The 56,917-nt window shown below is 73.2% G+C and carries 53 protein-coding genes (2 of these 53 cut by a window edge); 30 read left to right on the forward strand and 23 right to left on the reverse strand.

Features of this window, described 5'->3' with window-relative positions; translation table 11 throughout:
• Both prcB and prcA read left to right on the forward strand, forming a co-directional pair.
• On the forward strand, positions 1–605 hold the 3' portion of the coding sequence (gene prcB / locus BT341_RS26370) for a proteasome subunit beta (protein WP_072478834.1). 250 nt of this gene lie to the left of the window's left edge; 605 of the gene's 855 nt are visible here — the last part of the coding sequence; its start codon lies beyond the left edge, outside the window; it ends in the stop codon at positions 603–605.
• 52 nt (positions 606–657) lie between these two features.
• A complete protein-coding gene (gene prcA, locus BT341_RS26375) occupies positions 658–1,458 on the forward strand; it encodes a proteasome subunit alpha (protein ID WP_072478835.1) in 801 nt (266 codons plus the stop codon).
• A 12-nt stretch (positions 1,459–1,470) separates the two neighbouring features.
• On the opposite strand, the gene BT341_RS26380 is transcribed toward prcA, so the two are convergent.
• The 3 genes from BT341_RS26380 to BT341_RS26390 all read right to left on the reverse strand — a co-directional run bounded on the left by BT341_RS26380 (position 1,471) and on the right by BT341_RS26390 (position 5,086).
• Complete coding sequence (locus BT341_RS26380; protein WP_245805107.1) at positions 1,471–2,091, reverse strand: methyltransferase domain-containing protein; 621 nt, start codon at positions 2,089–2,091, stop codon at positions 1,471–1,473.
• A gap of 189 nt (positions 2,092–2,280) precedes the next feature.
• Entirely contained in the window at positions 2,281–3,501 is a 1,221-nt protein-coding gene (locus tag BT341_RS26385; protein WP_072478836.1) for an alpha/beta hydrolase, read from the reverse strand.
• A 103-nt stretch (positions 3,502–3,604) separates the two neighbouring features.
• A complete protein-coding gene (locus tag BT341_RS26390) occupies positions 3,605–5,086 on the reverse strand; it encodes a bifunctional phosphatase PAP2/diacylglycerol kinase family protein (RefSeq protein ID WP_084743000.1) in 1,482 nt (493 codons plus the stop codon).
• Positions 5,087–5,229: 143 nt separating this feature from the next.
• Between BT341_RS26390 and pafA the strand changes: the two genes are divergently transcribed.
• Together pafA and BT341_RS26400 are read left to right on the forward strand one after the other, a co-directional pair.
• Positions 5,230–6,588: a Pup--protein ligase gene (pafA, locus tag BT341_RS26395; RefSeq protein ID WP_072478837.1), complete on the forward strand. Its 1,359-nt coding sequence runs from the start codon at positions 5,230–5,232 to the stop codon at positions 6,586–6,588.
• Between the two features lie 61 nt (positions 6,589–6,649).
• Positions 6,650–7,675, forward strand: a complete 1,026-nt coding sequence (locus BT341_RS26400; protein WP_072478838.1) for a WD40/YVTN/BNR-like repeat-containing protein — start codon at positions 6,650–6,652, stop codon at positions 7,673–7,675.
• On the opposite strand, the gene BT341_RS26405 is transcribed toward BT341_RS26400, so the two are convergent.
• Both BT341_RS26405 and BT341_RS26410 read right to left on the reverse strand, forming a co-directional pair.
• Positions 7,672–8,370, reverse strand: a complete 699-nt coding sequence (locus BT341_RS26405; RefSeq protein ID WP_072478839.1) for an SDR family oxidoreductase — start codon at positions 8,368–8,370, stop codon at positions 7,672–7,674. The genes BT341_RS26400 and BT341_RS26405 overlap by 4 nt on opposite strands.
• A gap of 125 nt (positions 8,371–8,495) precedes the next feature.
• Positions 8,496–9,413 carry an NADP-dependent oxidoreductase gene (locus BT341_RS26410; RefSeq protein ID WP_072478840.1) on the reverse strand — a complete coding sequence of 306 codons (918 nt, stop codon included), beginning with the start codon at positions 9,411–9,413 and terminating at the stop codon, positions 8,496–8,498.
• A 108-nt stretch (positions 9,414–9,521) separates the two neighbouring features.
• Between BT341_RS26410 and BT341_RS26415 the strand changes: the two genes are divergently transcribed.
• The 7 genes from BT341_RS26415 (at position 9,522) to BT341_RS26445 (ending at position 14,441) form a co-directional block, all read left to right on the forward strand.
• A complete protein-coding gene (locus BT341_RS26415) occupies positions 9,522–9,953 on the forward strand; it encodes a winged helix-turn-helix transcriptional regulator (RefSeq protein ID WP_072478841.1) in 432 nt (143 codons plus the stop codon).
• Between the two features lie 10 nt (positions 9,954–9,963).
• Entirely contained in the window at positions 9,964–10,947 is a 984-nt protein-coding gene (locus BT341_RS26420; protein WP_072478842.1) for a helix-turn-helix transcriptional regulator, read from the forward strand.
• A complete protein-coding gene (locus BT341_RS26425; protein ID WP_072478843.1) occupies positions 10,944–11,924 on the forward strand; it encodes a helix-turn-helix transcriptional regulator in 981 nt (326 codons plus the stop codon). Before BT341_RS26420 ends, BT341_RS26425 begins: the two co-directional genes overlap by 4 nt.
• Positions 11,925–11,934: 10 nt before the next feature.
• Positions 11,935–12,147 (forward strand): bacteriophage holin, encoded by a 213-nt coding sequence (locus BT341_RS26430; RefSeq protein WP_072478844.1) that lies wholly within the window; start codon positions 11,935–11,937, stop codon positions 12,145–12,147.
• A 61-nt stretch (positions 12,148–12,208) separates the two neighbouring features.
• Entirely contained in the window at positions 12,209–12,499 is a 291-nt protein-coding gene (tatA, locus tag BT341_RS26435; RefSeq protein ID WP_245805108.1) for a Sec-independent protein translocase subunit TatA, read from the forward strand.
• Positions 12,500–12,588: 89 nt separating this feature from the next.
• Positions 12,589–13,560, forward strand: coding sequence for a twin-arginine translocase subunit TatC (gene tatC, locus BT341_RS26440; protein ID WP_072478846.1), 972 nt, complete (start codon positions 12,589–12,591; stop codon positions 13,558–13,560).
• A complete protein-coding gene (locus BT341_RS26445) occupies positions 13,560–14,441 on the forward strand; it encodes a diacylglycerol/lipid kinase family protein (protein ID WP_072478847.1) in 882 nt (293 codons plus the stop codon). The genes tatC and BT341_RS26445 overlap by 1 nt, the downstream gene beginning before the upstream one ends.
• Here the strand turns inward: BT341_RS26445 and BT341_RS26450 are convergent.
• Positions 14,438–15,013 (reverse strand): hypothetical protein, encoded by a 576-nt coding sequence (locus tag BT341_RS26450; protein ID WP_072482188.1) that lies wholly within the window; start codon positions 15,011–15,013, stop codon positions 14,438–14,440. The genes BT341_RS26445 and BT341_RS26450 overlap by 4 nt on opposite strands.
• A 241-nt stretch (positions 15,014–15,254) precedes the next feature.
• Between BT341_RS26450 and BT341_RS26455 the strand changes: the two genes are divergently transcribed.
• The 4 genes from BT341_RS26455 to BT341_RS26470 all read left to right on the forward strand — a co-directional run bounded on the left by BT341_RS26455 (position 15,255) and on the right by BT341_RS26470 (position 21,495).
• Entirely contained in the window at positions 15,255–18,032 is a 2,778-nt protein-coding gene (locus tag BT341_RS26455) for a DEAD/DEAH box helicase (RefSeq protein WP_072478848.1), read from the forward strand.
• A gap of 160 nt (positions 18,033–18,192) precedes the next feature.
• Complete coding sequence (locus tag BT341_RS26460; protein ID WP_072478849.1) at positions 18,193–18,948, forward strand: DUF4333 domain-containing protein; 756 nt, start codon at positions 18,193–18,195, stop codon at positions 18,946–18,948.
• 74 nt (positions 18,949–19,022) lie between these two features.
• The gene (locus BT341_RS26465; RefSeq protein WP_072482189.1) at positions 19,023–20,225 is read left to right on the forward strand and encodes a GNAT family N-acetyltransferase; all 1,203 of its coding nucleotides are present in this window, start codon (positions 19,023–19,025) and stop codon (positions 20,223–20,225) included.
• 52 nt (positions 20,226–20,277) lie between these two features.
• A complete protein-coding gene (locus BT341_RS26470; RefSeq protein ID WP_072482190.1) occupies positions 20,278–21,495 on the forward strand; it encodes a GNAT family N-acetyltransferase in 1,218 nt (405 codons plus the stop codon).
• On the opposite strand, the gene BT341_RS26475 is transcribed toward BT341_RS26470, so the two are convergent.
• Positions 21,492–22,439, reverse strand: a complete 948-nt coding sequence (locus BT341_RS26475; protein ID WP_072482191.1) for a 5'-3' exonuclease — start codon at positions 22,437–22,439, stop codon at positions 21,492–21,494. The two genes, BT341_RS26470 and BT341_RS26475, sit on opposite strands and share 4 nt — an antisense overlap.
• 817 nt (positions 22,440–23,256) lie before the next feature.
• Between BT341_RS26475 and BT341_RS26480 the strand changes: the two genes are divergently transcribed.
• From BT341_RS26480 to BT341_RS26495, 4 genes are read left to right on the forward strand one after another with little or no spacing between them, the layout of a single operon-like run.
• Positions 23,257–24,399: a M24 family metallopeptidase gene (locus BT341_RS26480; RefSeq protein ID WP_072478850.1), complete on the forward strand. Its 1,143-nt coding sequence runs from the start codon at positions 23,257–23,259 to the stop codon at positions 24,397–24,399.
• Positions 24,396–24,851: an Lrp/AsnC family transcriptional regulator gene (locus BT341_RS26485; RefSeq protein WP_072478851.1), complete on the forward strand. Its 456-nt coding sequence runs from the start codon at positions 24,396–24,398 to the stop codon at positions 24,849–24,851. The genes BT341_RS26480 and BT341_RS26485 overlap by 4 nt, the downstream gene beginning before the upstream one ends.
• Positions 24,852–24,897: 46 nt before the next feature.
• On the forward strand, positions 24,898–25,122 hold the full coding sequence (locus BT341_RS26490; protein ID WP_072478852.1) for a hypothetical protein: 225 nt from the start codon (positions 24,898–24,900) through the stop codon (positions 25,120–25,122).
• Entirely contained in the window at positions 25,109–25,408 is a 300-nt protein-coding gene (locus BT341_RS26495) for a hypothetical protein (RefSeq protein WP_020638237.1), read from the forward strand. Before BT341_RS26490 ends, BT341_RS26495 begins: the two co-directional genes overlap by 14 nt.
• An 82-nt stretch (positions 25,409–25,490) precedes the next feature.
• On the opposite strand, the gene BT341_RS26500 is transcribed toward BT341_RS26495, so the two are convergent.
• The 3 genes from BT341_RS26500 to BT341_RS26510 form a co-directional block, all read right to left on the reverse strand.
• The gene (locus tag BT341_RS26500) at positions 25,491–26,570 is read right to left on the reverse strand and encodes a GDSL-type esterase/lipase family protein (protein ID WP_177328898.1); all 1,080 of its coding nucleotides are present in this window, start codon (positions 26,568–26,570) and stop codon (positions 25,491–25,493) included.
• 40 nt (positions 26,571–26,610) lie between these two features.
• Entirely contained in the window at positions 26,611–27,795 is a 1,185-nt protein-coding gene (locus BT341_RS26505) for a cytochrome P450 (RefSeq protein ID WP_072478854.1), read from the reverse strand.
• Positions 27,796–27,990: 195 nt separating this feature from the next.
• A complete protein-coding gene (locus BT341_RS26510; RefSeq protein ID WP_072478855.1) occupies positions 27,991–28,893 on the reverse strand; it encodes a LysR family transcriptional regulator in 903 nt (300 codons plus the stop codon).
• Between the two features lie 98 nt (positions 28,894–28,991).
• Here BT341_RS26510 and BT341_RS26515 point away from each other — a divergent pair, with 98 nt between their 5' ends.
• On the forward strand, positions 28,992–29,831 hold the full coding sequence (locus BT341_RS26515; protein WP_072478856.1) for an oxidoreductase: 840 nt from the start codon (positions 28,992–28,994) through the stop codon (positions 29,829–29,831).
• On the opposite strand, the gene BT341_RS26520 is transcribed toward BT341_RS26515, so the two are convergent.
• The 4 genes from BT341_RS26520 to BT341_RS26535 form a co-directional block, all read right to left on the reverse strand.
• The gene (locus BT341_RS26520; RefSeq protein ID WP_072478857.1) at positions 29,828–30,181 is read right to left on the reverse strand and encodes a VOC family protein; all 354 of its coding nucleotides are present in this window, start codon (positions 30,179–30,181) and stop codon (positions 29,828–29,830) included. The two genes, BT341_RS26515 and BT341_RS26520, sit on opposite strands and share 4 nt — an antisense overlap.
• A 116-nt stretch (positions 30,182–30,297) precedes the next feature.
• A complete protein-coding gene (locus BT341_RS26525) occupies positions 30,298–30,966 on the reverse strand; it encodes an ABC transporter ATP-binding protein (RefSeq protein WP_072478858.1) in 669 nt (222 codons plus the stop codon).
• On the reverse strand, positions 30,963–31,655 hold the full coding sequence (locus BT341_RS26530; RefSeq protein ID WP_072478859.1) for an ABC transporter ATP-binding protein: 693 nt from the start codon (positions 31,653–31,655) through the stop codon (positions 30,963–30,965). The genes BT341_RS26525 and BT341_RS26530 overlap by 4 nt, the downstream gene beginning before the upstream one ends.
• The gene (locus BT341_RS26535) at positions 31,648–34,230 is read right to left on the reverse strand and encodes an ABC transporter permease (RefSeq protein ID WP_072478860.1); all 2,583 of its coding nucleotides are present in this window, start codon (positions 34,228–34,230) and stop codon (positions 31,648–31,650) included. The genes BT341_RS26530 and BT341_RS26535 overlap by 8 nt, the downstream gene beginning before the upstream one ends.
• Positions 34,231–34,516: 286 nt before the next feature.
• Between BT341_RS26535 and BT341_RS26540 the strand changes: the two genes are divergently transcribed.
• Both BT341_RS26540 and BT341_RS26545 read left to right on the forward strand, forming a co-directional pair.
• Complete coding sequence (locus BT341_RS26540) at positions 34,517–36,232, forward strand: glycosyl hydrolase family 18 protein (protein ID WP_084743002.1); 1,716 nt, start codon at positions 34,517–34,519, stop codon at positions 36,230–36,232.
• Between the two features lie 101 nt (positions 36,233–36,333).
• The gene (locus tag BT341_RS26545) at positions 36,334–36,867 is read left to right on the forward strand and encodes a carboxymuconolactone decarboxylase family protein (RefSeq protein ID WP_072478862.1); all 534 of its coding nucleotides are present in this window, start codon (positions 36,334–36,336) and stop codon (positions 36,865–36,867) included.
• On the opposite strand, the gene BT341_RS26550 is transcribed toward BT341_RS26545, so the two are convergent.
• From BT341_RS26550 to BT341_RS26570, 5 genes are all read right to left on the reverse strand, one after another.
• Positions 36,868–37,803, reverse strand: coding sequence for a quinone oxidoreductase family protein (locus tag BT341_RS26550; protein WP_245805110.1), 936 nt, complete (start codon positions 37,801–37,803; stop codon positions 36,868–36,870). It lies immediately after the preceding gene.
• A gap of 6 nt (positions 37,804–37,809) precedes the next feature.
• Entirely contained in the window at positions 37,810–38,670 is an 861-nt protein-coding gene (locus BT341_RS26555; protein ID WP_072478863.1) for a dioxygenase family protein, read from the reverse strand.
• Between the two features lie 11 nt (positions 38,671–38,681).
• The gene (locus BT341_RS26560; RefSeq protein ID WP_072478864.1) at positions 38,682–39,476 is read right to left on the reverse strand and encodes a citryl-CoA lyase; all 795 of its coding nucleotides are present in this window, start codon (positions 39,474–39,476) and stop codon (positions 38,682–38,684) included.
• The gene (locus tag BT341_RS26565) at positions 39,469–40,629 is read right to left on the reverse strand and encodes a CaiB/BaiF CoA transferase family protein (RefSeq protein WP_072478865.1); all 1,161 of its coding nucleotides are present in this window, start codon (positions 40,627–40,629) and stop codon (positions 39,469–39,471) included. Before BT341_RS26565 ends, BT341_RS26560 begins: the two co-directional genes overlap by 8 nt.
• 67 nt (positions 40,630–40,696) lie before the next feature.
• The gene (locus tag BT341_RS26570) at positions 40,697–41,506 is read right to left on the reverse strand and encodes an IclR family transcriptional regulator domain-containing protein (RefSeq protein ID WP_072478866.1); all 810 of its coding nucleotides are present in this window, start codon (positions 41,504–41,506) and stop codon (positions 40,697–40,699) included.
• Positions 41,507–41,639: 133 nt separating this feature from the next.
• Here BT341_RS26570 and BT341_RS26575 point away from each other — a divergent pair, with 133 nt between their 5' ends.
• From BT341_RS26575 to BT341_RS26595, 5 genes are all read left to right on the forward strand, one after another.
• Positions 41,640–43,061 (forward strand): amidohydrolase family protein, encoded by a 1,422-nt coding sequence (locus tag BT341_RS26575; RefSeq protein WP_072478867.1) that lies wholly within the window; start codon positions 41,640–41,642, stop codon positions 43,059–43,061.
• 15 nt (positions 43,062–43,076) lie between these two features.
• The gene (locus BT341_RS26580) at positions 43,077–43,568 is read left to right on the forward strand and encodes a hypothetical protein (protein ID WP_072478868.1); all 492 of its coding nucleotides are present in this window, start codon (positions 43,077–43,079) and stop codon (positions 43,566–43,568) included.
• Between the two features lie 9 nt (positions 43,569–43,577).
• Positions 43,578–44,708: an epoxide hydrolase family protein gene (locus tag BT341_RS26585; RefSeq protein ID WP_072478869.1), complete on the forward strand. Its 1,131-nt coding sequence runs from the start codon at positions 43,578–43,580 to the stop codon at positions 44,706–44,708.
• A gap of 73 nt (positions 44,709–44,781) precedes the next feature.
• Complete coding sequence (locus BT341_RS26590) at positions 44,782–45,504, forward strand: hypothetical protein (protein ID WP_245805111.1); 723 nt, start codon at positions 44,782–44,784, stop codon at positions 45,502–45,504.
• 66 nt (positions 45,505–45,570) lie between these two features.
• Positions 45,571–46,404, forward strand: a complete 834-nt coding sequence (locus BT341_RS26595; protein WP_072478870.1) for a leishmanolysin-related zinc metalloendopeptidase — start codon at positions 45,571–45,573, stop codon at positions 46,402–46,404.
• A gap of 50 nt (positions 46,405–46,454) precedes the next feature.
• On the opposite strand, the gene BT341_RS26600 is transcribed toward BT341_RS26595, so the two are convergent.
• From BT341_RS26600 to BT341_RS26615, 4 genes are read right to left on the reverse strand one after another with little or no spacing between them, the layout of a single operon-like run.
• Positions 46,455–46,856, reverse strand: coding sequence for a DUF6294 family protein (locus BT341_RS26600; protein WP_072478871.1), 402 nt, complete (start codon positions 46,854–46,856; stop codon positions 46,455–46,457).
• A 58-nt stretch (positions 46,857–46,914) separates the two neighbouring features.
• Positions 46,915–48,747 (reverse strand): RiPP maturation radical SAM C-methyltransferase, encoded by a 1,833-nt coding sequence (locus BT341_RS26605; protein ID WP_072478872.1) that lies wholly within the window; start codon positions 48,745–48,747, stop codon positions 46,915–46,917.
• Positions 48,748–48,755: 8 nt separating this feature from the next.
• On the reverse strand, positions 48,756–49,040 hold the full coding sequence (locus BT341_RS26610) for a hypothetical protein (protein WP_072478873.1): 285 nt from the start codon (positions 49,038–49,040) through the stop codon (positions 48,756–48,758).
• A 36-nt stretch (positions 49,041–49,076) separates the two neighbouring features.
• The gene (locus BT341_RS26615) at positions 49,077–51,848 is read right to left on the reverse strand and encodes an AfsR/SARP family transcriptional regulator (protein ID WP_072478874.1); all 2,772 of its coding nucleotides are present in this window, start codon (positions 51,846–51,848) and stop codon (positions 49,077–49,079) included.
• Positions 51,849–51,983: 135 nt separating this feature from the next.
• On the opposite strand from BT341_RS26615, the gene BT341_RS26620 reads away from it, so the two are divergent.
• From BT341_RS26620 to BT341_RS26630, 3 genes are all read left to right on the forward strand, one after another.
• Positions 51,984–52,577, forward strand: coding sequence for a sigma-70 family RNA polymerase sigma factor (locus tag BT341_RS26620; RefSeq protein ID WP_084743003.1), 594 nt, complete (start codon positions 51,984–51,986; stop codon positions 52,575–52,577).
• 123 nt (positions 52,578–52,700) lie between these two features.
• Positions 52,701–53,213, forward strand: a complete 513-nt coding sequence (locus tag BT341_RS26625) for an SET domain-containing protein-lysine N-methyltransferase (RefSeq protein ID WP_072478876.1) — start codon at positions 52,701–52,703, stop codon at positions 53,211–53,213.
• Positions 53,210–56,917, forward strand: partial view of a non-ribosomal peptide synthetase gene (locus tag BT341_RS26630; protein ID WP_072482194.1) — the 5' portion only. 399 nt of this gene lie beyond the right edge of the window; only the first 3,708 of its 4,107 coding nucleotides appear in the window; the start codon lies at positions 53,210–53,212; its stop codon lies beyond the right edge, outside the window. Before BT341_RS26625 ends, BT341_RS26630 begins: the two co-directional genes overlap by 4 nt.

Here is a 56,917-nt window from a genome sequence, read left to right on the forward strand (position 1 = left end):
TCGAGAAGGTGCACGTCACCGACGAGTACTCGGCGGTGGGCATCGCGGGCACGGCGGGGCTGGCCGTGGAGATGGTGCGGCTGTACGCGGTGGAGCTGGCGCACTACGAGAAGATCGAGGGCGTTTCGCTGTCGCTGGACGGCAAGACGAACAAGCTGGCCGGGATGGTCAAGGCCAACCTCGAGATGGCGATGGCGGGGCTGGCGGCGATTCCGCTGTTCGTGGGGTACGACCTGGAGGCCGAGGACGCCAAGCACGCGGGGCGGATCGTGTCGTACGACGCCGCGGGCGGCCGGTACGAGGAGCACGGCGGCTACGCGTCGATCGGTTCGGGTTCGCTGTTCGCGAAATCCGCGCTCAAGAAGCTGCACGACCCGGACGCCGACGCCGAGGGCGCCGTGCGGGTCGCGGTGGAGGCGCTGTACGACGCGGCGGACGACGACACCGCGTCGGGCGGGCCGGACCTGGTGCGCCGGATCTTCCCGAGCGTCGTGACGGTCACCGCGGAGCAGGGTGCGGTGCAGCTGCCGGAGTCGGAGACGGCCGCGGTGGCCGAGGCCGTCGTGCAGGGGCGCATCGAGCGCCACCAGCGCCGGCTCTCCTGACCGGAGCTGAACCAGTGAACGTTGGAACACCGGAAGACCTGGAGCGCACACCGTGACGATGCCGTTGTATGCCTCTCCCGAGCAGCTGATGCGGGAGCGTTCCGAGCTGGCGCGCAAGGGCATCGCGCGCGGCCGGAGCGTGGTGGTGCTGAAGTACGCGGGCGGCGTGCTGTTCGTGGCGGAGAACCCGTCGGCGACGTTGCACAAGGTGTCCGAGATCTACGACCGGATCGGGTTCGCCGCGGTCGGGCGCTACAGCGAGTTCGAGAACCTGCGCGTGGCGGGTATCCGGCACGCGGACCTGAAGGGCTACCAGTACGACCGGCGTGACGTGAGCGCGCGGGCGCTGGCGAACGCGTACGCGGCGACGCTGGGCAGCATCTTCACCGAGCAGCTGAAGCCGTTCGAGGTGGAGATCTGCGTGGCGGAGGTGGGGACGACCGCGGCGGAGGACCAGCTGTACCGGCTGACCTACGACGGGTCGATCTTCGACGAGCCGCAGTACGTGGTGATGGGCGGCCAGACGGACAAGATCTCGGCGAAGCTGAAGGAGACGTTCGAGGACGGCCTGGAGCTGCAGGCGGCGCTGAGCGTGGCGGTGAAGGCCCTGCGGGCCCCGAGCCAGCCGCAGGCTTCGTCGTCGGCGTCTTCGTCGGGCTCTGCGTCTTCGTCGTCGAACGCGGCGGCGAACGGCAACGGCGACGGCGACCCGATCAAGCTGGAGGTGGCGGTCCTCGACCGCGACCGCCCGCGGCGTTCGTTCCGGCGCCTCACCGGCGCGGCCCTGGACTCGCTGCTGCCGGTGCCGGACCCGAAGGTCGACGAGCCGGAGGCCAAGCCCGAAGGCGAGTGAGCCCCGCGTCCGTCATCCCGGCCGGTAGGCGACGGCCAGCAGGTGGGCGGAAGCGTCGATGAGCCGCGGGTCCCGCTCGACGAGCCGGGCGGCGCGCAGGGCCGATCGAGCACGGTCCGGGAACGCGCCGGTCCCGGCGGCGTCGAGCGCGGGCCACGCGGGGCCTTCGACCCCGAACACCTCGGGGCCCGGGAAGCCTGCCGCGGCGACTTCCTCGCGCAGCTCGGTGGCCGTGTGCCAGTGCGTGGGCACGAAACCGATGTGGCCGTCGTACGCGCCGGTCTCGATGACCTGCCCCACCGGTCCGGCGACGTCGGCGGTCAGCGTGCCGGCCGCGCCCGTCTCCAGCAGCGAGAGGTAACGGCTGATGCCCGCGGCGGCGAGCAGCCCACCCGGACGCAGCACCCGCCGGGCTTCGGCCAGTGCGCGAGCGCGGTCTGCAACGTCGACGAGGTGGTAGAGCGGGCCGAGCAGCAGGACCGCGTCGGCGGACGAGTCCGCCGCGGCCAACGCGCGGGCGTCCCCGGCGGAGGCCGTGACGCCGGGCAGCGTCGCGGCCCGGGCGGCGTGGGCGGGGACGAGGTCGATCAGGTGGACCGAGTGGCCGTCGGCGGCGAGCCAGGCCGCGTGCACCCCCCGTGCCGCCTCCGACGTCCAGCACACGGGCGCGGGCAGGCAGGAAGCGCCGAAGCAGCTCCTGGGTGCGCAGGAACTCGAGCCTGCCGTGCGGGCTCCGGGCGAGCCGGGTGTCCTCGACGGGCCCGGTGGCGTAGTGGGTCGCGAGGTCCATGCCTCACTGTCCCGGATGCCGCAACCGGATTTTCAGGACGTCGGCGGTGAAGCCCGGAAGTTCTGGTCGGCGAACGCCAGCAGGTACGGCAGTGTCGCCCGCGCGGTGTGCCACGTGTGGTTGAAGCCGCGTTCGGCGTGGACCACCGCTTCCTGCCCGCGGGCGCGGAGGGCTGTGGCGATCCGGTTGGCCGTCTTGACGTCGGTCGGCGCGCCCGTGCCGACCGCGAGCATCACCGCGATCTTCGCCGGGAAGTCCATGGTCGGCAGGTACCGCCGCGGGGTGTTCGCCGCGATCGCGGCCTGGTTGCCGTCGAGGACGCCGACGGAGTCGTTGAGGTCGTCGTACGGCAGGGAGATCACCAGCGTGCCGAACTCGTCGACGTGGTGGAGCCCGATGTTGAGCGCGCCGAAGCCGCCGCCGGACATGCCGCCCAGTGCCCGGTGGCCGCGGTCGGCCAGGGTGCGGTAGCGCTTGTCGATCGCCGGGACGACCGTGCGGGCGAGGTAGGTCTCCAGCTGCGGGCCGCCGGGGACGTCGAGGCACTCCCAGTCGGTGGCCGGGTTGCCCGCGGTCATGTCGACGCTGACCACGATCATCGGCTCGGTCACGTTGTGCTGCTGGAGCGCCAGGAGCGTCCCTGGCGCGTCGCCGGAGGTCAGCCAGTCGCGGGGACCGCCGAACGGGTAGCCGTGGATCAGGTAGACCACGGGGTAGCGGCGGGCGGCGTTGGCGGGGTCGAAGTAACCGGGCGGCAGGATCACGTAGTTGCTGCCGGAGGGGACGCCGTGCGCGGGGTCGGCGATCTGGACGACGTCGATCTTCTGGCCGGGGGCCGCGGTGGCGGGGCGGGAGGATGCCGCCGCCGCGCTGTCGTCGTCGTCCGACGGGTCCGGGGCTCCCTTGCCGTCGTCGAGCAGGCGGCCGGCGAGGTTGGCGATGCCGGGGCCTTTCTGGAGCAGGCGCGCGAAGTCGTCGGAGGTCCGCACGTAGCCGACGTAGCTGTTCAGGGCAGTGACTGCCGCGAGCAGCAGCAGGACGCCGAAGGCGGTGAAGCCCCAGCGGCGGACCCGGCGCCGGTACCACAGCGCGATCACCGCGGCCAGGACCGCGACGGCGGCCGAGGCGAAGGTGAGCCAGATCAGCGGCGACTCGAACGGGCCGAGGTCGCGGGCGCGGGCGGTGACGTCGCCGGGCAGCACGGGGTCGGCCGCGACCCGGTGGATGACGCTCGCCAGGCCGTGTCCGTCCATTGACTCCCCGCTCGTCGCCTGGCCGCGGGCAGGGTCGCCCGCATCTCGGTTGCGAAGCTAGCCAGAAGTGGCTGTGGGTTCGTTGAGAGTGGGTAAAGAAACCTTAAAGGCGGTAGATGGTCAGCGCGCTGGGCCGGGACCGGAAGCGGAACCGGTTGCCGAGCGGGCCGACCTCGCCGTCGGTGGCGACGCGGCGGTGGCCGTCGAGCAGCTCGACGTCCAGCTCGGGCAGGTCGAGCTCCTGGTAGACGTGGCTGGCGGCGAGGCTGCGGGTGATCATCGCCGCCAGGAACCGGGCCCGCGAGTAGGGCAGGTCGGCACGCAGGTAGCGGATGTCGAGGAGGCCGGTGTCGAGCGCGGGCCGGCGGCTGGGGGCGAAGCCCTTGGGCGCGTACGTGCCGTTGCCGACGAACAGCAGCCAGACCTGGGTGCGCCTGCCGTTGAGCCGGACGTTCAGCGGCTTGGCGTGCCGCAGCGTGCGGGCCAGCGCGATCGCGGCCGAGGGCCACTTCGGGTGCTTCTCCTGCAGCTTCTCGCGCAGCCGGACCATCTCCGGGTAGCCGCCGAGGCTGGCGGTGTTGACGAACCAGCGGTGGGCGGTGCCGTCGGCCCCGGCGATTTCGACCTCGCCGAGGTCGATGCCGACGGCGTTGCCGGTCTCGGTCGCCGCGTCGGCGTCGGACATGGCGTGGACGCCGACGTCGCGGGCGAAGTGGTTGAGCGTTCCGGCCGGGATCAGCGCGAGCGGCAGGTCGCGTTCGGCGGCGACGGAGGCGACCGCGGCCACGGTGCCGTCCCCGCCCGCGACGCCCAGCGCGCGGACCGTCCCGCGCGCGTCGATCTCCGCTTCGAGCTGGGCGCGCAGGTCGCGATCGGGGTCCGGGTAGAGGATCTCGGCCTTGGGCCAGGCGTAGCGGGCCTCCTCGGTCGGGTCCTGCCCGTCGATCCCGGACTTCGGGTTGACCAGCACGAGCATGTCTTCCCCGTCGGCCATCTCGGGCGCCTCGGCGTCGTGGGCGGTCCGGCCCGGGACGTCGTCGTGCAGCGGCCACCAGTGCCGGGTCGCGAGGCCCACGCCGACGCCGATGCCCAGGCCGACACCCACGTCCGAGGGCCAGTGCACGCCGGTGTGGACGCGGGAGTAGGCGACGGCCAGCGCGAGCGGCGCCACGGCGAGACCGGCGCGGGGCGACTCCATCGCCACCGCCGTCGCGAAGGCCGCCGCGGAGGCGGAGTGGCCGGACGGGAACGACGAGGACGTCGGGCGTTTCCGCAGGCGGCGGCGCACGGGCGTCTCTTCCTCGGCCGGGCGGCGGCGGGGGAACAGCGGCTTGCCGATCAGGTTGGCCGCGGCGCTGGCCCCGGCGATCGCGACGACCCCGCGCAGCGCGCCGCGGCGGGTCGCGCCCTGGCGCGTGGCCAGCAGCGCGGCGACGGCCCACCAGAGCCGGGACTTGTTGGCCGATCTCGACAGGGCCTTCAGGGCGTCGTCGGCGCGCGAGGCGGGGATCGCCGCGCTGCGCCGCATCAGGGCGCGATCGGTCCGGCCGACCCGCCGGAAGGCCCGGATGAGCTGATGTGACAAAAGGTCCGCCTTCCGCGTGCCGTCAAGAGCCGTGCTCCAATCGTGCCTGATTCGGGGACTTTTCACCGTCTGTGGCCTACTGGGGGCGTGTCGACGCCCGAACGGCGCACCGTCGACGGGGGTGCAGCGCCTACTCTGGTGAGATGCAGCGGCGGATCTTTGGCATCGAGACCGAGTTCGGGGTCACGTGCACCTTCCACGGACAGCGCAGGCTCTCGCCCGACGAGGTGGCGCGCTACCTGTTCCGGCGAGTCGTCTCGTGGGGACGCTCCTCCAACGTGTTCCTGTCGAACGGCTCCCGGCTCTACCTCGACGTCGGCTCGCACCCCGAGTACGCGACGGCCGAGTGCGACGACCTGGTCCAGCTGGTCACGCACGACAAGGCCGGGGAGCGGATCCTCGAGGACCTGCTGGTCGACGCCGAACGGCGGCTCGCCGACGAGGGCATCGGCGGCGACATCTTCCTCTTCAAGAACAACACCGACTCAGCGGGCAACTCCTACGGCTGTCACGAGAACTACCTGGTGACCCGTGCGGGTGAGTTCTCCCGGATCGCGGACGTGCTGCTGCCGTTCCTGGTGACCCGGCAGCTCATCTGCGGCGCCGGCAAGGTGCTGCAGACCCCGCGCGGCGCGGTCTACTGCCTCTCCCAGCGTGCGGAGCACATCTGGGAGGGCGTCTCGAGCGCGACCACCCGGTCGCGGCCCATCATCAACACCCGCGACGAGCCGCACGCCGACGCCGAGCGCTACCGGCGGCTGCACGTCATCGTCGGCGACTCGAACATGGCCGAGCCGACGACGATGCTCAAGGTCGGCTCGGCGAACCTGGTGCTCGAGATGATCGAGGCCGGCGTCCAGTTCCGCGACTTCACCCTGGACAACCCGATCCGGGCGATCCGCGAGATCAGCCACGACCTCACCGGCCGCCGCCAGGTGCGGCTGGCCGGCGGCCGCGAGGCCTCGGCGCTGGACATCCAGCGCGAGTACCACGCCCGCGCCGTCCAGCACCTCAAGGACAACGGGTCGACGGCGGCCAACGAGCGCGTCGTCGAGCTGTGGGGCCGGGCGCTGGACGCGGTCGAGCAGCAGGACTTCGGCAAGATCGACACCGAGATCGACTGGGCGATCAAGCACCGGCTGGTCGAGCGCTACCGGCACAAGCACGACCTGGACCTGTCCAGCCCGCGCATCGCGCAGCTGGACCTGGCCTACCACGACATCCGCCGTGGCCGGGGCATCTTCGACCTGCTCCAGCGCAAGGGCCTGGTCCGCCGGGTCACCGACGACGGCGAGATCGAGGCGGCCAAGGACACCCCGCCCCAGACGACCCGCGCGAAGCTGCGCGGCGACTTCATCGCCGCCGCCCAGGCCGCGGGCCGTGACTTCACGGTCGACTGGGTGCACCTGAAGCTGAACGACCAGGCCCAGCGCACGGTCCTGTGCAAGGACCCGTTCCGCTCGGTCGACGAGCGCGTGGAGCGCCTGATCAGCTCGCTGTGACCGGCCCGCCCGCCCGGCGTTCCCGACGAAAGTCGCCGGGCGGGTGCGGCAGGATCGGCGCATGCGTGTGGTTCTGCTCGTGTGCGCCCTGCTCGTCTCGGTGGCGGTCCCCGCGTCGGCGGGGGAGCACCCGCCCAGGTGGGAACTGAAGCCGACCGGCGTCACGGCGCAGTTCCGGGGCCTGTCGGCGGTCAGCTCCCACGTCGCGTGGGTGAGCGGCACCCAGGGCACGGTCCTGCGCACCACCGACGGCGGTGCTACCTGGGCCGCCGTCGGGCCGCCCGGGACCGGGAACCTCCAGTTCCGGGACATCGAAGCCTTCGACGCCGAGCGCGCGGTGGTGCTCTCGATCGGCTCAGGCACGGACTCGCGCGTCTACCGGACCGACGACGGCGGCGCGCACTGGCGCCTGACGTTCCAGAACACCGACGCGGCGGCGTTCTACGACTGCCTGGCCTTCTTCGACCCGTGGCGGGGCCTGGCGGTGAGCGACCCGGTGGACGGGCGGTTCCGCGTGCAGGCGACCTTCGACGGCGGCCGCAGCTGGCAGCCGGTTCCCGGCAGCGGCTTCCCGCCCGCGTTGCCGGGTGAGGCCGGGTTCGCGGCGAGCGGCCAGTGCGTGACGACGTCCGGGCCGTTCGACGCGTGGCTGGCCACCGGCGGCGGCGCCACGGCCCGCGTCCTGCACTCCGGCGACGGCGGCCGCCACTGGACGGCGTCGGACACGCCGTTGCCGAGCAGCCCGTCGGCCGGCGTGTTCGCCGTGGCGTTCCGGTCCCCGGCGTACGGTCTCGCGATCGGTGGCGACTACGCGAACCCGGCCGCGCCCGGCCCGGCCGTGGCGTTGAGCCGCGACCGCGGCCGGACCTGGGCCACGCCGGAGCAGTACCCGGCCGGGTACCGGTCCGGGCTGGCCTGGCGCGGCGGCGGTGTGCTGGCGGTCGGCCCCGGCGGCAGCGACTACAGCCCCGACGGCGGACGGCACTGGACACCGTTCGACACCGGCAGCTTCGACACCGTGGACTGCACGCCCGCGGGCGCGTGCTGGGCGAGCGGCGTCCAGGGCCGCGTGGCCCGCCTTCGCTAGAGGACCTGGCCGGTGGGGCGGATCATGATCTCGTTGACGTCGACCGACGGCGGCTGCGAGAGCGCGTAGAGCACGGCGCGGGCGATGTCGTCGGGTTGCAGGTTGGGCTTCTTGCGCTGCTCGTCGCTGAGGATGTCGGTGTCGGTCATGCCGGGGTTGATGAGGGTGACGCGCACGCCGGTGCCGACGGCCTCCTCGCGGATGGCGCCGGCCATGCCGGTGACGGCCCACTTGGTGACGGAGTAGAGGCTGGCGTTGCGGATGTAGCGGCCGGCGACCGAGCCGGTGATCAGCAGGTGCCCGGCGGTCTCCTTGAGGGCGGGCAGGGTGGCGCGGGCGGTGTAGGCCGCGCCGAGGACGTTGGTGCGGACCATCTCGTCCCACTGCCGCGGGTCGGGGTCGTCGGTGCCGAAGAACGAGGTCCCGACCCCGACCCCGGCGTTGGCGAAGGCGGCGTCGAGCCGCCCGAACCGCTCGACGGCCGCGTCGACGGCGCCCGAGATGCCGGGCCAGTCGCCGACGTCCGCGCCGAGGGCGAGGGCCCGGTCGGCGCCCAGCTCGTCGACGAGGTGCTGGGCGGATTCGGCCTTGCGGGCGACGAGGGCGACCTTGAACCCGGAGGCGGCGGCCAGCCGTGCGGTGGCGGCCCCGAGACCGCGGGAGGCGCCGGTGACGAGAAGAACGCGATCATCCATGGCCCCAGGCTAGAGCGATCGCCCGGCTCACCAGCGCCCCAAGGCGGCCTTGGTTGCGTGTGACGCACCCAAGGCGGCCTTCGGTGCGTCCGACGCACCGAAGGCCGCCTTGGGGCGCTCGGCTCCTACGGGGTCAGCACCAGCCGGCCGCGCAGGCCGCCCGCGGCCAGGCGTTCGTGGGCGGCCGCCGCCTCCGCCAGGGGCAACACCCCGGCCACGCGCAGCGGCAGCACTCCCTTCTCCGCCAGTTTCGCCAGCTCGGCCAGCTTCTCCCCGTCGGCGCGGATCCACACGCTCCGGACCCGGATTCCGCGCAGCGGGATCGGTGCGGCCCCGGCGGCGAAAGCCACGAACTCGCCGCCACCCCGTACCGCGTCGAGCGCGTCCAGGCCGAGCAGCGCCGTGTCGAGCGCCGCGTCCACTCCACCCGGCACCAGTGCCCGCACGCGATCACCCAGGTCCGGGCCGCGCGGGACGAACTCATCCGCGCCGAATCCCCGCACCGCTGCCTCGTCGGCGGCCGAAGCCACCGCCACCACCCGCAGCCCACGCAGGCGGGCCAGCGCGACGGCGTACCCGCCCACCGCGCCCGCCGCCCCCGTCACCAGGACCGTCCCGTCGGTCCCGACCAGATCCAGCGCCTGGGCCGCGGTCAGCGCGTTGAGCGGCAGGGTCGCCGCGGCCACGGGGGAGACGCCCGCGGGCGCCACCGCGACCGCCGAGGCGTCCAGCACGATCTGCTCCGCGTACGCGCCCAGCGGGGTGCCGATCCGGTCGCGCAGGCCGATCACCTCCTCGCCCACGCGGAAGCCCTCGCCCGCCTCGACCGTGCCGGCCACGTCCCAGCCCAGGCCCAGCACCTCCCGTGGCGGCACCACCCCGGCCTCGGTCAGCACGCCGGCCCGGGTGGCGACGTCGACCGGGTTGACCGCGGCCGCCGCCACGCGGATCCGCACCTGTCCCGGGCCGGGCTCGGGGACCGGCACCTCGACGGACTCCAGCACCTCCGGATCACCGAACCGGCGGACCACCATCGCACGCATCGAACACTCCCGGTTGATCGGAAACCTTCCGGAACGAACGTATGGGGAGCTACTCTCCGACGGGAAGTACGCACCTGAAGGTGCCCATCGCACGAGGAGGTTCGCCCGGTGCCCACGCGCACGGCGGAACAGCGGCGCAAAGCCGAGAAGGCCGCCTACGACGCCTACCTGGCCGCGTGCCCGACACGGAAGCTGCTCGACGAGATCGCCGGCAAGTGGGTCAGCCTGATCCTCGTCGCGCTCGGTGACGGCCCGCAGCGCTACAGCGACCTTTCGCGGCGCATCGCCGGGGTCAGCCAGAAGATGCTCACCCAGACCCTGCGGGTGCTCGAACGCGACGGCCTGGTGCGCCGGGAGGTGACCGCGTCGGTGCCCGTCCGCGTCGACTATTCCCTTACGCCGCTGGGCGAAAGCCTGCGCGCACTGATGGCGGGCTTCAAGGAGTGGGCCGAGGCCAACTTCGACGCCGTCCGCGCCGCGCGGGCCGACTACGACGCGCGCACGCCGGACCTCACGATCGGGCCGGACGGCGCGAGCTAGGCTCTACCGGGTGTCCACCGCACGCGCCGAACGGCTGGTCAATCTGGTGCTGGCCCTCCTGTCCACCCGGCAGTACCTCACTGCCGAGCGGATCCGCGGCATCGTGCCCGGCTACGGCGACGCGGCCAGCGACGACGCCTACTTCCGCATGTTCGAACGCGACAAGACCGAGCTGCGCGAGCTGGGCATCCCCCTCGAAACCGGCCGCAACTCCGCCTTCGACGCGATCGAGGGCTACCGCATCGCCCGCCGCGACTACGAGCTCGGCGAGATCGACCTCGCCCCCGACGAAGCCGCCGCCGTCGCGCTGGCGTCCCGGCTGTGGGACTCGCCGGAGCTGACCGGGCAGGCGCAGGGCGCGCTCGTCAAGCTGCGCGCCGCCGGACTGGAGGTCGACGACCAGGCACCCACCGTCGTGGAGCCGCGCGTGCGCGCCGAACCGGCGTTCGGGCCGCTGCTGGCCGCGGTGCAGAACGGCCAGGCCGTGCGCTTCGAGTATCGCCGCAGCGGCTCGCCGGAGCGGATGATGCGCACGCTGGAGCCGTGGGGCGTGGTCTCGTGGCGGGCCCGCTGGTACGTCGTCGGGCACGACCGCGACCGCGGCGCCACCCGCTGCTTCCGGCTCTCCCGCGTCATCGGCCAGGTCCGGCCCGTCGGCAAGCCCGGCGCCGTGCAGCGCCCCGAGGGTGTAAACCTGCTCAAGCTCGTGTCGGTGACGGGGGAGTCCGAGCCGTCGCCGGTGACCACCGCCCAGCTCTGGGTCGCCGACGGCCGCGCCGCCGGGGTCCGCCGCCGGGGCACGGTCGTCGGGCGCCGCACCCTCGACGGCGAAGAGGGCGACGTCGTCGAGGTCGGGCTGTACTTCCCGGAGTCGGCCGCCGACTGGATCGCCGCACAGGGCCCCGACGTCGTCGTGCTGGAGCCCGACGTGCTGGCCAAGACCGTCCAGGACCGGCTCGAAGCCGTCGTGGCCCGGCAGGGGAGCGGCCGGTGAGCGCGTCCACCGACCGGATGCCGAGACTGCTCGCGCTCGTGCCCTACCTGCTCGCGCGCCCGGGCATCCGCATCGACGAGGCGGCGCAGGACTTCGACGTCACGCCGAAGCAGCTGCGCAAGGACCTCGAGCTGCTGTGGATGTGCGGGCTGCCCGGCTACGGGCCCGGCGACCTGATCGACCTGTCCTTCGAGGGCGACACGATCGTCGTGACGCACGACGCCGGCATGAACCGGCCCCTGCGGCTCACCGGCGGGGAGGCCACCGCGCTGCTGGTCGCGCTGCGGGCGCTGGCCGAGACACCGGGCGTCGTCGACGCCGACGCCGTGCGCCGCGCCATCGCCAAGATCGAGGCCGCCGCCGGGCAGGCCCAGCCCGCCGGGGTGGTCGTCGGCGGCGGCGTGCGCGAGGGCAAGAAGACCGCGCGGACCCGCGAGGAGGTCGCCCGCGCCCTGCGGGACGGGCGCGCCCTGCGGATCCGCTACTACACCGCGTCCAAGGACCAGATCACCGAGCGCACGGTCGATCCGATGCGGCTGCTGATCGTCCAGGCGGTCGGCTATCTCGAGGCGTGGTGCCGCCGTGCCGAAGGCGTGCGGCTGTTCCGGCTCGACCGGATCGACGAGCTGGAGATCCTCGGCGAGCCGTCGCGCCCGCCCGCGCACGCCCACCCGACCGACATCTCCGACGGCGTCTTCCGCGAGCGTCCCGACCAGCGGGAGGCGGTCCTGGTCCTCGACCCGGACGCACGCTGGGTAGCCGAGTACTACCCGTGCGAGGAGCTCGACGAGCTCGACGGCGGCCGGCTGCGGATCCGGATGCGCTACGCCGACCAGTCCTGGATGGTGCGGCTCGTGCTGGGCCTGGGCGGGGAAGCACTGGTCGAGAGCCCGGCGGACCTGGCGTCCGACGTTGCTCGCCGGGCCGCCGGCGCGGTTGCCCGAGCCCGTCACCTTCCGTCAACCTGCGACCACTAGGCTGGGCCGCGTGCCGTACCTGCCCGCGATCGTGCTCGCCGCGCTCGGTGTCCTGCTGCTGCTGGTCCTGCTGGCCCGGACCGGCAAGGTCTTGCGTGGCTTCCGGCGGACCGCAAGCATGGTGGCTACGAACACCCAGGACCGGGCCGGGATGCTCCGCGCGCGGTCGGCCGCGCTGCGCGTCGCCTTCGCGGAGCGCCGCCGGAAGCCGGAAAACCAGTAACATCCCTACCAGACGCAGATAGGAGGCCATCTTGTTCGCCAACGGATTGCAGGGATGGCATTTGATCATCTTGGTGCTGCTCGTCGTGCTGCTGTTCGGGGCCAAGCGGCTTCCCGATGCGGCGCGGTCGATCGGCAAGTCCATGAAGATCTTCAAGGCCGAGACCAAGGACCTCGCGGGCGACAAGAGCGCCTCGCACGAGGACGCCGAGCCCGCCGAGACGAAGCAGATCCCGGCGACGCCCGCCCCGGCCGCCGCGACCGACCAGCAGGTCGCCGACCTCCAGCGGCAGCTCGACGAGCTGAAGAAGCAGCAGGCCGCCGCCGACCAGCCGCAGAAGAACGCCAGCTGACGCGGCAGGCGCTCCACCCGGTCCCTGGTCCTCGGAGCGCGCCTTGAGCCGGCGCGCTCCGGCGGACTCCGACGAGAACGGAACATCCCGTGGCGGAACCCGCCTCCGGAAACGGTGACAGCCGCCGGTCGAAGCGGCGCAAGCGCAGCCGTCGCGCCAACCCCGACGGCACGATGACGCTCATCGAGCACATCTACGAGTTCCGCCGCCGCCTGGGCTTCGCGCTGCTCGCGGTCGTCGTCGGCGGCATCCTCGGGTTCTTCTGGTTCAGCACCAAGGTGGGCTCGATCCCGTCGCTCGGCGAGATCATCAAGGACCCCTACTGCGCCATCCCGGCGAACCGGCGGCTCAACGGCGCCCAGGGCTGCCAGCTGCTGCAGACCGTGCCGTTCGAAGCGTTCATGATCCAGTTGAAGGTCGGGCTCGCCGCCGGCGCGGTGCTGTTCTCACCCGTGTGGCTGTACCAGATCTGGGCCTTCATCGCCCCCGGCCTGTACTCGAAGGAACGCAAGTACGCGCTGACGTTCGTCGGGTTCGCGTCGGTGCTGTTCGCCGCGGGCGCCGTGCTCGCCTACATCCTGTTCCCGCACGCGCTGCAGCTGCTCATGGGCTTCGGCCAGGGCGAGTTCATCACCGCGCTCACCGCGGACAAGTACATCTCGTTCATGCTGTCGCTGCTGATCATCTTCGGGATCAGCTTCGAGCTGCCGCTGCTGGTGGTGATGCTCAACCGCGTCGGCGTGGTCAAGTACCGGCAGCTGAAGAAGTGGCGCCGCGGCATCGTGTTCGCGCTGTTCGTGTTCGCCGCCTTCGCCACCCCCGGTTCCGACCCGTTCTCCATGCTCGGCCTGGCCGGCGCGCTGACGGTGCTGTTCGAGGTCGCCGTGCAGCTCGCCAGGCTCCACGACCGCAGGAAGGACCGCGAACGCGAAGACGAGGGCTGGGACCAGCTCGCCGACGACGAAGCGGCGCCGTTCAACTACACGCCGAGCACGATCGACGACGAGCCGTCCACGCCGACCGCGTCCGGCGGCCGGTCGAGCACCGACGACATCACGTAGTGGGGCTCCACGCCGCGCTCGCCGTGCACCCGGCGTCCGGGCACGGCGCCGCCGCCCGGATCGCGGACACCGTCGCCGGCCGCCTGCGCGCCGCCGTCGACCGCCTCGACGTCCTGGTGGCCAACACGGTCGAGGAGTCCCGCGAGCTGATGCGGACCTCCCACGACGCGGGCCTCGACGTCCTGGTCGTCCTGGGCGGTGACGGCGCCGCCCACCAGGGCGTCCAGTTCTGCGCGAACCGCGACGTCGCCCTCGGGCTCGTCCCGGCCGGCACCGGAAACGACTTCGCCCGCGCCCTCGGCGTCCCCGGCGAGCCGCTGGCGGCGGTCGACGCGCTGGTCGCCGCCCTGCGCTCGGGTGCCCGGCGCCGCATCGACCTCGGCCGCGTCGGCGACACGTGGTTCGCGACAGTGCTGTGCGCCGGCTTCGACGCGAGTGTCAACGAACGCGCCAACCGGATGCGCTGGCCGTCCGGGCCACGCCGCTACGACCTCGCGATCCTGGCCGAGCTGGCCGCGTTCCGCTCCCGCCCGGTGGTCGTCGACACCGGCACCGAACGCCACGAGCTCGACGCGACCCTGGTGGCGGTGGGCAACACCCGCTTCTACGGCGGGGGAGTACCGATCTGCCCGACCGCCGACCCCGAGGACGGCGTCTTCGACGTCACGATCATCGGCCACGCCACCCGCCGCGGCCTGATCCGGATGCTGCCGGGCCTGCGCACCGGAAGGCACCTCACCCACCCGGCGGTCCGCACCCTGCGCGCCCGCTCGGTCAGCCTCACCGGCAACAGCTGGCCCGCCTACGCCGACGGCGAGCCGCAGGGCAGCGTCCCGGTGACCGTCAGCTGCGTCCCCGGCGCGCTGACTGTGCTGGCCTAACGGTCGTACCCGCCCGCGCGCGCCACGAGCTGGCGGAAGTGCGCAGGCGTCAGCAGCCGTCCCGAGTCGGCGAAGTACACGCCGCCACAGCGGTGGCAGAACCAGCCCTGCTCCCACACCTGCTTCGCGGCCGGCACCCCGCGCCGCTGCCGCCGAGCCGCCCGCAGCCGCCGCACGTACAGCCACGTCAGCACACCGACCGCCACGTACACGCACGCCGACGGCAGCGAGAGGACCGCGAACCCCAGCGCGGCCGCGCCGGCACCACCCGGCGGCGGATCCTCGGACGCCCAGAACGGCAGCAGCAGGAAACAGCTCCCCACCAACGCCAGCACGACCGCCGCCGCGAGCAGGCCACCGCCACGGCGCGGAGGCGGGAACGGATCGAGCGCACGGGCGACCGCGGTGACCGAAACCCCGTGCACCTGACTCCTCGTGACGACGACACTGTCCCCGGCGGGCACCGCGACCACCGGGCCACGCCCGCGGTAGTACGAGTGCCCACCCGAGTACACCGCGGGCACGTGCTGCACCCGGTCCAGCAGCCCGCAGCTCGGACACGGTTCCGTCATGCCCGCTCCGACGCACCCCGCACCCACCCGGTTCCCGGCCTTCCGGCGCCTCCAGCCGAAGGCATGATCCAGGCGCACCGGGGCCACGGCCACCGTCGGGTGGGTCTCGCAGGTGAGGGTGCCGGCCATCGATGCGGCCGGCCTGGCGCCGCGGTTCCCTCGACTACCGTATAACGACCTATACGGCGACCATCGGTCACGCGACGTGCGGACCGCCGGACGGATGTGAAACCCTGACGACGTGGCCAGTAGCCCTTCTCCCTCCCCGGCCGAGGCCTATGCGGCCTCCGCGCGTCGCGGGAAGTACCCCCAGCTGACCCGCTTCGCCGCGGAGGCGTCCTTCGAGTTCGACGAGTTCCAGATCCGCGGGTGCGAGGCCCTCGAGGGCGGTCACGGCGTGCTCGTCTGCGCGCCGACCGGCGCGGGCAAGACCGTCGTCGGCGAGTTCGCCGTGCACCTGGCGCTGGCCGAGGGCCGCAAGTGCTTCTACACCACGCCGATCAAGGCGTTGTCGAACCAGAAGTACGCCGATCTCGTCGCCCGGTACGGCACCGACGCCGTCGGCCTGCTGACCGGCGACACCTCGATCAACGGCAACGCCCAGGTGGTCGTGATGACGACCGAGGTGCTGCGCAACATGCTCTACGCGGGCTCTTCGACCATCACCGACCTCGGCTACGTGGTCATGGACGAGGTCCACTACCTCGCCGACCGGTTCCGCGGCGCGGTGTGGGAAGAGGTGATCCTGCACCTCCCGGAATACGTGCGCGTGGTCGGGCTGTCGGCCACCGTGAGCAACGCCGAGGAGTTCGGCGAGTGGCTGGTCGAGGTGCGCGGGGACACCACCGTCGTCGTCGACGAGCACCGGCCGGTGCCCCTGTGGCAGCACATGCTCGTCGGGAGCCGGCTGCTGGACCTGTTCGCCGGCGAGGACACCCACGCGCCGGGCGCGGAGCTGAAGATCAACCCGACGCTGCTGCGCCGCACCGAAGAGGTCGGCAGGCTGCACGCGCCCGCCGGGTTCCAGCGGCCGCGCGGGCGCCGGGGCGCGCCGTCGCGGATGCCGCGGTACCGGCCGCCGTCGCGGGTGGACGTCGTCGAGCAGCTGGACCGGGCCGGGCTGCTGCCCGCGATCGTGTTCATCTTCTCCCGCGCCGGCTGTGACGCCGCCGTCGGCCAGTGCGTCCGGTCGGGGCTGCGGCTCAACGGGCCGGGCGAGGTCGAGGAGATCCGCCGGATCATCGACGAGCGCACGGCCGACCTGCCCGAGGGCGATCTCGGCGTGCTCGGCTACTGGGAGTGGCGCGAGGCGCTGGAACGCGGGATCGCGGGCCATCACGCCGGGCTGCTGCCGGCGTTCAAAGAGACCGTCGAGGAGCTGTTCGTCCGTGGCCTGGTGAAGGTCGTGTTCGCGACCGAGACGCTCGCGCTGGGCATCAACATGCCGGCCCGCACGGTCGTGCTCGAGCGGCTGGTCAAGTACAACGGCGAGGCGCACGTCGACCTGACGCCCGGGGAGTACACGCAGCTCACCGGCCGGGCCGGGCGGCGCGGGATCGACGTCGAGGGGCACGCGGTCGTCGTGTGGCAGCCGGGGATCGACCCGAAGCAGGTGGCCGGGCTCGCCTCGACGCGGACCTACCCGCTGCGCTCGTCGTTCCGGCCCGGCTACAACATGGCCGTCAACCTGGTCGCCCAGGTCGGTGCCGCCGAGGCGCGTGAGCTGCTGGAACAGTCGTTCGCGCAGTTCCAGGCCGACCGGTCGGTGGTCGGCACGGCCCGGCGGATCGAGCGGAACAAGGAAGCGCTGAAGGGCTACGCGTCCGCGGTGACCGGCGACTTCGACGAGATGCTGGACTACGTGGAGCTGCGCGCGAAGATCTCGGCGCGGGAAAAGGCGTTGTCGCGGCAGAACACGGCCGCGCGCCGGGCCGGCACCGCCGAGTCGCTGGAGAAGCTGCGCAAGGGGGACGTCATCGCGGTGCCGGCTGGCCGTCGTGCCGGGCTGGCCGTCGTCGTCGACCCCGGGCTGGACCCGATCCGCGAGCCGCGGCCGGTCGTGGTGACCGAGGACCGGTGGTCCGGGCCGTTGTCGGTGGCCGACTTCCCGGCGCCGGTGGAGGCGCTGGGGCGGATCAAGCTGCCCAAGCACGTCGAGCTGCGTTCGCCGAAGACGCGCCGGGACATCGCCTCGACGCTGCGCAACGCCGGGATTTCGCTGCCCGGCAGGCAGAAGCGGCGTTCGGGGGCGAACGAGGACGGCGAGCTTTCGGCGTTGCGGCGGGCGCTGCGCGCGCACCCGTGTCACGGGCTGGCCGAGCGTGAGGCGAACCTGCGCTGGGTGGAGCGGTACCAGCGGCTGGCGGCGGAGACCCAGCAGCTGGAGCGGAAGGTCGCCGCGACGACCCACTCGCTGGCGCGCGCGTTCGATCGGATCCTGGCACTGCTGGGCGAGCGCGGCTATCTGGGGCCGGAGTCGGCTGGAGACGGCGGGGACCGCGTCACCGAGCACGGCCGGCGCCTGACCCGCCTCTACAGCGAGTCCGACCTGCTGGCCGCGGAATGCATCCGGCACGGCGTGTGGCGCAAGCTCGGTCCGGCCGAGCTGGCCGCCGTCGTCTCCACGCTGGTGTTCGAAGCCCGCCGGGACACCGCGGGCGAGCCGCGGCTGCCGGGTGGCGCCGTGCCGGAGGCGTGGCAGGAGACGGTGAAGCTGTGGGTCGACCTCACCGAGGACGAGCGGCGGCACCGGCTCGACCGCACCCGCGAGCCCGACGCCGGTTTCGCGTGGCCGGTCTACCGCTGGGCACGCGGCGAGTCGCTGGAGAAGGTGCTCACCGCGGCCGAGGCCAACGGGCAGGAACTGTCGGCCGGTGACTTCGTGCGCTGGTCGCGGCAGGTCATCGACCTGCTGGACCAGATCCGCGACGTGCTCGGCAAGGCCGACCCGGTGGGCGCGGCGGCCGCCGACGCGGTGAAGGCGCTGCGCCGGGGAGTCGTGGCCGCCGGAGCCGCGTGAACTCCGTGTTAGCCCTGCTCGGCCGCGGCGGAAGCGGTGAGCGTGGACACGTGTGCTCGGCTCCGACCTGTGGTTGGATTTCGTGCGACACCGTGCGTACGCGGCTTGACGGCGCTTTCGGGGTGGACAGCGACATGAGCGAAGCAGGCGGAGGCAGACGATGAGCACGCCGTATGGCGGCAACGACCCACAGCAGCCCCAGTACGGGCAGCAGCCGGGCGGCGCGTACCCGCCGAGCGGCCCGCAGGAACAACCCCAGTGGGGCCAGCAGCCGCCTGCGTACGACCCCAGCCAGCAGCAGTGGGGTCAGCCGCAGCAGCCCCAGCAGTGGGGTCAGCAGCCGGGCGGGTACACGCCGCCGCAGCAGCCGCAGTGGGGTCAGCAGCCGCCGCCCTACGGCCAGCAGCCCGGGGGTGGCTACCCGCAGAGCGGCCCGCAGGCGCAGCCCCAGTACGGCCAGCAGCCCGGCGGCGGCTACCCGCAGAGCGGCCCGCAGGCGCAGCCCCAGTACGGCCAGCAGCCGCCGGGCCAGTACGACTACGGCCAGCAGCAGTTCCCCGGCCAGTCTTCCCCGGAGGGGGAGAAGCCGGCGAAGTCGAAGAAGGGCCTGCTGATCGGCATCATCGCGCTGGTCGTGGTGGTCGCGGTCGTCGGCATCCTCGGCTTCGTCACGCCCGGGTTCTTCAAGACGCAGGTGTTCAACAACACCCAGATGCAGGCCGACGTGCAGAAGCTGCTCACCGACACCTACAAGATCGAGGGCGTCACCGGCGTGACCTGCCCGGCCGACCAGAAGGTCGAGGACGGCGCGAAGTTCGAGTGCACCGCGACCATCGCCGGCAAGCCGCAGCAGGTGCCGATCACGGTGAAGGGCGACGGCGGCAACTACGAGGTCTCCCCGCCCGTCGGCAAGTAGCGCCGGGCACGCGGGTCCGGCCGTCGCGGAATTGCGGTGGCCGGACCCGCTCGTCTACGGCCATGATCCGGGTCATGAGCGACTTCGAGATCCGGACCCTGCGTACCGACGAGCACCGCGCGGCGAGCGACCTGTTCCGGGGCAGCCTGCACGTGCCGCCGAGCGACGACGCCGACTGGGAACGCGCGGCCCGCGCCTACCAGCCGGGCGGGACGATCGGCGCGTTCGACCCGGACCTCATCGGCACCGCGCGCTCGTTCGACGCCGAGCTGACCGTCCCCGGCGGCGCGCGGCTGCCGATGGCCGGGGTCACCGGCGTCGGTGTCCGGGCCGACCGGACGCGCCGCGGCGTGCTGCGCGCGCTGATGACCACGCAGCTCGAGGACTTCGCGGCCCGCGGCGTCGTGTTCGCGAACCTGCTGGCCTCCGAGGCCGTGATCTACGGCCGGTTCGGCTACGGCCTGGCCGCGCGGAACCGCACCTACGGTGTCGACCGGCATCGCGCGCGGCTGCGCCCGGACCTGCCGTCGAGCGGCCGGGTCGAGCTGCTGGACGTCGACGCCGCGGTCGCCGAGCTGCCCGGGGTCTACGAGCGCATCCCGCACCGGCCCGGCATGATGACCCGGCCCGAAGTGGTGTGGCGGCAGTACGAGAACCACCTCCGCCGCAGCACCGACCCCGTCCGGGCCGTCGTGCACCACGGCCCGGACGGGCCGGACGGCTTCGCGACCTACGTCGTTTCCGGCCTGCACCAGCACCCGTGGACCAAGACGCTCGACGTGGGCGACATGTTCGCCGCCACCCCGGCCGCCTTCGCCGGGCTGTGGCGGTTCCTGCTCGGCGTCGACCTCGTGGACCGGGTCGTCGCCGGGGCGCGGGCCATGGACGAGCCGATCGAGCTGCTGCTCGCCGACCACCGGCAGAGCGCCGTCGACCGGATCGGTGACGACCACTGGGTCCGGATCGTCGACGTGCCGCGGGCGCTCGCCGCGCGCGCCTACGGTCCCGGTGAGCCGGTCGTCGTCGAGGTCACCGATCCGGTGCTGCCGGGCAACGCCGGCCGGTACCGCGTCACCGCGGGCGGTGCCGAACGCACCGACGCACCCGCCGCGCTGACTCTTGACGCCGCCACGCTCGCGATGGCCTACTTCGGCACGTGGCGGCCCTCGGCGCTCGCGGCGGCCGGCCGGATCGTCGTCCGCGACGCGGCCGCCGCCGAGGCCGCCGACACGCTGTTCGCCACGCGGCAGCCGGCGTGGAGCGGGACGTACTTCTGACGACCGGAAAATCCGGATGCCCCGGCCGGGGCAGGGCGGCAGGATCGGCGGCATGACCGACTTCGACGTCCGCCCCGTGACCGACGACGAGCGCCGCAGCACGTTCGACCTGCTCGGCCGTTCGCTGCACGCCCAGCCCGTCAGCGACCAGGCCTGGTCGCGCTTCGGGAGCTCGTGGCCCGCGGCGCACAAGTTCGGCGCGTTCGACGGCGGCACCCCGATCGGGATCGCCAGCTCCTTCGACACGCGGATCGCCGTGCCCGGCGGCGGGACCGTGACGCTCGGCGCGGTCGACGGTGTCGGCGTCCGGGCCGACCGGACGCGGCGCGGAGTGCTCACCGCGATGATGGCGGCACAGCTGGAAGACTTCGCCGCCCGCGGCATCCCGCTGGCTGCCCTGCACGCCAGCGAGCCGACGATCTACGGCCGGTTCGGCTACGGCTCGGCCGCGCTGGGCAAGACGCTGCGCGTGGCACGGCCCGCCGCCCGGCTCGACGAGCGCGTCGCGGCCGGCGGGGACGTCCGGATGCTCACGCCCGAGGAGGCCGTGGAAGCGGTTCCCGCGCTGTACGAGCGGATCGGGCTGCACCGCGCCGGGATGATCGGCCGGCCGGCCGCGTGGTGGCCGAACATGCACGACCGGCACGCCGGTCCGCACGGCCGCCACATCACCGCCGTCCACAGTGGACCGGACGGGGACGACGGCTTCGTCGTCTACGACACGGTCGAGCGCCGGTCCTTCGACGCACCCGACGAGGGAGCGGTGCTCGACGTCCGTGACCTGCACGCCGCCGACCCGGTCGCGCGGGCCGCGCTGTGGCGGTTCCTGTTGTCGGTGGACCTGGTCTCCGGCGTGCGGGCCCGGCACCGCCCGGTCGACGAGCCGCTGGCGCTGCTGCTGACCGACCACCGGCACGCGCGCACCTGCGAGGTCGAAGACGATCTGTGGTTGCGTCCGGTCGACGTCGCCGCCGCGCTGCGGGCCCGCACCTACCGCGCGGCCGACCCGGTGGTGCTGGCGGTGCGTGACCGGATGCTGCCGGCCAACACCGGGCACTACGAGGTCGGCCCCGGCGGTGCCCGCCGCACGGACGCGGCCGCGCATCTCGCCCTCGACGTCGACACGCTCGGGATGCTCTACCTCGGCCAGTGGAGCGCGACCGCGCTGGCCCAGGCCGGCCGGATCGAGGTCCACGACCCGGCCGCCCCGGACCGCGCGGACGAGCTGTTCACCACGGTCACCGCGCCGTGGTGCGGCACGCACTTCTAGGCGCCGGGCAGGGCCTTCAGCAGCCGCTCGACGGAGTTGCCGAGGTTCCACCGCTCGGCCAGCTCGGCCACACGTGCGGGGTCGGCGGGCGCCGTGGGCACGGTGTCGGGGCGGGACTGCTCGACGGGCGCGTCGACGGCGACCCGGACCACGGTCGGCGCGACGGCCAGGTAGCCGGCGGCCTCCGAAAGCCGCAGCCGCGTCTTGAGCGGGACGCGGGAGTCGCTGGCCGCGGACGCCGCCAGCAGCGCCTCGAGCGACCCGAACTGGGTGATCAGCTTGGCGGCGGTCTTCTCGCCGATCCCGGCGACGCCGGGCAGCCCGTCGGAGGGGTCGCCGCGCAGGGCCGCCATGTCCGCGTAGGCGGGACCGGCGGTTTCGCGGGGGAGCCCGTAGCGCTCGGCGATCTCGGCCGGGCCGAGCACCTCCGCCTTGGCCCAGCCCTTCCCGACGTAGACGACGGAGGCGGGCGTCGGCTCACTGCGCACCAGCTGGAACAGGTCGCGGTCGCCGGTGATCACCTCGACCGGATCGGTCTTCTCGCGGGTGGCCAGCGCGCCGATGACGTCGTCGGCCTCGTAGCCCGCCGCCTCCGCGGTGGCGAACCCGAACGCGGCCAGCAGGTCGAGGATGATCGGCACCTGCGGGGTGAGCGTGTCGGGCACCTCTTCGACGTCGGGGCTGCCACCGCCGGTCTCCTCGGCCACCCGGTGCGCCTTGTAGCTGGGCAGCAGGTCGGTGCGGAACTTCGGCCGCCAGTCGGCGTCGAGGCAGCAGACCAGGCGTGCGGGCCGCCGGTCGGTGAGGATCCGCGCGATCGTGTCGGCGAACCCCCGCACGGCGTTGACCTGCGTCCCGTCGGCGGCGCGCATCGAGTCGGGCAGGGCGAAGAACGAGCGGAAGTACAGGCTCGCGGAGTCGAGCAGGGCAAGTGGTCCGGTCACCCGCACAGCCTGCCACGCCGGGCTGCCGGTGCGGGGCAAGCCACGCACCCTCGGGCACGCCGGGAGAGGGGCGGGCGCGCTGCCGGAACCGGCGGGGAGTGTGGCCGGGGGCCTCGTGGGTGGCGGCCCGGCCGTGGTCGGGTCGGCAGCCGCGGGCCGGTGAGTGGCAGCCGGCCCTGCCGGTCAGGCGGCACCGGAGACGGCCGGGTGGCGGCCGGCCGTGGCCGGTCGGGTAGTGGGGGAGGTGGCGGGGCGGTCCCGAGGTGTGGCTGCCCGCCCTGGCCGGTCGCGCGGCGGGGGAGTGGCCGGGTGAGCCCGGGCGGCTGCCCGGCGCTGGCCGGGCAGCGCGGGAGATGGCCGGGCGGCGCCGGTGGGTGGCGGCCGGCCGGGCAGCGCGGGAGATGGCCGGGCGGCGCCGGTGGGTGGCGGCCGGCCGGGCAGCGCGGGAGATGGCCGGGCGGCGCCGGTGGGTGGCGGCCGGCCGGGCAGCGCGGGAGATGGCCGGGCGGCGCCGGTGGGTGGCGGCCGGCCGGGCAGCGCGGGAGATGGCCGGGCGGCGCCGGTGGGTGGCGGCCGGCCGGGCAGCGCGGGAGATGGCCGGGCGGCGCCGGTGGGTGGCGGCCGGCCGGGCAGCGCGGGAGATGGCCGGGCGGCGCCGGTGGGTGGCGGCCGGCCGGGCAGCGCGGGAGATGGCCGGATGGTCCCGGGCCGGCCGGCCAGGGAGAACCCACGGTGGCAGGGGAGTGCGTCACCCGGCCCGGCATGTCGTGGGCCCGGGCGAGCCGGTCACCGTGGGGCGCGGACTAGGCTCGGCCTCATGTCGCGCCGTTCCCTCCACACGCCCGCCCCCGACGCCGCCGCTCTTCGTGCTCGCCTCGACCGGGCCCGCTCCGCCGCGGCCGCCGCGGACACCGATGCCCTGCTCATCGCGCCCGGCTCCGACCTGCGGTACCTGCTCGGCCAGGCCGGTGGCTCGTTCGAGCGGCTCACCACCCTCGTCGTCCCGGCCGACGGTGTGCCGGCGCTGGTCGTGCCCAAGCTGGAGGCGCCCGGCTACGCCGACGTCCCCACCGGCGACCTCGGCATCGAGCTGCTCACCTGGGTGGACGGCGAAGACCCCTACAAGCTCGTCGCGGACCGGCTCGGCAAGCCCGGCCGCGTCGCGGTCAGCGACTTCACCCCGGCCCTGCACGTGCTGGCCCTGCGTGCCGCGCTCGGTGACGCCGAGCAGACCCTCGCCGGCCCGGTCGTGCGGGAGCTGCGGATGCGCAAGGACGCCGCGGAGATCGCGTCGCTGCGCGAGGCCGGTGCGGCCATCGACCGGGTGCACGCCCGGGTCCACGAGTGGCTGCGCCCCGGGCGCACCGAGGCCGAGGTCGGCGCCGACATCGCCGCGGCCATCGTCGAGGAGGGCCACGAGCGGGCCGACTTCGTGATCGTCGGCTCGGGCCCGAACGGCGCCAGCCCGCACCACGACGTCTCCGGCCGCGTCATCGAGAAGGGTGACGTCGTGGTCGTCGACATCGGTGGTCCGCTGCCGGCCGGCTACAACTCCGACTCCACCCGCACCTACGCGGTCGGCACCCCGCGCGACGCCGACGTGGCCGAGACGTACGCGGTCCTGCAGCGCGCCCAGGCCGCCGCCGTGGCCGCGGTCAAGCCGGGCGTCACGGCCGAGCAGGTGGACGCCGCCGCGCGGGACGTCATCGCCGAGGCCGGGTACGGCGAGTACTTCATCCACCGCACCGGCCACGGCATCGGCCTGGACGTGCACGAGGAGCCGTACATCATCGCCGGGAACGCATTGCCGCTGGAGCCGGGCATGGCCTTCAGCGTGGAGCCGGGCATCTACCAGCCGGGCCGGTGGGGCGCCCGGATCGAGGACATCGTCGTCGTCACCGAAGACGGGGTCGAGTCCGTCAACAACCAGCCGCACGAGCTCGTCGTGCTGGACGCATGACGGCCGGTGGCCTGGAGCCGCTCGACCAGGCGATCGTCCAGGAGCTGGCGGCCGACGGGCGGCGCAGCTTCACCGACCTCGCCGAGCGCGTCGGGCTGTCGGTGTCGGCGGTGCACCAGCGGGTGCGCCGCCTCGAGCAACGCGGGGTCATCCTCGGCTACACCGCGCGGCTCGACGGCGAGCAGATCGGCCTGCCGCTGACGGCACTGATCTCGCTGACGCCGAACGACCCGGCCGCGCCGGACGACTACCCGCAGCGGATCCAGCACATCAAGGAGATCGAGTCCTGCTACTCGGTGGCCGGCGACGAGTCCTACATCCTGCTGGTGCGCGTCGCCTCGCCGCTGGCCCTGGAGGACCTGCTGCGCCGGATCCGGGAGGCCGCGAAGGTGTCGACGAGGACCACAGTGGTGCTCTCTACGCCGTTTGAGGGACGTTCACCGACGTTCTGACGCCGGCCCGCCGCCCGGCGGCCGGGGCGCTGGTACGGTAAAAGGTATGGCAACACGTAAGGTGACTCTTTCGCTGGACAGCGGCGCCCTGGAATTCGCCGAGCGCGCCGCGAAAGCACACGGGATCTCGGTCTCGTCCTGGCTGTCGAAGGCGGCCCGGCGCGAGGCGGTGCGCACCGGCTACACCCCGCAGAAGCCGGACCCGGCCGCCGCGGAATCGGACGAGGCCGAGCGCAGCGCGGCGGAAAAGGATCTGCGTGCGCAGGGGTGAAGTCTGGACGTACCACCCCCCGACCGAACCGGCCCGGCAGCGCACGGTCGTCCTGCTGTCCTCGGACGGGGTGAACGAGTCCGAGCGGCCCTGGCTGCTCGGTACCGAACTGCTCGACCGCGACCCGATGGACATCCTCGGCGTGGCGATCGACGCCCGCTACTGGGTGTCGACGCTCAACCTGACCCGGCTCTACCGCCCCTGGTTCGACGAGCGCGTAGCGGAAATCGACCAGGACGTCCAGGAGCGCATCGACATCGCGCTCCGGGCGGCCCTCGACCTCTGACTGTATAACGACCTATACAGCGGGGTTAGTTCGAAAAACAGTTGCTGCACAAACAAAACCAGCTCAGAAGCAGGAGGGGCGATCAGCGGGCGACGACTTCCGGGGCCGCGTGGAGCTTGCCGTCCGCGCCCGCCAGGCAGGAGGCGTTTCCGTCGCGGGTCGCGATGAACTCCGTCAGGCAGTTCGCGATCGCCGTGTGGCCGGCCGCGTTGGGGTGGAACGACTCCTGCAGCGCGTGACCCGCCCGGTCGGCCTGGCTGAGGTCGGCCAGCTGCAGCGTCAGCCGCGTGAACCACTCCGTCGCCGGGTTGGCGCCGCCGCTGCACGCCTCGTGCTTCACGCCTGCCTTCGCCAGGTCCAGGAACCGGGCGCCGGTCTGCTGCGCGGCCGCCTTGAGGCCGGCGGACAGGACACCGATGCCGGTCTGTGAGATCCAGCGCAGGTCTTCCACGCGGAACGGGCAGCCGTTGAGGGTGCGCAGGTCCTCCGGGAGGTCCGGGCCGATCGGGGCGGCGTAGGACTGCAGGATCAGCTGGTAGTCGGCGGGCACGTAGCCGGCCTGGGCCAGGACCTTCTTCACGTCCGAGACGGCGGCCGCCACCTTCGGCACCATGGCGTCCACTTTGGACTGCCAGGTTTGCTTCAGCGCTTCGCTGCAGGACGGGCCGCCGGCGTTGAACCACGCCTTGAAGCACTCGGTCACCTGGGTGGAGAACTTCGGCTCGTCGTTGGCGCCCACCGCGATCACGACCACGGCGACCCGGTGGTCTTTCACGAGCGCGGCCAGCTGCTGCGCCTGCGAAGGTTCGGTCCACTGCTTGACGTCGCCGAGCGCTACCTGTTCGGCGGGCGCGCCGGAGCAGCCGAGGTTGACGTGGGCGGTGATGCCGGGGACGGCGATCTTCTCGACGAAGGCGTTGGGCGAGCGGTGGCACCAGTTGCCGCCCTGTCCGTTGGTGGCGGGGGTGTACTGGCCGGCGCCTTCGCCGGAGACGGTGCTGTCGCCCATCGCGACGACGGTGAGGGGGCCGGTGCCGGGTGGGCCTTGCCGGGGTTGGGGGTGTCCGGGCCGGCTTTCGGAGCCGAAGAAGACGAAGAACCCGGCCAGTACGGCCACGCAGGCGAGGACCAGTGCCCCCCAGTACCACTTGAGACGTCGCATCGCCGTCGATTCTACGGACAGGCCGGGAGTGCGGTGCCGGTCACGCCGACCGCGCGACGGCCGGGTGGGGAACCAGTTCGACGGGCAGTTCGCGGACGCCGAAGATCATGGGGGACGGGTAGCCGACCTGGATGCCGTCGCGGACGCGGATTTCGGCGAAGCGGTCGAGGAGGAGGTCGAACACGACGCGGCCTTCGAGGCGGGCGAGCGGTGCGCCGAGGCAGAAGTGGACGCCGCCGCCGAAGGCGAGGTGGGCTTCGCGGCGTGGGCGCGGGTCGAACGCGGTGGGGTCGGTGTAGTGACGTGGGTCGCGGTTGGCGCCGAGCAGCCACGGAGTGACCATGGAGCGGGCGGGGATCGCGACGCCGCCGAGTTCGACGTCGGTGGTGGTGATGCGCAGCAGCCGCATGATCGGGGGGCGGTGGCGGAGGACTTCTTCGAGCAGGCCGGGCAGGAGTGCGCGGTCGCGGCGGACGGCGGTTTCGGCGGCGGGGAATTCGTGCAGGGAAAGCACGGTGTTGCCGAGCATCATGGTGGTGGTGATGTGGCCGGCGGCGAGCAGGAGTGAGGCGAAGTTGAGGACTTCGTGGTCGGCGAGGCGTTCGCCGTCGACTTCGGCGTGGGCGAGTGCGCTGAAGAGGTCGTTTTCGGGGTTTCGGCGGCGTTGGCCGAGCAGGTCGGCGAGGTAGGTCTCCATCACGTCGGTGAGTGAGGTGCCGTCTTCGCGGGGGCCGCCGCCGCTGAGGAGGGCGTCGGCCCAGCTGCGGTAGAGGGTGCGGTCTTCGGGTGGGATGCCGATCAGTTCGCCGATGACGACGACCGGGAGTGCGTAGGCGAGGTCGCGGATGAGGTCGGGGGCGTCGTGTTCGGCCATCGCGGTGATCAGGGTGTCGGCGGCGGTGACGATGCGTGGTTCGAGGTCGGCGACGACTTTGGGGGTGAAGGCCTTGCTGACGAGCTTGCGGAGGCGGTGGTGGACGGGCGGGTCGACGGCGGCCATGTTGCCGCGGACGGCTTCGGCGGTGTCCGGGAGCAGGAGTCCGGGGTCGGAGGAGAATGTCCGGTGATCGGTGAAGATGCGGTGGACGTCGGCGTGGCGGAATACGTGCCAGGTGCCGTCTTCGTCGACGGTGACGGGATTGTTCTCGCGCATCCGGTCGACCCAGGCGAAGAGGGCCGATCCGCCGTCTGCCAGGGATGGTGGGCGGGCTTCGGGCGAGGTCATCCCGCGGCTCCTTTGCTGGAATGGATTGCCGGAACTGTTTTTCCGGCCGGAAAAGAATGGTTAGTTTACTTTGCACAGGCTATGGTCGGTGTCGGTTGGTTGTCAACAAGAAAAGGGGGTGCGGGTTCGTCAACCAAATGCGCTTCTGGATCAACTTCGGTTGTGAATGCGCCGGAACCGGGCATCGCGCGGGGTTCAGCCGGCTTCGGTCAGGTCGGTGGTCGCGGCGAGTTCGAGGGCGACGGTGGTGATCGTGGTCAGTGCCGGGTTGTCGTTGCCGGGCAGCCAGACGAGTTCGGTGCGGGCGATGTCGTTTTCGAGCGGCACAAAGGTGACGCCGGTGCGGCGGAGGCTGTGGGAGGAGCGGGTCAGCCGGGTGACGCCGACTCCGGCGGCGACGAGGCCGAGCAGTCCTTGCACGGTGGCGGCCCGCTGGACGACCCGTGGGGTGAAGCCGGCGGCGGCGAAGTCGGCGTCGTAGCTGCGGTGCCAGGGTTCCCAGGTGGCGCGTGGGGTCAGTACCCAGGGTTCGCCGGCGAGGTCGGCCAGTGTCAGCGAGGTGCGGGTGGCGAGCGGGTGGTCGGCCGGGAGGACGGCGCAGACTTCTTCGGTGAGCAGTGTCCGTGACGCCAGGCCGGGGACGAGCGGGGGCCGGGTGAACGCAAGGTCGAAGCGGCGGGTGCGGAGGCCGTCGACGAGTTCGGCGATCGGTGCTTCGGCGGTGGTGACGTCGAGGTCGGGGAAGCGTTCGCGGACCGCGCGGACGACCGGGGGCAGCAGGTAGTTGGCGGTGGTGGCGAGGAAGGCCAGCGACACGCGGCCGATTTCGCCGCGTGCGGCGCGGCCGAGGGTGGCGACGGCCTGGTCGGCGCGGGCGAGGACGGCGCGTGCTTCGGGGAGGAAGAGCTTGCCGAGGGCGGTGAGGCGGGTGCCGCGGGGGTCGCGGTCGAACAGGCGGGCGCCGAGGCCGCGTTCGAGGACGGTGATCTGCTGGGAGAGGGATTGCTGGGCGATGTGCAGGCCGGCGGCGGCGCGGGTGAAGCTGGTTTCGTCGGCGACGGCGACGAAATAGCGAAGCTGCCGCAGCTCGGGGGTCACAGGCTCAGACTGTAGCCGTGGCAGGGGATCGGTGTTGGCGGCCCGGTGGTGATCGTCTCCAGGATGGGTGGCGGAAGTCCACTGGGAGGAACACGGAGATGACGAACACCGACGGCCGGGTCTGGTTGATCACCGGTTGTTCAGCCGGCTTCGGCCGGGAGATCGCGCTGGCCGCGCTGGCGGCGGGTGATCGGGTGCTGGCCACGGCGCGCCGGCCGGAGACGTTGGCCGCGCTGCGGGAGCGGGGTGGTGAGCGGGTCCGGACGGCGGCGCTGGACGTGACCGACGCCGGGCAGGCCGAGGCGGCGGTGCGGACGGCGCTGGACGAGTTCGGCCGGATCGACGTCGTGGTGAACAACGCCGGCTACGGCTCGGTCGGCGCGGTCGAGGAGCTCACGATGGACGAGCTGCGGGACCTGATGGAGGTGATGTTCTTCGGCGCGGTGGCGGTGACGAAGGCGGTGCTGCCGCACCTGCGTGCGCAGGGCAGCGGCACGATCGTGCAGCTGAGCTCGATGGGCGGGCAGCTGGCCCCGCCCGGGTTCGGTGCCTACTGTGCGGCGAAGTTCGCGCTGGAGGGCATTTCCGAGGCGCTGGCCGCGGAGGTGAAGCCGTTCGGGGTGCGGGTGCTGATCGTGGAGCCGGGTGCGTTCCGGACGGAGTTCGGGGGCGGCCGGATGCATCGTTCCCGGACGATCGGCGCGTATGCGGTGTCGACGTCGGGGACGCGGGAGGCGGTCGAGACGATGGACGGCACGCAGCCCGGTGACCCGGCGAAGGCGGCCGCGGCGATCGTGCGGGCGGTGGGCAGTGAGGACGCGCCGCTGCGCCTGGCGCTGGGCGCGGATGCCGTGGCGGCGATCCGGGCCCAGCACCGGGCGCGGGCGGCGGACCTGGCGGCTTGGGAGGAGGTCAGCCGGGCGACCGCGCTGGACTAGGCGGGGTCCTGCAGGAGGCCGAGGACGTTGCCGTCGGCGTCGGTGAAGGTCGCGACGAGGCGGCCGTTGCCGACGTCCTTCGGTTCGTCCTTGACCTTCCCGCCGGCGGCGGTGACCTCGGTGAGCTTCGCGGCGATGTCGGTGACCTCCCAATAGGTGACCGGCGAGGTCATGCCCTGCCCGCCGCCGTTGGGGACGAGGCCGATGTGCTGGCCTTCGGCGATGTCGTAGCCGACGTAGTAGGGCGAATCGGCCTGCGGTTCGAGGCCGAGCAGGGCGGTGTAGACGGCCTTGGCGGCGGCCAGGTCGGTGACGGGGTGCAGGACGGTCTTGATCCCCTTGGTGCTCATCGTGGTGCTCCTGAAGTCGTGGTGTGCGGTACGGCGATCACGCTATTCGCGGCCCGCTGACCAGCGCTTCTCGATTCCTGATCGGTTGGCGGGTGGCCACCTCCGGCGGGCACCGCCTAGTCGAGCAGGGCGGTGAGCACGCCGTCGAGGAGGCGGACGCGGCGGTCGGCGATGCGGTGGACCTCGTCGTCGTGGGTGGCCACGATGACCGCCGCGCCTTCTTCGGCGCAGCGGCGCAGCAGCCGGAGGACGCGGGGGGTGGAGCCGGCGTCGAGGTGGGCCGTCGGTTCGTCCGTCAGCAGGACCCTGGGGCGGCCGGCGACCGCGCGGGCGAGGGCGACGCGCTGCTGCTGGCCGAACGAGACTTCGAGGGGGTAGCGGTCGCCGAGGTCGCCGATGCCCAGCTCCTCGAGCAGTTCCGTGACGCGGGCGGCGATTTCGGCCGGGGACGGGCGCGGGACGTCGGAGCGCAGGCGCAGCGGGAGGGCGACGTTCTCCGCGATGGTCAGCTCGTTGGCCAGCCCGAGTGCCTGCGGCAGGACGGCGCAGGTGTGCCAGGGCGGGGCGCCGCTGATGGGGACGCCGTCGAGCAGCACGCAGCCGGAGTCGGGGGAGTCGAATCCGCACAGCAGGGCCAGCAGGGCGCTCTTGCCGGAGCCTGACCGGCCGGAGACCGTGACCAGTTCGCCCGCGCCGACGCGCAGTTCCAGGCCGCGCAGTACTTCGATGTCGCCGCTGGGGTGGGCGAAGCTGCGACGCAGGCCGACGGCTTCGACGAGGGTCATGGGCGGTGCTCCCGTTCTTCGATGCCTTGGAGGGTGCCTTTGTGCAGGCGGGCCACGCGGGTGCCGAGGTCGATGAGGCGTTCGTCGTGGGAGGCGACCAGCACCGCGAAGTCCTGGTCGACCAGGTAGCGGAGCGTGTCGAGCACGAGGTCGGCGGAGGCTTCGTCCAGCTGGGAGGTCGGTTCGTCGGCGAGGACGACCGTGGAGCGGGCGGCGAGGACGCAGCCGAAGGCCAGGCGCTGCTGCTGGCCGCCGGAGAGGGCGGAGATCTTCCAGCCGCCGGTGCCGTGCAGGCCGAGCCGGCCGAGGATGTCTTCCGGGGTGCACTCGGTTCCGGCGGCTTCCGCGGCGGCGCGGAGGTTGTCGGCGACGCTGAGGTAGCCCAGGAGGTTGTCGCCGGGGTTCTGGAAGACCAGGCCGAGGTGGTGGCGCCGCAGCGCGCGCCGTTCGCGGTGCTTGAGCTTGCGGACGTCGGCGCCTTGGAAGGTGAGCGTGCCGCGGGCGGGGTGCTCGAACAGGCCGAGCACGCGCAGCAGGGTCGATTTCCCGGAGCCGGACGGTCCGGCGAGGACGGTCATGCCGCGGGCGGGGATGTCGATGCTGACGTCGTCGACGCCGGTGACGAGGCCGGCGGGGGTCGGGTAGTCGACGCCGATGCCGCGGAGGGTGAAGATCGGTTTGTCAGGCACGGATCAGCTCCGCGGTCCGGGCGGTGCGCACCGAGCGCACCGCGATCCAGCCGGCCAGTGCGACGACGAGGGCGCCGATGGCCAGCACGGTCAGCACGAACGGGAGCGGGTCGGGCAGCTCCGAGCGTGGTGCGAGGAAGGTCGCGGGGTCGAAGCGGGGTACCGACAGGCCGGCGACGGAGAGCCCGCAGGCGACGCCGACGACGATGGCGAGGCCGCTGAGGGCGCCGAGTTCCATCAGGTGGCTGGCCAGCAGTGCGCGTGGCCGCATGCCCATCCGCAGCACGAGTGCGCCGGCGAGGGCGTTCTGGCGTCGCCGGACTTCGACGGCGACGAGCAGGGCGAGGACGGCCACGACCCCGAGCACGGCGCCGAGCAGGGCGACGAACGAGAACGTCCAGGACACGACGAAGAACGGCAGGCCGTCGAGTGCGGTTTCGCGGCTGATCCGGTTCGGGATGTAGACGCCGGCGGCGCGCAGGGCGGCGGTGGCGTCGGCCAGCGGCGCGGTGGTCAGCACGCTCCACTTCGGGATGCGGTCGAGCTGGTCGTGGTCGAGGGCGGTGCGGGAGACGACGTAGCCGGGTGAGGTGCCGATCATGGGGAACACGGGCAGGTCGGCGACGGGGACGGCGTCGCGGAGCCCGCCGGGCAGCCGGGCGCTCTGCTTGGCGGTGTGGCCGATGCGCAGGACCGGTGTGCCGCGCGGGTCGGGCTGGGAGATCCGGTGCAGGAGGCCGGCGAGGTCGTCGGCGGGGACGTCGGCGACGGCGGCGCCCTGGGTGAAGGTGGCGGGGTCGACGACCAGTACCACGCTGCCGGTGCCGGTGAGCTCGCCGACGACGGTGCTGGTGCCGGCCAGTGCGGCGGGCATGGCGACCTGGCCCATGCCGATGGGACTGTCGGTGTCGAGGCGGGCGTTGCTGCCGACGAAGATGGCCGACTTGGTGTCGAGGGCTTCTTCCTGGCCGCGGGCGATGCCGATGCCGGTGGCGAGCGTGCCGATGGCGAGGGTGCCGATGACCAGGACGCCGGTGACCGGGGCGCGGGCGCCGGCCAGCCGCCGGATCGCCAGCTGCAGGGCCGGGTGGGACCAGAGCCGGGCGCGGTGCGAGGCGTGCAGGGCCAGCCAGGCGAGCCGGGCGGTCAGCAGGCCCACGGTGAGCACGACGAACACCGGGTAGGTGAGGGCGAGCGGGTCGACCTGCGGTAATGGATTTCCGAGCCGGGAGGCGGTGCCGTAGCGGGCCAGGCGGGTCCAGCCGAGCCAGGCCATGCCGGCGGTGAGCAGTTCCCAGGGGAAGTAGCCCAGCAGCCGCATCCGCCGGCCGGTGCGGCGGATACGGCCGAGCTCGAACTCCCGGTGGGCCCGGACGGCGACGAGGAGGGCCAGCAGCGCCAGCGACACCGCGAGCACGCCGGCGGCGACGGCGAGGGCGCCCAGCTGTGCCTCGGGGTCGGGGGCGCCGGGTGGGCCGTAGCCGCCGAGCAGGAGCCGGGCTGCGCCCGCGCCCGCGACGCCGCCGAGCAGGATCGGCAGGCCCAGCTCGGCGACGGCGAGGCCGCCGAGGGCGCCCGGTCCGCTGCCGCGGGCGGAGAGCAGCCGCAGCTGGGCGTGCCGCCGCTGGTACCACTGGAGGGCGACCGTGCCGAGGCCGGCGCAGCCGACGAGGACGCTGATGAGCGCGAGCGGCAGGATGGACACGAAGACGTTGTCCTGGGCCTGGCGGGCGATCTGCACGGAGCGGTCGAAGGTCGGGACGTCGGCGGCGACGAGGTTCCCGAGGCCCTGGGCGGTCAGGTCCGCGCGGACGTCGGCGACGAGGTCGCGGGAGCGCTGGAGCAGGTCCTCGGCCGCGCTGAGGGTGGCGGGCGGCGGTTCGTAGAACGAGATGGTGAAGTTCTGCACGGTGGGCAGGCCGAGCGCCGTGATCGTGGTGTCGAAGGTGGCGCGGTCGGTGGCGAACACGATGGAGTCGATGGGGTCGTTGACGAGCCGGTCGATGACGGCGCCGGATTGCTGCGAGCACCACCACCGCGGCGGCGGGTCGAGCAGGTCGCGGTAGATGCCGGTGACCGGCGGCAGCGCGACCCCGCGGATGCTGGGCCGGGTGCCGACGCCGATGTGCTCGGCGTCGGCGACGACGTTGCCCAGCCACAGGCCGGGGGCGCGGGTGCCCTGCTGCAGCGTCAGGTTGTCCAGGCCGGCCTGGTCGCGGTAGGCGAGGCGGATCTTGTAGTGGGGGTCGCCGTTGAACTGGGTGCCGGTGAGAACGGTGGTGTACTGGCCGACGACGGGGGTGCCGAACCCGTGGGCGGGGGCGTGCCGCTGGACGGCGCCGGTCAGTGCCGGGATGGCCTGGACGGGGATGTTGCCCTTGCCGAACACCGGCCCGTAGCTGTCGGGGCAGGTGATGCCGGTCTGGTAGGTGACGGCCGCGCCGCCCGCGGCGGAGGCCTGCAGGACCGCCGCGGTGCCGAGGAAGCAGGCCAGCAGTGCGGTCACCGCCGCCACGATCAGGGTGAGCGGGCTGGAGAGGGCGGCCTTCGGCGCCGCACGCCACGGCATGGTCACTCTGTGTTGTCCAATCTTCCCCCGCGTCACCCGCATGGACGCGCACGCTACCGTGCGATCCCAGCGTTCGGCACCTTTTTGTATCCGATTGTTGCTCACTGGCGGTTATCGGCGGTGGTCCGGGCAGCGAGCAACGCCTGCCGCCATCCGGCCGGTTTAGTGGTCTAGACCTTGACGGACCGATTGGTCTGATCCAATCCTGAAACCGTTCTCGCCGTGCACCGCCGCGGCACGGCCTCCCGCCGGCACTGGAGCGCAGATGCGTCGACGCAGACCTTTCTCCCGATTGTCCGTTTCCCTTGCCCTGGCGGCATTCTCGGCCGGCTCGCTGGTCGCCGCCGCCGGGACCGCCCAAGCCGCGACGCCGCTGCCCGCGCACGTCTTCGCGCCGTACTTCGAAGCCTGGACCGGCGAGAGCCCGGCCGCGCTGGCCCAGCAGTCGGGCGCCAAGCACCTCACGATGGCGTTCATCCAGGCCGCCACCAAGGGCTCCTGCACCGTCTACTGGAACGGTGACACCGGGATGCCGATCGCGAACTCGACGTTCGGGGCCGACATCGCCACCATCCGCTCGCGCGGCGGGGACGTCATCCCGTCCTTCGGCGGCTACACCGCCGACAACACCGGCACCGAGATCGCCGACAGCTGCACCAGCGTCGACTCCATCGCCGCCGCCTACGAGTCGGTGATCACCACCTACGACGTCCCCCGCCTCGACATGGACATCGAGGACAACTCCCTGACCAACACCGCCGGCATCGACCGCCGCAACAAGGCGATCAAGAAGGTCCAGGACTGGGCGGCGGCGTCCGGGCGGTCCCTGCAGATCTCCTACACGCTGCCCACCACCACCCACGGCCTCGCCGACAGCGGCCTCGCCGTGCTGCGCAACGCCGTCAGCAACGGCACCCGCGTCGACGTCGTCAACATGATGACCTTCGACTACTACGACAACGCCGCCCACGAGATGGCCACCGACACCCAGACCGCCGCCACCGGCCTGGTCGGCCAGCTCGCCGGGCTGTACCCGGGCAAGACACAGGCGCAGCTGTGGGCCATGGTCGGCATCACCGAGATGATCGGCGTCGACGACTTCGGCCCGGCCGAGACGTTCACGACCGCCGACGCCTCGACCGTCTACAACTGGGCCGTCTCGAAGGGCATCAACACGCTCTCGTTCTGGGCACTGCAGCGCGACAACGGCAGCTGCGCCGGCGGGGCCGCCGCCGACAACTGCTCCGGCATCGCCCAGGACACGTGGTTCTTCAGCCACGCCTTCGAGCCGTTCACCGGCGGCACCACCGTGCCCGGCAACGACTTTTCCGTCGCGGCCAGCCCCGCTTCGGCCGCGGTCGACCCGGGCAAGGCGGCCACCGCGACCGTCAGCACCGCCGTCACGTCCGGCTCGGCCCAGCAGGTGACGCTGTCGGTCACCGGCGCGCCCGCGGGTGTCACCGCCTCCGTCAGCCCCGCCACGGTGACCGCGGGCGGCAGCGCGACGCTGTCGGTCAGCACCACCTCGGCGGCCGTTCCCGGCGTCTACCCGCTGACGATCACCGGGACCGGCGCCTCCGGCAGCCACAGCGCCACCTTCACCCTCACCGTCAACGGCACCGCGCCGGCCGGCGGCGTCGTCAACGGCGGCTTCGAGACCGGCGCGCTGAGCCCGTGGACCGCCCCGGGCGACGCCGTCGTCGGGTCACCGGCCCATTCGGGCACGCACGCGCTGCAGGTCGTGCCGACGTCCTCGGCCACCGGTGAGGCGGCGCAGGACGTCACGCTCGCCCCGAACCACTCCTACACCCTCAAGGCGTGGGTGCAGGGCAGCTACGCCTACGTCGGCGTCCGGGGCGGCGCGAACGCGTCCACGTGGACCTCGAGCAGCGGCTGGACGCAGCTGTCGGTGCCGTTCACGACCGGCGCTTCGGGCGCGGTGACGGTGTACGTCCACGGCTGGTACGGCCAAAGTGCCGTCTACGCCGACGATTTCACGATCAGCTGATCCGTTCGGTGGCGGCCCGGTTGCGCAAGACGGAGGTTGGCCGGGCCGCCGCCCGCGGAAAGACTTCGCGGGACGATCACCGCCCCGCGAGGAGGACTTCGATGCCGCACATCCCGCTCGACCCGCAGCTGCCCGGGATCCGGTCGCTGATGGCCTACCGCCCGGAGACCGCGGTGCCGCTCAACGCGCTGGCGCAGACCCTCCTGCGCGGTCCGAGCACGCTGGCCGTCGGCGAACGCGAGCTGATCGCGACCGTGGTGTCGCACGGCAACGAATGCCGCTTCTGCACCGGCAGCCACGCCGCCGCGGCCGCCGAGACCATCGACGGCGGCCGGCCCGTCGTCGAGGCGGCCTGCGCGAGCATCGACGACGCACCCGTTTCGGACAAGCTCAAGGCACTGCTGCGGATCGCGCTCGCGGTCCGGGAGACCGGCCGGGCCGTCACCGAAGAGCTCGTGGCCGCGGCCCGCGCCGTAGGCGCCACCGACCTCGAACTGCACGACACCGTGCTGATCGCCGCCGCGTTCTGCATGTACAACCGGTACGTCGACGGCCTCGCCACGGTCGCGCCCGAAGACCCCGCCGCCTACGAGCAGATGGGGAAGGTGCTGGCCGCCGAAGGCTACGGCCGCTGATCACGGCACCAGCACGACCCGGCCCGGCCGCGTCCACGCCCGGCCCGCCTCCGCCAGCGGGACCCGGTCGTAGCCGGCGGTGAGCGCGCCCGCCATCGCGTGTCCCACCACGGTCAGCAGGGCCTCGCGGCGCTCGCCGGCGGTGAGCTCGTTGTTCGTGTAGCCGTGGACGTGCAGTGACCGGCTGCGCAGCACGGCCGACGGGACGGCGAACTCCTCGCCGGCCGCGCCGCCGAGGTTGACCAGCCGCCCGCCCGGCCGCAGGCTGCGCAGCGCCGCCGCGGCCGGGATCCCGCACACCGGATCGATCACCAGGTCGGCCGGCACCTGCGCGAGCCGCGCGGCCAGCCGCTCGACGTCGTCGGCGGCGTCGAGCCGGACCGTGCTGTCCGCGCCGAGCTCGCGCGCCCGCTCCAGCGCGGCCGCCGACCGCGCGCACGCGACGACGTGCCGGGCCCCGGCCACCCGCGCCAGCTGGACGGCCGACTGGCCGACCACCCCGCCGGCGCCCAGCACGAGCACCGTCTCCCCGGCTGCCAGCTTTCCCTTGCCGGTCAGGCACATCCAGGCCGCCACCGCCGACAGCCCGAGCGCCGCGACCAGCGCGTGGTCGGCCCCCGCCGGCAGCTCCACGACGTCCTCGGGCGCGGCCACGGCGTACTCGGCCATGCTGCCGTCACCGGGCCGCATGCCCGCGGCCGTGGCGAACCAGACCGGCGGCCCGGCCGGCGCCACCACGCCCACCCCCTGCACCCCCGGCACGTACGGCAGCTCGGGCACCCCGAAGTAGGACGTGCCCGACGCGCAAAGCCGGTCCAGCGGCGTGATGGGCGCGGCCGTGACCCGCACCGCGAGCGCGCCCGGCCCGGGCTCGGGGTCGGGCCGCTCGGTCACCACCGGGGCGCGGCCCGCCGTCCGGATCTCCGCCGCGCGCACCGGCGGTCACGCCGGCTGCAGGACGAAGTTGTACCGGGCTTCCAGCCACGGCCGGTCCGACTCGCCGCCGCCGGGGGTCGGCCCGGGCTCGCGCGGCTCGAACGCCACGACCAGCTCCTGCTTGGTGCCGAACACCACGTCGCTGTCGAGGTATTCGGCACCCTCCTGGAACAGGTGCGTGATGAGCGGCTCGAAGCCGGCGGCGTTGATCAGGAAGTGGACGTGGGCGGGCCGGAAGTGGCTGATGTCGGTGCCGCGGACGAGGTCGCCGACCGGGCCGTCCATCGGGATCGAATAGCCTTTCGGCGCGATGGTGCGCAGGCAGTAGGTTCCGTCGGGACGCGTGGTGTACTTCGCGCGCAGCCGGGCCTCGTCGACGTCGGGGATCTGCGACTCGTAGGCGCCGTCCTGGTCGGCCTGCCACACATCGAGGACCGCGCCGCCGACGGGGGAGCCGTCGAGACCGCGGACCGTGCCGGTGATGTAGAGCGGCGTGCCCGGCAGGTCGTCGGACATGTCGCCGCCGAACTCCTTCTCCGGCGAGCCCTCGATGTGGAACGGGCCGAGGACGGTGGCCGGGGTGGCCCCGGCGGCGAAGGCGTGGTTCATCTGCACCACCAGCATGCTCAGGCCGAGCACGTCCGAGGCGAGGATGAACTCTTCGCGCTTGTCGTCGCTGATCTGCCCGGTGGCGGTCAGCCACCGCATCGCGGCCATCCACTCCGGCTCGGTCAGCCGCACTTCGCGGGCGAAGGCGTGCAGGTGCCGGACCAGCGCGGACATCAGCTGCGCCGTGCGCGGGTCGTGCGCGCTCGCCCAGCGCCGCGCGGCGAGCTCGGTGATGTTGTCCTCGGTGACGAGCTGCATCGGCGTTCCTCTCAGCGGTGCGGGTCCGGGGCGACCGAGCGGTTGTTCAGGTCGACCGACCGGAAGATGGCGTCGGCGACCGGGTGGCGCAGCTCCTCGGCGAGCTGGCCGATCAGCCCGGCGGCGCGGGCCAGCAGGGCGAACCCGCGCAGCAGCGGCAGCGGCAGCCCCAGGTCGGCCAGCGCCGCCCCGCAGACCCCGGCGCCGTTGAGCGGCAGCGTCTTGCCGAGCACACGCGGGTGCACCCGGCCGATGGCGGCGAACAGCTCCAGGTGCGGGCCGCGCAGGTGCTCTTCGGCGGCGATGGCGAACAGCCGCCGGGTGCGCGGGTCGCCGTCCTTGTGCACGTGGTGCCCGAGCCCCGGCACGAACTTCCCTTGCCGGCGCAGGTCTTCCACGGTCCGCAGGGCCAGCGCGTCCCAGCCGTCCTCATCGGAGGGCTGGGTGCCCCCCGCGGTCAGGACGTCGTGCAGGAACCGGCCGCAGTCCTCGGTGACGCCGAGGAACCGCGACCCGCCGCCGAGCAGTCCCGCGGCGAGCGCGCCCTGCACCGAGTCGGGCGCGGACAGGTAGGTCAGCCGGGTCACGATCGCGGTCGGGGTGAAGCCGTGGTCGGCCAGCGCGGCCAGCACCGCCTCGAAGACCCGTGTTTCGCCCTTGCCCGGCCGGCGTTGGGTGGCCAGCCAGAACGCCAGCTCGCCGAACCCGACCGTGCCCATGACGTCCTCGGCGAGGTCCTGGCCGAGCAGGGTGATCGTGTCCTTCGTGGACGCGCCGAGCGCGGTTTCGTAGACCCGGTCAGGCATGCCCGTCCTCCGTGAGCCAGGCGCGCAGTTCGGCGCCGTGTTCGTCCAGCTCCGGCGGCGGCAGCCGGTAGCCGGCGGGGGTCGCGGAGAACCGGATCGGGTGCCGGGTCGTCGGGACGGCGCGGTTGCCGTCGCCGACCTCGACGATCGGGGCGAGCCCGAACCGCTCGGCCATCGCGAACCCGCCGTCGATGGTGTTGATCGGTCCACACGGGACACCGACCTGGGTCAGCGCGTCGAACCACGCCACGGCGCCACGCGTCTTCAGCCGCTCGACCAGCAGCGGCCGCAGCTGTTCGCGGTGGCGCGTGCGGTCGGCGTTGCGGGCGAACCGCGGGTCGTCGGGGACCTCCGGCAGGTCCAGCACCTCGCACAACCGGCGGAACTGACCGTCGTTGGCCGCGGCGACGATCAGGTCCGCGTCCGCGGTCGGCAGCGGCTCGTACGGGAAGACGCTGGGGTGCGCGTTGCCCATCCGGTACGGCACCACCCCGCCGGCGGCGTAGGCCGAACTGTGGTTGACCAGCCCGGTCAGCGCCGAGGACAGCAGGTTGACCTCGACGTGCTGCCCCGCACCGGTCGCGTCGCGGTGGCGCAGCGCGGCGAGGATGCCGATCACCGCGTGGTTGCCCGCCATCACGTCGAACACCGAGATCCCGGCCCGGTACGGCGGGCCGTCCGGGTCGCCGGTCAGGCTCATCAGGCCCGAGATCGCCTGCACCATCAGGTCGTAGCCCGGCACGTGCCGTCCCGCGCCGGAGCCGAAGCCGCTGATCGAGGCGTAGACCGCGCGCGGGTTGGCCGTGCGGATGCTGTCGTAGTCCAATCCGTACTTGGCCAGGCCGCCGGGCTTGAAGTTCTCGATCACCACGTCCGCGCGCGAAGCCAGCTCGCGGGCGACGGCGGCGTCGGCCGCGTCGCGCAGGTCGAGCGCGATCGACCGCTTCCCCCGGTTGACCCCGAGGTAGTAGGTGGAGACGTCGCCGCGGACCGGCGGCATCCACGTGCGCGTCTCGTCGCCCTGCGGCCCTTCGACCTTGACCACGTCGGCGCCCATGTCGGCGAGCAGCATCGTGGCGTACGGGCCCGCGAGCACCCGGGAGAAGTCCGCGACCAGCAACCCGGCCAGCGGGCCCGCTGCGCTCTCGTCCACCCGGACCCTCACCTTCTGTCCGTCTGACGGACGTCTGTCCGCAGTGTCCTCCCGCGGGCGGCGGCGGTCAAGGCGCCGCGGGCAGCGTGACGTGCGGGGCGGCGTCCAGGCGGGCGAAGTCGGCGCTGATCTCCCCGGCGGTCTGCAGCAGCAGCGGCAGGTGGTGGTCCAGCAGCTTCTCCACCGGCGTCTCGGCGGCGTGGCAGTTGACGTTGACCCCGGCGATCACCCGCCCGGACCCGTCGCGCAGCGGCGCGGCCACCGACCGGATGCCCAGCGCGAGCTGCTCGTCGGTGAGCGCCCAGCCGCGGGCGCGGACCTCCCGCAGCTCGGCGTCGCGCTCGGCCCGGTCCGGCTGCCAGCGCGGCACCAGCCCCGACCGGCTCGGCTGGGCCAGCACCGTCTCCAGCTCCGCCGGCGCCAGCGCGGCCAGCTGGACCTTGCCCAGCGACGTCGGCAGGGCCGGGAAGCGGGTGCCGATCTGCACGCTCAGCCCGACGATCTTCGGCACCGCGACGCGGGCGACGTAGACGATGTCCGAGCCGTCGAGCTGGGCGATCGAGCACGACTCGTTCGTGCGCGCGACCAGGCGTTCCAGGTGCGGCCGGGCGACCTCCCACAGGCCCGTCGACCGGACGTAGGCGACGCCGAGGTCGAGCACGCGCGGGGTCAGGGCGTAGCCGCGCCCGTCGCTGCGGACGTACCCCAGCTCCTCGAGCGTGAGCAGGATCCGGCGGGCGGTCGGACGGGCCAGGCCGGTCTCGGCGGCCACCTCCGCCAGCGTCAGCTCCCGCTGCCGCGGCCCGAACGCCGTGATCACCTCGAGCCCGCGCGCCAGCGCTTCGATGAAGTCGGGACCCGTTCCCTCGCGTGGCATGCGCGGCCTCCTCCTGCAGTGGGTCTGACCGCAGCGTAGCGGCGGGGATTGACACCGGCGCGGCATCGGACGAAAGTGGCGGCACCCCACCGATGTCCGTCAGGCGGACGAGTGTACGCAAGCGGAGGCCGTGATGTCCGGTTCGATCGTCCTGCGCGGCGGCACGGTGCTGACCCTCGACGACACGCACCGGGTGCTGCCCGGCGCAGACGTCTTGGTCGAAGGCGACCGGATCACCGCGATCGGGCCGGCGCTGGCCGTCCCGCCGGGCACGACCGAGATCGACGCGACCGGCGGCATCGTCCTGCCCGGCATGATCGACACCCACCGCCACCTGTGGCAGACCGCGATGCGCGGGTACGGCGCCGACTGGACGCTGACGCAGTACTTCGTCTGGTACTACCTCGAATGGGGCAAGGTGTTCCGGCCCGAGGACATCTACGCGGGCAACCTGCTCGGCGCGTGGGAGGCGCTCGAAGCCGGCGTCACGACCACAGTGGACTGGTCGCACGGCCTGCAGACCACCGAGCACGCCGACGCCGCCGCCGACGCGCTGGAGGCGGTGCCCGGCCGGTTCGTGCTGGCCTACGGCAACATCCAGGACTCGCCGGCGAACTGGACCGCCACGCCGGAGTTCCGCGACTTCGTCGCCCGCCGCATCACCGGCGACGACCGGCTCGGCTTCCAGATCGCCTTCGACGTCGCCGGCGACCCGGCCTTCCCCGAGAAGCCGGCGTTCGAGGTGGCCCGCGAACTCGGCGTGCCGGTGACCACGCACGCCGGCGTGTGGGGCGCCACCGGCGACGACGGCATCCGCCTCATGCACGACCACGGCTTCATGACGCCCGAAACGATCTACGTGCACAGCGCGTCACTCTCGCCCGACTCCTACCACCGGATCGCCGCGACCGGCGGGTCGGTGTCGGTCTCGACCGAAAGCGAACAGAGCGCCGGCCAGGGCTACCCGCCCACCTGGGCGCTGCGCAAGTACGGCATCCCGGTGTCGCTGTCGATGGACACGTCGGTCTGGTGGAGCGGCGACCTGTTCACGGCGATGCGCGCGACCCTGGGCGCGGACCGCTCCCGCGAGCACCTGGAAGCCCACGCGAAAGGCGAAACGGTGACCCATGCGGCGTTGCGGGCGGAGCAGGTGGTGGAGTGGGCCACCCGCGGCGGCGCCGCCGCGTTGGGCCGCTCGGACATCGGCAGTCTCGAGGTCGGCAAGAAGGCGGACGTGGTGCTGCTCAAGAACGACCACTCGCCGGTCTCGTTCCCGCTGCTGAACCCGTACGGCCACGTGGCGTTCCAGGCCCAGCGCGGCGACGTCGACACGGTGCTGGTGAACGGCCGCGTCGTCAAGCGCGACGGCCGCCTGGTCGGCGTGGACCTGCCGGCGGTCCGGCGCCGCGTCGAGGAGACGGTCGGGTACCTGCGCGGCCGGCTGGGCGAAGAGGCGTGGCGGCAGGGCATGAACCCGGACGTGCCGGAGACGAAGATCCTGGACAACCCGTACACGTACACCGACTACCAAAGCGACGCCACCCACGGCGGCTGAGTACCGTACTGCAGCGTGGTCCAGGTTTTCATCCAGCCCGCGTACGGCACCCCGGAAGCTCGCCGCTACGGCGCGGAGACCCTGGACCGGACGGTCGCGTTCGCCGGGTACGCCGACCTCCTCGACCCGGCCGACTTGGCCCGCCTGCGCGCCCTGCACCCGGGCGGCCGCGCCCGCTTCTGGGGCGCCAAGGACAAGTACGACCGCCGCATGGACACGGTGGCCACGGGCGACATCGTGCTGTTCACCGGCCGCAAGCACGTCCAGGCCACCGCGGAGGTGGGCCACGGCTTCCGCAACCCGGCCTTCGCCCGCCGGCTCTGGCGCCCACCACCGGGGAAGTGCCTGTTCAGCAACGTCTACAGCCTGCGCCACTACCGGCGCGTGGGCCTGCCGTACGAGGCGATCTGGGCCCTGCCGGGCTTCACCACCGGCGACAACTTCATGGGCTTGCGGTTCCTCGACGAGTCCAAGTCCGCCGCGGTAATCGATTTACTGCGCTCGTAGAGTCGGATCATGACGCCTCGTCCCTTCGTCTCGCACACCGATCCGGCCGTCCTCGACGACCTTCGCGCGCGGATTCGGGCCACGCGCTGGCCCGATGCTCCCGAGGACGCCGGGTGGTCCGCCGGTGCCGACGTCGGGTACCTGCGGGAACTCTGCGCCTACTGGGCCGACGGGTTCGACTGGCCCGCCCGGGAAGCCGAGCTCAACGCCATCCCGCGGTTCCGCCTCACCGTGGACGGGCACGCCATCCACTTCGCGCACGTCCGGGCCGCCGCGCCGGCCGGGAACGCGTTGCCGCTCGTGCTCAGCCACGGCTGGCCCGACTCCTTCTGGCGGTACACCAAGGTGATCCCGCTGCTGACCGACCCCGGCGCGCACGGCGGCGACCCCGCCGACGCCTTCGACGTCATCGTTCCCGACCTGCCCGGCTTCGGGTACTCCGCCCGGCCCGCGACGCCGCTGGACTCCGTCGCCGTCGCGGGCCTGTGGGCGCGGCTGATGGACCAGCTCGGCTACCCGCGGTTCGGCGCCGCCGGCGGGGACCTGGGCAGCCACGTCAGCCGCTACCTCGCGCTCGACCACCCCGAGCGGGTGGTCGCCGTCCACCGCACCGACGCCGGCCTGCCCATCTTCACCGGCGACCCCGCCGAGCTGACCGCCGAGGAACGCGAGTGGATGGCGACCGTGGCCGCGTGGGGTGCCTCCGAGGGTGCGTACGCGGCGATGCACCGCACGAAACCGCAGACCGCGGCGGTCGGGCTGACCGACTCGCCCGCCGGGCTGGCCGCGTGGATCGTCGAGAAGCTGCGGGACTGGAGCGACGGCTTCCCCTTCACCCGCGACGAGATCCTCACCAACATCACGATCTACTGGCTGACCGCGACGATCGGCTCGTCGATGCGGATGTACCGCGCCAACGCCGCGATCCCGCCGGCCCAGCTGGCCCGCCGCGTGGAAGTGCCGTCGGGGTTCGCGCTGTTCCAGGGCGACGTCGTCCGGCCCCCGCGCGCCTGGCTGGAACGCACGGCCAACACGGTCCGGGTGACCGAGCCACCGCGCGGCGGCCACTTCGCGGCCTTCGAGGAGCCGGAAAGCTACGCCCAGGAGCTGCGCGAGTTCTTCCGTCCGTTCCGCAGCTGACGGGAGCTGACAAAAACCGGTCAGTTGCGCGCCGCCGGTCCCCGGGTGCCCGGATCGCCCCGATGATGAACGGGTGGGGCGGTGGATCACCAAGGACGGCAAGCGCATCTACATCGGCGCCAAGGGAACGGGGGCCGTCGCCGCGGCGGCGGCCGGCCTGGCGATCGCCGCAGGAGCGGGCGGCGGGGTGTTCGGGGGTGCGGCAGGCGAGGCCGGGACGGCTGGTGCGGCGGCGGAGGCGCTGGCCGGGAACACCGCCGGCGACGTCGCCGACGCGCTGCCGGGCCGCTCGCTCGAAACCCGCCGCGCCCAGGCGCGTGACTCGGCCGAGCGCGGCAAGGCGAAGGAGGCCTGGAGCCGGCTGAAGCTCAAGGAGCTCAAGCGCGAGGTCCGGCGGCTGGAACGCGAAGGCGACTGCGTCGCGGCCGCCTCGGGCAAGGTGCGCGACTTCCTGGCCAGGACGCCGTGCACCTCGCTGGACCGCATGCTGCTGGCGGTCGGGGACGGCCACGGCAACGCCGCGGTCGTCTCGGTCGTGCGCGTCGGGTTCCGGTCGGCGAAGCAGGCCCGCGACTTCGAGAAGGTCGAGGCGGTGCAGGGCAGCGGCGACGTGCGGCCACTGGAGATCGCCGCCGTCCTCGGGATCGCCGGGGTGCGGATGAGCGGGCTGCACTACCGGTCCCGCCCGGACGGCCACGCCATGGTCGTCGCCGAGGCGGACACCGCCACCGGCCACTTCGACGGACCCACCCTGGACGCGCTCGCCGACGTGGCCGCGTACCTGCCCGTGCGGTAGCGGGTGTATCCGGCGGCCCTTTCGCGGCTCTGATCGGGCAGAGCTCCCACAGCGGAAGGAACGACCATGCCGGAACACCAGACCTACCACGCCCGCGCGAACGCCGAGCGCGCGCTGCTGCTGGCGGACACCGCCTCGCCGTTCACCATCACCGTCCGGTTCGTCGGCGGCCTGACCCCGTCCCAGATGGACGCCTTCGCCGCCGCGGCCGACCGGTGGGCGAAGGTCATCGTCGGCGACCTGCCCGACGTCGTGCTCGACGGCGAGCCGATCGACGACGTACTGATCCTCGCCCAGGGCGCCGACATCGACGGCGAAGGCCACATCCTCGGCCAGGCGCACATCACCCATGTGCGGCCGGCGGGCCCCGAGCCGTGGGCGCTGCTGCCCGTCCGCGGCGAGATGACGTTCGACAAGGCCGACCTGGCCAAGATGGAGACCCAGGGCATCATCGGGGACGTGATCACCCACGAGATGGGACACGTCCTCGGCGTCGGCTCGCTCTGGGCCCCCAAGGGGCTGCTGGTCGGCAAGGGCACCACCGATCCGGTGTTCTCCGGGCCCGCGGCGCTGGCCGAGTACCGCAAGCTGGGCGGACCCGCCGACGCGACGGGGGTGCCGGTGGAGAACACCGGCGGCCCGGGCACCCGGGACGTGCACTGGCGCGAGCGCACCTTCGGCAACGAGCTGATGACCGGCTTCGTCAACCCCGCGCCGAACCCGCTGAGCCGGGTCACCGTCGCCTCGCTCGGCGACCTCGGCTACCAGGTCGACCTCGACGCGGCCGACCACTACGAGCTGCCGACCGCGACCACGGCGCCGGCGGCGAGCGTCGCGGTACACGCCCTCGCGGTCACACCCGCACCGATCGAGCTGCCCCGCGACGCCGTACGCGGCTGACCATCCGGGCGAGGGGCCGGTTCCGTCTCGGCGGGACCGGCCCCTCGCCGTCAGCAGCTGGAGTACATCTTCAGGTGCGCGACGCGGCCGCAGAGGCCCGCGTCGAAGTGCGCCCGCGCCCGGAACCGGTAGCGCCGCGCGCCGGCCGGCATGTCCCGCACGAACGTGCGCCAGTCCCCGGCCACGGGCTGCTCGGTGGTGAGCGAGCCGAGGATCGCCCCGCCGGCACCGAGCAGGTCGACGTGCCGCATCACCCAGGCGTCGCCGTCGCGACGGCTGATCACCGTGCCGTCGAAGGCCGCGGTGCCGTCCGGGTGGAGCGTCCAGGTGGCGCCGGCCAGCATCGTGGCATCGCCCTTCCTGATCACGTCCCAGGTGAACACCCACGGCGGCCGGCCGGCGCGCCGCCGCGCCGGAGCGCTGACCGCCTGCACGATGACCGAAGGGTCCATGGCCGCACCTTTCCGTCCGCCCGGTCAACAGAGGCACGGACACCGCTGCTGATACCGGTCACCGGCCGGGGGTCGCGGGCAGCGCGAGCGACAGCGCCAGGTTGCCGTCGAGGAACATCAGCCCCCGCTCGGCGAACCGCCGGAAGGCGTCCTCGACGGCGGACACCCGCACGGGGAGACCGAGTTCGCGGTGCACGGCCACGGCGGTGCGGGGCCGGTCCACACAGGCCAGGTAGATCGCGGCCAGTGCGTCGTGGAACGTGTGGGTACCGTGGCGGCCGGGCTGCCTGCCGTCGTGGATCCGCAGCAACCCCGGCGCGCTGCGGTACACCAGCGCCGGCAGCGGGTCCGCCTGCCAGGCGGCCGACCACGCCGCGACGGCGTCCCGCAGCGGGGTGTAGACCTCCGGCGGCAGCTCGTGCTCGGGTTCGTAGTCGAAGAAGTAGGCGATCCGGCCGATGTCCGTGGTGGCCGGGTAGACGTACCGGTAGCTGGGCTCGGGCCGCCGGGACTTCAGCGGGAACCGGCCGGGCTGGGTGAACAGCGGGCTGAACCGCTCCAGCCACAGCCGGTTCGCGCCGGCCGGTGGCTGCAGGTGGTGCAGGTGCGGGACGACGGCGGCCTGCGCGGCGTACTCCCCGGCGGTCTCGCCGGGAAAGCCCCAGAGGATGTTCCAGGCGACCGCGATGCCGTAGTAGCGGGCCCAGCGCAGGAGGTTGACGTTCTGCGCCGCGCGGACACCCTTGTCCATCAGCCGCAGCACCGCGGAGCTCAGCGACTCCAGGCCCGGCTGCAGCCGGGTGACGCCCGCCTGGGCGAGCAGCTTCAGCTGTGCGCGGTTCAGGTTCGCCTTGACCTCGTAGAAGATCTCGTAGTCCCGGCCGGGCCCGGCCAGTGACGGCAGCAGCCGCCCGAGGTAGCCCGGGTCGAGGATGTTGTCGACGGCGTCGAACCGGAAACTGCGGTAGCGGCGGGCCTGCCGGTCCAGCTCGGCGAGCACCCGCGACGGCGACTTGGCGCGGAAGCGCATGGTGGTGCCGTTGAGCCCGCAGAACGTGCAGTGGTGCTTGGCGCCCCACCAGCAGCCGCGGGCCGACTCGAACGGGATCGCGACGTGCCCGGTCGGCAGGCCCAGCCGCGCCGCCCGCTCGAAGTACTCGTCGTAGTCGGGCACCGGCAGGTCGTCGAGCCGGTCGTGGGGTGCTTCGGCGGGTACCGCCACGACCTCGTCCCCGACGCGGCGGGCGACGCCGGGGATCCCGTCCGGGTCGGCGCCGCAGACCAGCGCGTCCAGCAGGCGCGGGAACGCGACGTCACCCTCGCCGAGCACGGCGAAGTCGACCCACTCGACCGAACGGACCAGCTCCAGTCCCATCTCGCCGTCGAAGTTGGCGCCGCCGAACACGGTGACGACGCCGGGATCGCGTTGCTTGAGCAGGCGGGCGAGCGCGAACGACGCCGTGTTCTGCTGGAACGTCGAGCTGAAGCAGACCACGCGCACGCCGGCCAGCTCGTCGGCGAGCGCGTCGAGGAACGCCGGAACGTCACGCTCGCGGGTGAGCAGCAACCGATCCGCGGCCGACTGTCCCGGGCTGTCCAGATACGACAGTTCCTCGCCGAGCACGGCCGTCAGCTTCCCGTCCGGGTCCGGCGCCGCCGCGCCGAACGCCGCGACGGAGAACAGCCAGTCGCCGAGCTGGCGGCCGCGGTGCTCGGCCAGCAGCCGGTAGTAGTCCGGTCCGATCCGGGCCGCGAAGTCGAGGTTCGCGTGCAGTGCCCGCGCCGCGAGCCCGTGCTGCCGCGCGATCGCCGTGAGCAGTCCCAGCTGGATGGACGGCCCGTCGGCCGCCAGGAACGGCATGGACACCACGACGGCCGGGGAAACGGTCACGGCAGCGGCTACCTGATGAAGCGGAACAGGTGCGGGCGCATGTGGACGGCTTCGTGGGCCGAGTGGTAGCCGATCAGCAGCTCCGCCTGCTCGTCCGTGAACGGCACGTCGTCCCGCTCCGGGGTGAACGACTCGGCGAACCCGCCCTCGAGCTTCGCCTCTTCTGCGGTCGAGAGCCAGCCGAGCCAGAGGCAGGCGAACAGCAGTTCCCGCTGCGGCTCGGGCAGCTCCTTCGTGGCGTTCCGGACGTTCCGCCAGAAGCCGGTGAACGCGGGGGATTCCTCTTCGGACATCGGACTGCTCCCGTTCGGTCGACGATCCACTCTTGACTATCCACTGGGTACTTCCGCCAGCCTGGTCCGGACCTCGTCGGCGTCCGGGTGCGCGACGTGCGCGAGGATGTCGCCTGCCCGCTGCCACCCGGCACGGGCCGAGTCGAGGTCACCGAGGTCGCTGCGCAGGTTCGCCAGCTCGATGAGCACCCGCGCCTCGGTCACGACGTTGCCGGTGCGGTGCACCAGCTCCAGCGCCTTCTCGTAGCAGGCGATGGCCCGGGCGTGGTCGCCGAGCTGCCTGTGGGCGTAGCCGATGCTGTGCCAGCTCTGGGTGGCGCCCATCTGGTCGCCCAGCAGCGTCTGCAGGTCGAGGGCCTGCCGGCAGTACTCGATGGCCTTCGCGTGTTCGCCGAGCAGGGTGTGGAACCAGCCGACGGCGTTGAGCGCGGTCGCCTCGCCGGCCTGGTGCTCGGCCGCGCGGAACAGCGCGAGCGCCCGCTCGGCGTGGGTGAGGGCGTCCTCGATCGCTCCTTGCCGGTCGAGCAGCCAGGCGAACTGACGGTGGGTGTAGGCCTGGCCGACGACGTCGTCGCTCGCGCGGTACAGGGCCAGCGCGGCGCGGAGGTCGTCGTGGGCGTCGGTGTGCCTGCCGAACCGGACGTGCGTGCCGGCCAGGTGCAGGTGCGCGAACGCCTGCTTGCGCCGGTCGCCGAGGCGGCATGCGGCGGCCAGTGCCGCGGTGAGCACGTCGCTCTCGTCGTGCCAGTGCCCGCGCATGGTCAGATACCGCCGCAGCGACCAGGCCAGCTCCCACGCCCGGGCGTCGAACGCGGGATCGGCGTGGACGGCCTGCAGCAGGACGCGGTGCTCGGCCTCGAACCAGGCCAGCGCCTGGCGGGCGTCGGTGATCCGCTCCGGCTCGGCCCCGGCCGGCAGCGGGGTGAGCGTGGGCGGCACCTCGAGGCGCGGGTCGATGAACCCGTCGGCGTGGTAGGCGGTGTGGGCGTAGTGGCCGAGCATGCGGTGCCGCGCCGCGTCCCGCTCGGCCGGCGGTTCCTGCTCGGTCACCAGTTCGGCGGCGTAGGCGCGCAGCAGGTCGTGCAGCGTGTACCGGCCGGGGGCGTGCTCGGCGATCAGGTGCGCGTGCGCGAGCTCGGTCAGGACCGGCCGCTCCCGGCCGGCGGGCAGCCCGGCCAGGCTCGCCGCCGCACGGCTGCCGATGTCGGGACCGGGGTGCAGGCCCAGCAGCCGGAACAGCCGGGCGGCCGCGGGCTCCAGCCGCAGGTAGGACCAGGAGAACACCGCGCGCGGGTCGGTCGCGGGGTCGGCGGCGGCGAACTCGTCGAGGCCACGCGCGTCACGCAGCTGCCCGGCGAGCGCGGCCAGCGGGAACCGCGGGTGGATCGCGGCGCGGGCGGCCACGACGGCGAGGGCCAGCGGCAGGCGCGCACACAGCCGGATGATCTCGTCGGCGGCCGCGGATTCGGCGGCGATCCGGTCCGCGCCGATCCGGCGGCGCAGCACCGCGCGGGCTTCACCGGGGTCGAGCAGGTCGACGGCGATGGGGTGCGCGCCGGCGGTGACCAGGCCGGCGAGCTGATCGCGGCTGGTCACGACGACCACGCTGCCGGGCGCGCCGGGCAGCAGCGGCCGCACCTGTTCGGCGTCGCGGGCGTTGTCGAGCACGACCAGCACGCGCCGCTTGGCCAGCAACGTCCGGTAGAGGCCGACCTGGGCCTCCGGCGCGGTGGGGATCCGCTCGGCCGGGACGTCGAGGGCTTCGAGGAACCCGCGGACCGCTTCGGCCGGCGGCACCGGTGTCCCGGCCGGGTCGAACCCCCGCAGGTTCACGTACAGCTGGCCGCCGGGGAACTCGCCGGCGGCCGAGTGCGCCCAGTGCAGGGCCAGCGCGGTCTTTCCGACGCCGGCGGTGCCGGACAGCACGATGACCCGCGCGGCCGGCGACGGCCCGGCGGTGATCTCCCCGAGACGGCGCAGGGCGTTTTCGCGGCCCGCGAACCCGGGCGTGTCCGGGGGCAGCTGGGCCGGCGTGGCGGACGGCGCGTCACGCGGTCCGGCCGGCAGCTCGCCCCGCAGGATCGCGCCGTGCAGGGCGCGCAGCTCGGGGCCGGGGTCGGCGCCGAGGGTCTCGGCGAGCCGGTGCCGGACGGCGGTGTAGCGGTCGAGGGCCTCGGCGTCGCGGCCGGTGGCGTGCAGCGCGCGCATGAGGAGCGCTTCGAGCGGTTCCGCGAGCGGGTACTCCGCGGCCAGCTCGGGCAGCGTGGCGACGACCGCGTCCGGGTGGCCGAGCCGCAGCTGGAGCTCGCCCCACCGGACGGCGGCGTCGAGCCGTCGCCCGCGCCAGGTCGCCCGGACCCGCTCGGCCCAGTCGCCGGGGATGCCGGCCAGCGGCGGGCCCCGCCATTGGCGCAACGCTTCGGTCAGTGCCGCGGCGCGCTCGGAATCGGTGTTCCGGCTGTCGTTTCCGCGGTCGGCCAGCCGGGTGAACCGGTGCAGGTCGACCACATCCGGCTCGATTTCCAGCACGTATCCCGCGGTTCTGCGGGACACGCCGGCCGGCGTGCCGGTCAGCTCGGACACGCGGGCCAGCAGCTGGCGTATTCGGCTCAGGTGGGAATACACCACATTGCGCGCTTCATCGGGTGGATCGTCACCCCAGACGCGGTCGATGAGCGTTTCGATCGGAACCGGACGGCCCGCGTCGACCGCCAGCGCGGCCAGAACGGCCTGCCTCCGCGGGGTCCCGACGTCCAGTGACTGCGCCGCGACGCGGACCTGCACCTCGCCGAGCAGCAGAAACTCCATGCGGCGGACTCCCCGTGATCGACCGGTCCGAACCGGACCAATCGATGCTGCCCGCACCGCAAGGTCTCGGCAAGGTCGGCGAGCAGGGCGTGGCGAAATCGTGAACCCCGGAACAGCCGAGTGCGAGGAGGGGCCATGGCTGACGACTCGAGGACACCATTGCCGGAAAACGCCGAATGGATGTGGCGCGACCTGGTCGCCCGCTATTCTTCGCTGATCCGTTCGGTCTGCCGTCAGTTCCGGATCAGCGGCGCGGACGCCGAAGACGTCAGCGGTGCGGTGTGGCTGCGGCTGGTGGCGAACCTGCCGGACATCCGCGAACCGGACGCGCTGCCCGGGTGGCTGCGCACCACCACGCGGCACGAGTGCCTGCGGCTGCTGCGCCACCGCGCCCGCCAGATCCCGGCCGACAGCGCCCTGTTCGCCGAACCGGCCGATCCCGCGTTCGACGCCACGCTGCTGGGCGCCGAACGCCGGGCCGCCGCCCGGCACGCGTGCGCCCGGCTGCCCCGCCGCGACCGGGAGCTGCTCGCGCTGCTGTTCTGCGACCCGCCGAAGTCCTACCGGGAGATCAGCGCGACGCTGGGCATGCCGATCGGCTCGATCGGGCCGTCGCGGGCCCGCTGCCTGGCCAGGGTCCGCCGCATGCCGGCGATCGCGGCGCTGCTCGCCGACGACGACCGGGATTCCGCGGGGCATGTCGTTCAGAGCGCGCGGGCGACCGCGTGATACGCCCGGGCGCCGCGGGCGGGTAGCAGCGAGTCGTTGAGAGGATGCTGAGAGCGAGCCGTGAACTTCCCGGAAGCCACCCGCGTGCCCCGGGCAGCGGATCCACTTCCCGGGAGGTCACGGATGACCGAGAGCATCGAGGCGCGGCGCGCGGCCGTCGTCCGCAGCGACGGCGAGTACCGCCTGGTCACCAACCAGGCGGTACCGGCCCGCACGGTCCTGTTCAGCCTCGAAGGCGAGCTGACCACGACACCGACGCGCTACACCGTCCAGCTCGACGCCGACCGGCACGTCGACCTGCCCGCCGGGTGCCCGCTGGAGGAGGTGCTGGATCGCTACTACTGGCGGTTCATGAACCACGCCTGCGAGCCGGCCGCGGTGATCCGCGACCGGGCGGTGCTCAGCCTGCGTCCGATCCCGGCCTGGTCGGAGATCACCTTCCACTACGCCACCACCGAGTACGACATGGCCGAGGCGTTCCCGTGCCGGTGCGGCAGCGTCCGCTGCGACGGCGTCATCCAGGGCTTCCGGTACCTGCCGGGGGAGCGGCGCGAAGCTCTGCGCCCGCTGCTTTCGCCGTACCTGCTGGCCGTGCTCGACGGCCGGCTCCCCGAACCCGCCGGGGTGTGGCGGTGAGCGAGGCGCTCCAGCCGGATCCCGGTCCGGCGCTGCTGCACCACTTCTTCGAGCAGTCGGCCCGGCGCCGGCCGGCCGCGATCGCCGTCGATCTCCCGCCGTCCGGGCGACGGCCGCGGCGCACCGTCACCTACCGCGACCTGCACCACCGGTCCGCGGCGGTCGCGCGCGCCGTCCAGCACGCGGTCCGGCGGCCGGGGATCGTCGCGATCCTGCTGCCGCGCACGACCGAGGACCTCTACGTCGCGCAGCTCGGGGTGCTGCGGGCGGGCTCGGCGTACGTCTGCCTCGACCCGTCGTTCCCCGACGAGCAGCTGGGGCACATCCTCGCCGATGCCGCGCCCGCGCTGCTGATCACCGACCGGGCCGGGCACGAACGGGCCACCCGCGCCGGGTACACCGGCGCGGTGCAGCGCGTCGACGGGTCGGCTGCACCCGCCGCGCAGCCGGTCATCGCACCCGCGGCACCGCCGGGCCTGGCCTACGTCATCTACACCTCCGGCACCACCGGCAAGCCGAAAGGCGTGCTGGTCGGGCACCCGGGCGTGGTCAACCTGATCCGCTCGGACGTCGCCGAGTTCGCCCTGGGCCCCGGGGACCGCGTGGCCCAGGGCTCCTCGCCCGCGTACGACTCCTCGGTCGAGGAAGCCTGGATGGCGTGGGCGTGCGGGGCCACCGTGGTCGTCATGGACGACGAGACGGCCCGGCTCGGCCCCGACCTGGTGCCGTGGCTGCGGCGCGAACGGATCACCGTGCTCTGCCCGCCGCCGACCCTGCTGCGCGCGACCGCGTGCGAAGACCCGAGGCGGGAGCTGCCGGAACTCCGCCTGCTCTACGTCGGCGGCGAGGCGCTGCCCGACGACGTCGCCGAGCGGTGGGCGCCGGGCCGCCGGATGGTCAACGGCTACGGGCCGACCGAATGCACCGTGACCTGCCTGCGCGCGGACGTCGAACCCGGAAAGCCGGTCGTCATCGGCCGGCCGGTGCCGGGCATGCGGGCCTGGGTGCTCGACGAGCGGCTCGAGCCGGTCAGGCCGGGCGTGCCGGGCGAGCTGTGCATGAGCGGCGCCGGCCTGGCGCTGGGCTACCACGGCAAACCCGAGCTGACCGCCGAGAAGTTCCCGCAGCACCCGCGCCTTGGCCGGCTCTACCGCACCGGCGACCTCGTGCACGCCGGACCGGACGGCACCCTCTTCTACCACGGCCGCATCGACTCCCAGGTCAAGCTGCGCGGCTACCGGATCGAGCTGGAGGCGATCGAGGCGTCCCTGGCCCGCTTCCCCGGCGTGCGGGAGGCGGCGTGCCGGGTGCAGGGCGAAGGCACGAGCCAGGTGATCGCCGCGCACCTGGTGCCGGACGGCGCCATGCCGGATCAGGCCGCGCTCAAGGAGCATCTGCGCAGGGCACTGCCCGCCTACATGATCCCGGCGGTGTTCGGGGCGGCCGAAACGCTGCCGCGCAGCGCCGGCGGCAAGCTGCGCCGCAGCGACCTGCCCGTGCTCGCGACCACCCGGCGGCACGCCGCCAAGACCGCCACCGGCAGCGAGACCGAGAAGTTCATCGCCGACGCCCTCCGCGAAGTCTTCGAGACCGGCGAGATCGGCGTCGACGACGACTTCTTCGACGACCTCGGCGGCAGCTCCCTGCAAGCGGCGATGCTGATCTCGAAACTCCGCGCCAACCCGCTCACCGAAGCCATCGCCGTCCGGGACGTCTACCGCGCCCGCACCGTGGCGGGCCTGGCGAGGCTGGCCGCCCCGGCGGCCCACGACGAGATCGACGCGGTCGCGGCGCCGGCCCGCAGCGCGGTCGCCATCACGGTGGCGCAGGCCGCATGGCTGTTCGCCGAACTGGCGATCGCCGCGCCGATCGGCTACTTCGCCGTGTTCGCCGCGCTGCCGTGGCTGGCCGAGCGGATCGGCCTGGTCCCGCTGATCGTCCTGCTCCCGATCGCGCTGCTGGTCGCCGGGTTCGGCTGGACGCCGGTGGCCGTGTTCTGCGCAGTACGCGCGAAACGGCTGCTCATCGGCCAGTTCAAGCCGACACGGGTCCCGGTCTGGAGCACGTTCCACCTGCGCCTGTGGATCGTGCGGCACCTGCTGCGGCTCGTGCCGTGGGGCACCATCGCCGGCACCGAGTTCCAGTGCATGGCGCTGCGCTCGCTCGGCGCGCGGATCGGCAAGCGCGTGCACATCCACCGCGGCGTCGACGTGGTCCAAGGCGGCTGGGACCTGCTGGACATCGGCGACGACGCCACCATCGCCCAGGACGCCTCGCTGGGCCTGGTGCAGCTGAGCGAGGGACACCTCACGATCGGCCGGATCACCGTCGCCGGCGGGGCCACCGTGGACGTCCGCGCGGGCATGTCCCCCAACACCCGGCTCGGCCGCGGTTCCTGGCTGGCCGCGTGGTCGTCGTTGCCGCCCGGCACGGCCGTTCCGGACGGCCGGCGGTGGGACGGCGTCCCGGCCCACGACGCGGGCCCGGCGCCCCGGGCGCCCGCCCCGGTCGTCGGCGGCAGCATGCTGTCGCCGTTGGCGCACGGGCTCGCGACCGTCGCCGCCCGTGCCGTGTTCGCGTGGCTGTTCGCCCTGCCCTTCTCGCTGGTCATGATCGCGCTGGTGCTGGCCTTCGACGTCACGTACCCGGCGGTCCTCGACGCGCTCACGCGACCGTGGGCGCACCTGCAGTTCATGCTCGTGCTGGCCGTGGCGAGCTGCGTGTCGCTGCTGGTTTCGGTGTGGGGCGAAGCGCTCGCCGCGCGGGCCCTCGGCCGGGTCCGCGAAGGCGTCATCAGCCGGTGGAGCCCGGGCTACATCCGGGTGGCGCTCAAGACCGGGTTGGTCACCACGGCCGGGAACTGGCTGTCGGGCGGGCTGTTCTGGCCGGTGTGGCTGCGCTGGGCCGGGATGAAGGTGGGCCGCGGCTGCGAGATCAGCACGATCATCGACGTCGTCCCGGAACTGGTCGGCATCGGCCCGGACACCTTCTTCGCCGACGGCATCTACCTTGGCGGCCCCCGCGTCCAGCACGGCACGGTCACGCTCGCGCCGGTCAGCCTCGGCCACGACACGTTCCTCGGCAACCACGCCGTCATCCCGGCCGGCCAGCGGCTGCCCCCGGACATCCTGATCGGCGTCTGCACGGTGGCCGACGACCGCGTCATGCGGCCCGGCACGTCCTGGTTCGGGCACCCGCCGATGCTGCTGCCCCGCCGCGAAGTCGTGGAGACCGACCGCAGCCTCACCCACGACCCGTCGTTCGCGCGGGTCGTCACCCGCGTGTTCTGGGAATGGCTGCGTTTCGCGCTGCCGGTCGTGCCGCTGGCCGTGCTGACCGCCTGGTTCGCCATGATCGCCTATGCCGCACGGGTTCTGCCGCTAGCCGCTTTCGTCTTCCCCGGCGCCGCGGTCGTGACGCTGCTGACGGCGCTCCTGCCGTGCCTGATCGTCCTCGGGCTGAAATGGGGGCTGCTCGGGCGGGTCAAGCCGGGCGTCCATCCGCTGTGGTCCTGCTGGTGCAGCCGGTGGGACTTCCTGTACGTGGCCTGGGGCGTCATCGCCGGCGGCGTCCTGTCGGCGCTGGAAGGCACCCTGATGCTGCCGCTCTACCTGCGCCGCATGGGCATGGACATCGGCAGGCGTGTCGTGCTCGGGGAGGGGTTCGCCCAGGTCGTCGACCCGGACATGCTGCACTTCGGCGAC

Origin of the sequence: Amycolatopsis australiensis, assembly GCF_900119165.1 — a bacterium.
Lineage (GTDB): Bacteria > Actinomycetota > Actinomycetes > Mycobacteriales > Pseudonocardiaceae > Amycolatopsis > Amycolatopsis australiensis.

Bases quoted from the DNA above. Each gene is read 5' to 3' on its own strand.
- BT341_RS26385 (WP_072478836.1), bottom strand. From the start codon at position 3,501: ATGGACGGACACGGCCTGGCGAGCGTCATCCACCGGGTCGCGGCCGAC.
- pafA (WP_072478837.1), top strand. From the start codon at position 5,230: ATGCAGCGGCGGATCTTTGGCATCGAGACCGAGTTCGGGGTCACGTGC.
- BT341_RS26400 (WP_072478838.1), top strand. From the start codon at position 6,650: ATGCGTGTGGTTCTGCTCGTGTGCGCCCTGCTCGTCTCGGTGGCGGTC.
- BT341_RS26405 (WP_072478839.1), bottom strand. From the start codon at position 8,370: ATGGATGATCGCGTTCTTCTCGTCACCGGCGCCTCCCGCGGTCTCGGG.
- BT341_RS26410 (WP_072478840.1), bottom strand. From the start codon at position 9,413: ATGCGTGCGATGGTGGTCCGCCGGTTCGGTGATCCGGAGGTGCTGGAG.
- BT341_RS26450 (WP_072482188.1), bottom strand. From the start codon at position 15,013: ATGACGGAACCGTGTCCGAGCTGCGGGCTGCTGGACCGGGTGCAGCAC.
- BT341_RS26460 (WP_072478849.1), top strand. From the start codon at position 18,193: ATGAGCACGCCGTATGGCGGCAACGACCCACAGCAGCCCCAGTACGGG.
- BT341_RS26465 (WP_072482189.1), top strand. From the start codon at position 19,023: ATGAGCGACTTCGAGATCCGGACCCTGCGTACCGACGAGCACCGCGCG.
- BT341_RS26470 (WP_072482190.1), top strand. From the start codon at position 20,278: ATGACCGACTTCGACGTCCGCCCCGTGACCGACGACGAGCGCCGCAGC.
- BT341_RS26480 (WP_072478850.1), top strand. From the start codon at position 23,257: ATGTCGCGCCGTTCCCTCCACACGCCCGCCCCCGACGCCGCCGCTCTT.
- BT341_RS26485 (WP_072478851.1), top strand. From the start codon at position 24,396: ATGACGGCCGGTGGCCTGGAGCCGCTCGACCAGGCGATCGTCCAGGAG.
- BT341_RS26490 (WP_072478852.1), top strand. From the start codon at position 24,898: ATGGCAACACGTAAGGTGACTCTTTCGCTGGACAGCGGCGCCCTGGAA.
- BT341_RS26500 (WP_177328898.1), bottom strand. From the start codon at position 26,570: ATGCGACGTCTCAAGTGGTACTGGGGGGCACTGGTCCTCGCCTGCGTG.
- BT341_RS26505 (WP_072478854.1), bottom strand. From the start codon at position 27,795: ATGACCTCGCCCGAAGCCCGCCCACCATCCCTGGCAGACGGCGGATCG.
- BT341_RS26515 (WP_072478856.1), top strand. From the start codon at position 28,992: ATGACGAACACCGACGGCCGGGTCTGGTTGATCACCGGTTGTTCAGCC.
- BT341_RS26520 (WP_072478857.1), bottom strand. From the start codon at position 30,181: ATGAGCACCAAGGGGATCAAGACCGTCCTGCACCCCGTCACCGACCTG.
- BT341_RS26525 (WP_072478858.1), bottom strand. From the start codon at position 30,966: ATGACCCTCGTCGAAGCCGTCGGCCTGCGTCGCAGCTTCGCCCACCCC.
- BT341_RS26545 (WP_072478862.1), top strand. From the start codon at position 36,334: ATGCCGCACATCCCGCTCGACCCGCAGCTGCCCGGGATCCGGTCGCTG.
- BT341_RS26555 (WP_072478863.1), bottom strand. From the start codon at position 38,670: ATGCAGCTCGTCACCGAGGACAACATCACCGAGCTCGCCGCGCGGCGC.
- BT341_RS26560 (WP_072478864.1), bottom strand. From the start codon at position 39,476: ATGCCTGACCGGGTCTACGAAACCGCGCTCGGCGCGTCCACGAAGGAC.
- BT341_RS26570 (WP_072478866.1), bottom strand. From the start codon at position 41,506: ATGCCACGCGAGGGAACGGGTCCCGACTTCATCGAAGCGCTGGCGCGC.
- BT341_RS26575 (WP_072478867.1), top strand. From the start codon at position 41,640: ATGTCCGGTTCGATCGTCCTGCGCGGCGGCACGGTGCTGACCCTCGAC.
- BT341_RS26585 (WP_072478869.1), top strand. From the start codon at position 43,578: ATGACGCCTCGTCCCTTCGTCTCGCACACCGATCCGGCCGTCCTCGAC.
- BT341_RS26595 (WP_072478870.1), top strand. From the start codon at position 45,571: ATGCCGGAACACCAGACCTACCACGCCCGCGCGAACGCCGAGCGCGCG.
- BT341_RS26600 (WP_072478871.1), bottom strand. From the start codon at position 46,856: ATGGACCCTTCGGTCATCGTGCAGGCGGTCAGCGCTCCGGCGCGGCGG.
- BT341_RS26610 (WP_072478873.1), bottom strand. From the start codon at position 49,040: ATGTCCGAAGAGGAATCCCCCGCGTTCACCGGCTTCTGGCGGAACGTC.
- BT341_RS26615 (WP_072478874.1), bottom strand. From the start codon at position 51,848: ATGGAGTTTCTGCTGCTCGGCGAGGTGCAGGTCCGCGTCGCGGCGCAG.
- BT341_RS26620 (WP_084743003.1), top strand. From the start codon at position 51,984: ATGGCTGACGACTCGAGGACACCATTGCCGGAAAACGCCGAATGGATG.
- BT341_RS26625 (WP_072478876.1), top strand. From the start codon at position 52,701: ATGACCGAGAGCATCGAGGCGCGGCGCGCGGCCGTCGTCCGCAGCGAC.